The following is a 57,131-nucleotide window of genomic DNA, read 5'->3' on the forward strand; positions in this document are numbered from 1 at the left end:
CGGGTTGCCGGCCACAGCCTAGCCGGATAGCCGACCGCAGCCTTGCCGGATTGGGAGGAGATAAAGATAGGGTGTGTCTGATAGATAAGAACTATCAAACACACCCCAGTCTTTTATTCAGTACTTAGGATTAGATCCTAGCGTTGACGACTACCGGTTCGGGTTCGAGCTCAATACCGAAGGCGTCCTTCACTCCCGCTCGTACGGCGCGCGCAATGGCGAAGATATCTTCTGCGCTGGCCCCTGAGCGGTTGGTAATGGCAAGAGTGTGCTTGGTGGACAGGGACGCGCGTCCGCCCGCAATCTGAACAGATTCACCCTCAAGCCCGAAGCCCTTGTCAAAGCCTGCGTGCTGGATCAGCCATGCTGCTGAGAGCTTGACGTGCTCGGGGTCTTCTTCACCGCGCCCAAAGAGCCCACCGGGCTTGGTCACGGGGAATCGGGGTGCATCCTCAGGTAGTTTATCCAGCGCGCTGAGCGGCACGATGGGGTTGGTGAAGAAGGAACCGGTGGAGTAGGTGTCGCGGTCTTCGGGGTTGAGCACCATGCCCTTGGAGGCGCGCAACTCGAGGACTTTTTCTCGCACGAGTGCGGAGTCTACACGGTCGCCGGGTTCTACGCCGAGCTGGCGTGCGAGTTCTGCGTAGCGGATGGGGGAGGAGAGTTCACCGAGTTCGAATTGGAAGTCGACGGTAAGCACCACGTAGCGGGGGGAGCCGTTGGTCATGGTGCGCTTGAGGATGGAGTCGCGGTAGCCGAATTTCAGGTCGGCGTTGGCGAAGGTTTTTTGGCGTCCGGTTTCGCGGTCGTAGGTGCGTACGGAGGCGATGAATTCTTTGACTTCCACGCCATAGGCGCCGACGTTTTGTACGGGGGTGGCGCCAACGGTGCCGGGGATTCCGGAGAGTGCTGCCGGACCTACCCAGGAGTTTTCAATGCTGGTTTGTACGAATTCATCCCAGTTGGTGCCTGCTTGCACGCGCACGTTGGCGCCGCCGCAGCTGGGGATGGGTAGTGCGTCTACGCCGTTACTGGCAATGTGCAGCACGATGCCGTCGAATCCTTGATCGGAGACGAGCATATTGGAGCCGCCGCCGATGACCAGTAGCGGGGTGCCGGTGCTGTCGGCGCGCTGGATGGTTTCGATGATGTCGGCTTCGCTGGTTGCGCGTACGTAGTCGGTGGCGGGGCCGCCGACCTGGGCGGTGGTAAGTTCGCTGAGCATTGTCATGTATATAAGCATACCGCCGATGGCGGCCTGAGCCTATCGGCGGTATGCTTTGCGCGCAGTTGCTGGGAGCTCTATACCCGGTAAGGCTTAGAACTGTACGAGCACCTGGGTTTTGAGCAGTACTTTTTGCTCTGCACCGTTTTCGTCGGCTGCACTGACGGTCAGGTCCACGCGTGCGGTGCGTGCTTCTTCGTCTAGGGCTCCGATTTTACCGCTGATATTCAGGGCGTTGGTGCTTTCGTTGGGGTTGTTGCCATCGGGCGCGTCGGCTACAGGCACGGGCTTAGTGAAGCGGGTCTGGTAGTCGATAATGGCGCCTGCGTCGCCTACCCAGTCGGTGGCGAGCTGCACTGCGGCGCCCATGGTGAGCATGCCGTGTGCGATGACACCGGGCAGTTCTACTGAGCGTGCGAAGCGTTCGTTCCAGTGGATGGGGTTGAAGTCGCCGGATGCGCCCGCGTAGCGTACAAGGTCTGCGCGGGAGAGTTCAATGCGGCGCTCTCCGATGGTGTCACCTTTGGTGAGGTTTTCGAATACGGGCTTCATTAGTTCTCGTCTCCTTCGGCGCGTACGAGCAGGGAAGAGATGCAGGTGGTTACGGGGTTACCGTCCAGGTCGGTGATTTCTTCGCGGGTGGTGAGCATGGCGCCTGCACCCATAACGCGCACATTGTCTACGTGTACGGTGGTTTGCAGTTCGTCGCCGGCTACGATGGGGCGGTGGTGGGTGAAGCGCTGGTCTGCATGGACTACGCGGGAGAAGTCAATGCCTGCACTGTCGTCGCTAATCAGGGCTGCGTCTGCTGCCTGGGCGAGGATAATGGCGAAGGTGGGCGGTGCGATAATATCGCTGTAGCCGGCTGCTTGTGCTGCGTCTACGTCGTGGTGGAGGGGGTTGGTGGCGAAGACGGCGCGTGCGAATTCACGGATTTTTTCGCGGCCGACGGTGTAGGTGCCCTGGGGAGGGTAGACTCGACCGATGATTTCGGGGTTAATACTCATACTTTCTAGTCTACTCTTTTTACTCGCGTGTTTCTGATATGTGTTCAGTTTTGGTGCCGCTGGGCAGTGTGCGATCAGCTCGAAGCGCGCAGGGTAGTTGCGCTACGGGGTTAAAGCTCAAACGCAGTATTCTCGACTCTCAAGAATACTGCGTTTGAGCTATGGGCTTATCAGAGCGGGAAAGGACCTAACTCTGTGCTTTGGCGAGCCAGGGCAGGAAGGCACGTAGCGCCTCCTCAATTTCCCCGGCTGCCTTCTGACAGGCTTCGTCTCCCTGGCGGAAGGGATCGGAGATATTATCTTCGGGCAGGGGCGCCTCGGTATCAGAGTAGATAGTCGAGAGAGGCTCTGCGCGCTTGCCGCTGCTTTCTGCCAGGCGCGCTACTTGCTTGAGCAGGTGCACTTTGGCGTGGTACTGGGGCCATTCGCGCATAATCCATTCTGCGTGGTCTTTATCGGCGACCAGCAGCAGGGTTGCATTCTCAATCATTTCTTCGGTCAGCTGCTGGGCGCGGTAGCCGTGAGTATCGTAGCCTTTGGCTTCCCAGACTTTGGCGATGCGGTGGTACATGGGCAGCCCGACGAGCGCGGAGGTGCCTGCGCTTTTGAATTCCCAGTTATCCAGTCCGTATTCTTCGCTCAAGGCGTTGGCTAGCATTTGGGAGGAGGTGCTGCGCGCGATATTGCCGGTGCATACGAAGTAGGCTTCGTACTTGCCGTTGGCGTTGACGGGGTATTTGCGGGCGACGTTTGGGGAGAAGGAGAAGGTTTTGGGTGCACTGTCCTGATTATGTGCAGGGTTCTGGGAGTTCTCTTCCGCTTCGTTCCAGGGTGCTTCGGGTGCACTCTGGCTATCGGTGGAGTATTTTTCTCGAATGGATTTAATATTGAATATTCCCACGGTCTTCTCCCTATCTATTCGCTCTGTTGTTATCGGTGCTGAAGGTGAGTGCGACTCGGTATGATCTGCATGCGACTATTTGACACTTCAAGTATTCGAGCCTTTTCTAGTGTAGTGCCTGAGCTTATGTTTTAGCTGCGTATTGGTCAGTGCACCGGGTATTTTTACAGAGATATAGACCACTATAGTGCCCGATCCCGGGAACTACTCCCCTGCGTGATATCCATATATGTCAACGTTCATCAGACTGAAATATTTCAGGATACAGAAAAAGCCTGTCTCGCGTGAGACAGGCTTTGAATGAGCCCCGACCGGGAATCGATCCCGGGACCTCCATCTTACCAAGATGGCGCTCTACCACTGAGCTATCGGGGCGTAGCGGTGGACGGGCTCGATCCGTCGACCTCACGATTATGAGTCGTGCGCTCTAACCAGCTGAGCTACACCGCCATACATTTCTTGAGACTCTCAAGTAATGTAAGAGCCCCGACCGGGAATCGATCCCGGGACCTCCATCTTACCAAGATGGCGCTCTACCACTGAGCTATCGGGGCAACAGGTAATACTATACCGGAGTTTCTGAGTGCTACACAAGTCGAAAGAGTATATTCTGCATCACATTCATGTTTTTAATCTGCTCCGGGCAGCTTCCCTGTCCCTCCCCCTCAGTCCCCACCCTGCTGCCAATACAGCGATAGCCCGTCTCCACCCCTTCACCAGGGATAGAGACGGGCTATAGGGACGTACGAGCCTAGAGAGAATCTAGAGCACCTAACGTTTAGTAGTTCTTCTTCTTGAAGCCGGAACGACCGCCGCGCTCAGAACGAGAACCAAAATCACGGTCACGCTTGAAACCATCGCGGCCACCGCGCTCAGAACGAGAACCGAAGTCGCGGTCACGCCCACCGCGGCCGCCGAAGTCACGATCACGCTTGAAACCGCCATCACGACCGCCACGTTCACCGCGCTCGGAACGACCGCCAAAATCACGGTCACGGCCACCGCGACCACCAAAGTCACGATCACGCTTGAAACCGCCATCACGGTCACCGCGGAAACCACCGCGGCCGCCGCCCTTGGGGCCGTTATCCTTGCGGATATTAATGAACTCACCGGCAACCTTGGTATCGCGCAGACGATCGAAGAAGTCGCGCGGCAGGTCCTTGGGCAGACCCACAATGGTGAAGTGCTGACGGATATCGATCGAGCCGACATCCGAACCCTTAATGCCACCCTCGTTTGCCAGGGCGCCCACAATAGCGCCTGCGGTCACGCGGGAAGAACGGCCAACGTTCAGCTTGTAGTTGACCATGTTCTCGTCATTGTAGGAACGCTTTGCGCCGCGCTCACCCTTGCGGGGACGGTCGTCGCCCTCAGCGAAGGGCTTAGACTTGTGCGCAATATCGTCGGACTCATCCAGGAAGAAGGAGCGACCCTGCTGAGCAATAATTGCCAGCGCTGCCGCAATATCCTCGGGGGTGGTGTCGTGCTCGTTCTCGTAGGCTTCAATAATGGAGCGGAAGAAGCTCAGATCCTCGGACTCAATGGTGTCGGTGATCTGCTGAGCGAAACGAGCCTTACGGTTCTCATTAACATCCTGCGCGGTGGGCATGTGCATGGGCTCCACCTTCTGGCGGGTAGCCTTCTCAATCTGGCGCAGCATGTACTTCTCACGCGGGGTGACGAACAGGATTGCCTCGCCGTCACGACCCGCACGACCGGTGCGGCCGATACGGTGCACATAGGACTCGGTGTCGTGAGGAATATCGAAGTTGACCACCAGGGAGATACGCTCAACGTCCAGACCGCGGGCTGCAACGTCGGTTGCCACCAGAATATCGATGCGGCCATCGCGCAGGGCGTCCACGGTGCGTTCGCGCAGCTGCTGGGGAATATCACCGTTAATAGCTGCGGCTGCGAAACCGCGTGCCTTGAGCTTATCGGCGACCTCTTCGGTTTCCTTCTTGGTGCGCACGAAGACAATAATGCCGTCGTACTCTTCCACCTCGAGCACGCGGGTCATGGCATCCAGCTTGTGGGAGTGCATAACCTGCATATAACGCTGGCGGATATTGGCGTTGGTGGCAACCTTAGCCTTAATGCGAACCTCTGCGGGGTTCTTCAGGTAGTTATCGGCAATAGCGCGAATACCCTTGGGCATGGTTGCGGAGAAGAGAGCAACCTGCTTGTCTTCGGGGGTCTGAGCCAGGATCTTTTCGACCTCTTCGGCGAAGCCCATGCGCAGCATTTCGTCAGCTTCATCCAGCACCACGTACTGCAGGTTGGACAAATCCAGGGAGCCGCGTTCCAGGTGGTCGATCACACGACCGGGGGTGCCTACGACAACCTGCGCACCACGGCGCAGACCCGCCAGCTGCGGGCCGTAGGGGGAGCCACCGTATACGGGCAGCACGGTGAAGTCATCCATTGCGGTTGCGTAGGAGGAGAATGCCTCGGCAACCTGCAGAGCCAGCTCGCGGGTCGGTGCCAGAACCAGCACCTGGGTGTCGCGGCTGGGGCCGTAAATATCGCTCAGCTCAGCCATGCGAGACAGAGCCGGCAGTGCGAATGCTGCGGTCTTACCGGTACCGGTCTGTGCCATACCCAGCACATCGCGGCCTTCCAGCAGCAGCGGAATGGTCTGTTCCTGAATGGGCGAGGGCTTCTCGTAGCCAACCTCTTCCAAGGCTGCCAGCACACGTGCATCCAGGCCCAGATCGGTGAACTTTACGCCTTCTTCTTCAGCTGCTTCTGCCTGGGTGTTAGCCTCGGTGGTCTGAGCCTGCTGTGCGCTCTCCAGGGTTTCTTCAGCGGTAGTCTCAGCCTGAGTTTCTACCTCTACAGTGTTTTCTGCGTCTACGGTTTCTACCGGTGCAGTATTTTCAGTCATTTTTCCTCGTTTCGGGGTGCCTCAGACACGTGAATTCGTGCCTGTGTGCGGGTTTTCCCCTTCTGACCCGTCCCACCCCACCGTTCTTTAGGCCTGTGCGAGCGCATTGGGCGCGCGTGGGCACAGCACCGCTGTCTGGTGTGTCTATCGGGGGTGGGTGTGCGGTCTTGAATTTCTCGCTACCACATATGGAGGTGGTGTTCGCGTACCGTCTGCATGCTAATGCTAGTCTTGACCCGCTGATGAGCGCGGGATATGGGGCGTAACTGAACGCCTGGAGAGCGACACTGTGAGTACGGCGCCCTATCTCAAAATTTTCTACTCAACCGATTCGACCGGCTGAAGGGCGCACAAGACCTATAATCGGGGGATTCCCGTCTCTATAAGTGTACCTTAAAAGCCTTCTGCCCTGCCGGTGAGCTTAAACATAGAAGCCCGGTGAGCCGTTATGACAGGGTTCACCGGGCTTCAAGAGTGCATTCTAGAGCGCGTAGCTAGTCAATTTTATGCACCACATCAATAGTGCCGAAGCTGCCCACCAGCTCATAGCTGTGCTGGTAGGTGTCCGCTGCGTACTGGGTAATATTCTTCGGCGGGTTGCCGCCCCAGGTGCCCGAGGCGCGGTCAATGACCACATACTCGGGTGCCGGTTCGCCCTTGTGGCCAATCCAGTACACGGTGCGGCCCGGAATCAGCTGGGTCAGCAGGGACAGATCGCTGGCAACGCTCACATTGCTGGGCACAGCCTCCAGAGCCTGCTGCTTATAGCGCTCGGTGAGGCTGACCTGGGTGGTGGTAAAGCTGCTCTTGGATAGGGACGCCAGGGGCTGATCGGAGTTAGCGCCCATCAGAGGAGCCACCGCAATGATCAGCGCAATGACAGGCACAGTCCATACGGGGATAGAGTGCAGCGCGTCCTTGATGGTACGACCGGCACGAAGAAGCGGGTTAGAGGCTTCGCTCTTGTCGCTATCTGCTTCCGTTTCGAGCTTCTCAGTCTCGCTAGAAACAGCCGGCACGCTACCGTAGCGGAAGCTCAGCAGAGCATCCAGCAGAGCCATAAAGAGCATGGGCATGAGCACCAGAGAGTAGTGCCAGGTGCTCACCCAATAGGACTCCATATTGGAGAGCAGTCGCCAAAGCAGGGTCGGCGCCAACACCAGAGCCAGGCAAGAGCGCAACCACAGGAAGACACCGGTCAGCAGCAAAAGCCACAGGGTCCAAGCCTTCACCTGAGGGCTAAAGAGAGCCAGGAAAGAGCCGAAGGGGTCGCCCAGCACGCGGGAAGTATCCACCTTATCGGCATAATCAAAAGTGCCATGAGTATTGAACATCGGCAGGATAACCGAAACCGAGAGCAGCGACCAGAGCACACCCCAGATCATCAGCAGTACAGCCTCGGCGGGGCCACGAGAATCAGCCCAAGAATTGTAGATAGAGCGCAGGCGCTCAGTCCAGCGCGGTGCCTTCGTCACGCGCGCTGCGGAGGGGAAAAGCATATCGAACGCATCGCGCAGCCAGCCGGTACGAATCAAAGCAACCAGGCCAATAGCCGCCACGGTGATACCCATATCTTCTTTGACGAAGACCAGGGGGGATGCCCACCAGCAGGCGCGCACAATATAGCGAGTGCGCCAACTATCACTCACGCGTCCCGCCAGCATCAAATAGCCCAGGGATAGCGCCAAGAAGGGCAGGGCGAAAGCAACCTCGTGGAATTGAGCGGCAACCGCCTGCTGCACACCGTAGCTTAGCCCCAGACTTGCACCCAGCAGCAGACCGGTCAGGGTACCCGTCCAGCTCTTCTCAGCCTCACCGCCGGCACGCACGCGGGCTGCCGAGCCCAGCTCAATAGCTCGCTGAGCTACGCGTACCGTAATATACACGGCGGATGCCACCATAAAGTTCTGCGCCACCAGCAGGGTCATGGGCGAGGGGAAGATCGCGTACACCGGGCCAAGGAGCATCAAAATCGGGTGAAAATGATCGCCCCAGAGGTTAAAACCGGGACCCTTAACCGGCACAATAGGCATCTCAAAATGAGAGTAGGATTGCGCCATCTGGGTGAAAATCGCCAAATCCCAGGAGGGCGTAATCCAATGGCGCAATTGCAGCGCCGAATAGTAGTTGTACAGGGCAAAAATCGCCACCGATAGCACCAGGGCAGGCACAATCTGCATAAAAGACAGGGAGCTAAAGTGCGCACTCACATAGGCTCGAAGGGCACCCCACACACCCGGCTTTACCGAGGCATTTTTGGCGGATGCGGGGCGTTCCGGGCTCTTTCTCGTGCTACGGTCTAAGGCTGCTGCCATCCTTGAATCTCTCCCTGGTGACGGATACGGGCTGTACTGCGCCCCGTAGAGGGGCTCCTATTAGGGTATCCTATAGTGCACTATCTAGCAGTATTTGACGAGCAGCCAACGCCACTATGACACGCTGCAGCTCAACCGTGGCAGCAATTCTCGCTCATAGTTTCCAAGGGCACCTTATAAAATGTACCTATGGCTTATCCTCCCCCAACCCCCGGCGTAGAGTGCACCCTAGCGGCACACCCCGCGCACACTCTGGCAAGCGGTCGCCTGCGCACGGGGTTGCGTGTGGAGTTCACTCCCCTATTGCCGGTATCCCTGACCGAAACGCTCATGCCCATCCGGCGAGGTCCCGCTGACCGTACCATGCACTTTAGCCAACAGGGCGGAGTAGAAAATATCTGGTGTACCGCCCGGCTCCCCATGAGTTCCGATGCTTCCAGTGAGCTGGCGGTCACCCTGCACTTTGAGCGTAGTACCCCCTCGCTACTGTCCCCCATTCGGGTAGATCTCTGGGTCAATCTTAGCCCCGCAGCAGCGGCAGAACAGGTGCCCATTCTCATGGCCCTCACAAAACTAGCAGAAGCCATGCCCGCCTGGTGCGGCCAAGCCGACTCTTGGACGTCCCTGTTAGATTCCCGTGCCTGGGCGCAAGCGCCCCGTGCCCTCCACGAAGCAGCTCGCTCTCACCCCGGGCTGCGTCTGGGAGCCAGCGGACAGCTCATGCGCCACGCATACACCGCCGTGCTCGAGCAGCGAGTTACCCAAAAAGAAGCTTTCGCCACGCTGCGCGCAATAGCCGAAACCCATGGTGAACCCGCTCCACTATCGGCAGATAGCGCCCAACCGCCCCTACTCGTTTTCCCCGCCAATAGAAGCTGGGGCGCAATCCCCAGTTGGCAATGGCACGCTTGGAACGTCGATTCTTCGCGCTACCGCACTATCGGGATCCTCGCTGCCCGAGCCGACGCCCTGGAACGTATAGCCGCAGAAGAAAGTGTTAGCGCCACAGCGCAGGCGCTCGCCACCATCCCCGGTGTAGGTCCCTGGACCATCGCCGAAACACTCCAGCGATTCTGTGGGCACCCCGATGCCCTCAGCGTGGGCGACTACCATCTGGCGCACCACGTCGGTTGGGCGCTGAGCGGAGAACGCACCGATGACGCCGGCATCCTCGCTCTCCTCGCACCCTATGTAGGCAGCAGGCAACGCCTCGTGCGCCTGATCCGAGCAGCACATCTGGGGGCTCCGCGCCGCGGAGCGAAAATCACCATCGAAGACCACCATCGTCATTAGTCCTCAACAGCAGATAAGGGCATCCCCTTTCAAAGGGGACGCCCTTATGCTCAGCGGAGCAAGAAACGATTACTCGCCCTTAGCCTCAGCTGCAGCAACCTCTGCACGGACCTTGTCCATGTCCAGCTCGCGGATAGAACCAATAACCTGCTCAAACTGAGACTCGTTCAGAGCACCAGCCTGAGAGTACACCAGGATACCGCCGCGGAAGCCCATAATGGTCGGGATGGAGGTGATACCAGCAGCCTGAGCCAGCTGACCCTGATCCTCAGTGTCAACCTTACCGAAGACAATATCACCGTGCTTTTCGGAAGCAGCCTCGTATACGGGGGCGAACTGCTTGCAGGGACCGCACCAATCTGCCCAGAAGTCCAGGAAGACAATGTCGTTTTCCTCAACGGTGGGGGTGAGGTTCTGCTGATTGATTTCAATAGTAGCCATGCAGATAACGGTACACCCAAGCAGGCGTACGCCCTAATTTTTCACTGACAGATGAGCGTTTCTATAAGGTATGTTACATTTTGGGCGCTCCGAGCGTCATAAATAGGACTTATTCGGTTCCGGTCTTGACTCACGACAATAGTGTCGATATCGGCAGTGGGAAAGTTTTAAGGCACGAAAAAACCCGCCCAATGGGCGGGTTTCTTGGTGGCAGATGAGGGATTCGAACCCCCGTAGGCATAACCAGCTGATTTACAGTCAGCCCCCTTTGGCCGCTCGGGTAATCTGCCAAGCTACCAATCATTGATTGGAGTGTTTCGCACAAGCGAACAAGACAACTATACCCCTATTGATCCACTCATGCAAGCCATATATGCAATTTGTGACCTATTACACCATATAGACTTCTTGGGGCTAGGTCCCGGTACGCACAGACGCTCGTTTCTTCTCCTTGCGGCTTGCATTCCCGACTTCGCCTACCTCCCTACCCTCCCGTATCTGAAGAGCATCATTCCATGCAGGTCTATAGCCTCGCCATCCCTCAGGCAGCGGAAAGACACCCACATAGAAAAGCCGGGTCTGAGTTAGAACTCAGACCCGGCAGCATTTCTGCATCAATCACATCAACTAGCAATGTGGTTATCTTTCTATTCAAATGAGTCGGTCATGGGATAAGAAGCCGGTGAAGCGTTTAGCTATCCTGCTCCATCAGCAGCGAAATCTCAAGATGTTCAAGGTATCGCTGCGCCTGCTCAATGGTGCACATATCGCCGCGGATTTCGCGTTCGAGGTCTGTGCGTACTCCGTTGAATCGAGCGATCAGGGCAGGGTCGGTGAGGGTAGTACCCATGCCATCGAGTTCGCTCATGCTAGGGGCTTCGGTATCCTCATGGAGCTTTTCGCTCTCGGGGATGTCTCGGGGTTCTTCCCCCAGGCTGGTTTCCAGGTCGAGGAAGAGCAGGGTTTCTGCTTCGCGTTGGCGATCTTCAACGACCGTGTTCTCTAAAGTGCCATCGTAGTGGCCGTACATCGTAGTCATAGTTCTATCATGACTGATTTTTGTGTGTATTTCCTGTATAAGTCCTTTTATTACCTGAATGTTCTCTGTGAAGTTTTGTGTCTTCTCGGGTAGGCTTGTAGTAGTGGGCGCTGTGCGCGCCGTTATTGTCGAAAGTTAGGAAGTGTTATGGCTAGCGAGTCGTCGTTCGATATTGTGTCCAAGGTGGACAAGCAGGAGGTTTCGAACGCTCTGCATCAGGCTCAGAAGGAAATTTCTCAGCGCTATGATTTCCGCGGCGTTGGCGCGGAGATCGACTACTCCGGCGAGAAGATTCTGATTAAGGCAAACGCCCCCGAGCGTGCCCTGGCGGTTCTGGATGTATTCCAGTCCAAGCTGGTTAAGCGCGGTATTTCCCTGAAGTCCCTGGATGCCGGTGACCCTTACGCATCGGGCAAGGAAACCCGCATTGAGTGCTCCATTAAGGAGGGTATTGCTCAGGACCAGGCGAAGAAGATCTCTAAGATGATTCGCGAGGAAGGCCCTAAGGGCGTCAAGGCGAATATTCAAGGCGATGAGCTGCGCGTCTCTTCGAAGTCTCGTGATGATCTGCAGGAGGTCATTGCAATGCTCAAGGGTGCCGATCTTGAGGTGGATCTGCAGTTCGTAAACTACCGCTAAACTGTGAGCTTTCTACTCTAAGTAGCGAAATGCCGGAGGGCGTGTACTGTGAATACACGCCCTCCGGCATTTTTAGAACTGCGCTGTCTTAGAACTGCCCCATAGCTCGCGCCTGTTCTTCCAGGCGAGCAATACGTGCCTGAGTGGGCGGGTGAGTAGAACCCAGATTCGCCAGAGAGCCAAAGGGGTTAGCAATCATCATGGCGGCGGTGGTCTGCACGCGCGGATTATCCGGATCCATGGGGTAACGGGAGATGCCGTGCTCGAGCTTGTACAGCGCGCTGGCGAGCGCGAGCGGGTCATTGGTGAGCTGCGCGCCGTCGTGGTCGGCATCGTATTCGCGGGTTCGGCTAATGGCCATTTGCATCATGCCGGTAATCATGGGCGCGAGTAGCGCAATAATAAGCGTACCGAAGCCGCCTCCACGGTTCTCGCGGGAGTTGCTGAAAGAACCAAAGCTAGCGAATTGGGCAACGGTGCCAATAATGGAGGCGATACCTGCCGCCACGGAGGAGGTAAGAATATCACGGTTATATACGTGCATGAGTTCATGACCGAGCACGCCGCGCATTTCGCGTTCGTCCAGCAGTTGCAGAATACCTTCGGTGCAGCATACGGCGGCATTATCGGGGTTGCGGCCGGTGGCAAAAGCATTGGGGGTGTCGGTGGGCGCGACATATAGGCGCGGCATGGGCTTGCCTGCGCGCGAGGAGAGTTCCTGAACAATGTCGTAGAGTACGGGTACTTCTTCGCGGCTGACAGGATAGGCGTTCATAGAACGCAGGGCGAGTTTGTCGGAATTCCAATAGGAGTATGCGACGGAGCCCAGGCTGATGAGACCGAAGATAATAATAAAGATGCGCGAGCCGGTGGCTACACTCAAGCTGCCGCCGATGAGCAGCAGCAGGCCGACCATGGAGCCGAGCAGCAGCGCTGTTTTGAGTCCATTGTGGTGGTTATGCATGGTATCCTCCCGTGGGTCAGTGGCGTGTACGCCTTTACTCTAGGGTATATCACGGACGTTTTTGGCGGATATTTAGCTCGCACCTCTTCTCTGGAAGCTGTAGTATCAGCCTCCGCGCTGCTGCCAGAGAAGAAGTTTAGGGAAGTGCGGGAGCGGGCACGCTATGAATAATGCTGCCGTAGCCTGCGGGGAAGATATGTACCGTAATGAGGGCGAAGAGTAGTCCTGCGGCGGTGAGCCATAAAATGGTGGCAATAATGCGCGCGTCGGGGCTGTAGCCTCTATTTTCGCTGCGGTAGTGCCCGTGCAGGATCGGCACGGTGACGGGCACCGCGAATAGAAGGGTGAGGATAATAAGCTGCACGATATTATCCCAGCTATAGAAGTCCATTATTCCTCGTTTTCTATCGGTTCTATCTTGCCGTGGCGCTGTTATCCGGGGTGTTTCAGGCCATGTTTCCAGTGTACTCGTTCTGCTGTGGGATATATCTAGTGTCCGAGTTCTTGTGTCTTTTTCACGGCGAGTTCCTGCTCTTTTCTTCGACGCCAGAAGAGGGAATAGTGTGTTATTCTGACTTGCTCAAAATAAAATTATGAGTTTCTCAGATTAACCGCTATAGTTGTATGTATGACCCAGAATGAGACTGCACCCAATGCAGCGGCAAGCTGCACCCACACCGGACTGAACACCATGAATGTACCCAGCCCGGAATTGCTGGAAGAAATCTGGGCAAAAACCCTGCGCGATAAGGGCCGCCGCGTCACCAAGCAGCGCCTGGCAGTATTGCGCGCGGTACAGGCGCATCCTCATGCCCCGGCGGAAGAAATTCACCGCGCCGTACTTGAAGAGATTCCCGCTATGACCGTCCAATCGGTCTATGTGGTCCTTACGGATCTAACCGATATTGATATGCTACGCCGTTTCGAGCCCCCGGCAAGCCCGGCACTCTATGAGACCCGCACGGGCGATAACCACCACCACGCCTATTGCATTCGCTGCTCCAAGGTACAGGATGTGGATTGCGCGGTGGGTGCTGCACCCTGCCTGACCCCCAGCGATTTCCACGGCATGCTGATTTTCAGCGCGGATGTGCTCTACCAAGGCATTTGCGAAGAATGCCAGAGCGAAACCGAAAGCCTGAGTGCAGCTAACCAGAAAGAGCAGATGCTCGCAGCTGTAGAGAGCTAAAGCGCAGCGAGAACCTAGCGGGAGTCTCTTTATCTCTGCCCCGTTAGGCTTTCATTTCCTCCCCATCTACGCGCTTTTGTGCACCCAAAATAGATGTGGCGCAGATTAAAGCCAACTATTGGGTACTGCCCCAAACACAAGGATAACTCCATGGCAGAAGCCTTCGGGGCGTTCAGTATAGTACCGAACGCCCCGAAGGCTTTTAAGGTCATATATTAGATACCGCCACCGTAGGCAATACCCTGCTCCTGCATAATATCCAGCAGCTCTTCAATCTGGCTAATGCTCAGCACGGTACTGGGGTTGAACATATTCACCTGCACACTATCAACACCAATACTCTTGGCGTAGCGCAGCACCTCCAGGGCGTGAGCACTGCGCACCTCAAGGTGCGGGTCCACCGCAGCGATTTCAATAGCTGAGGTAAAGACCAGCAAGCTCTTGGGATTGCCCTTCTCATCGGGGGCGAACACAAAGTTACTGCCGGTTTCATCCGCCGGGTCAACACCCAGCAGCAGCATGGACGCCGGGGATACCAGGGAGCCGAGCAGACGCTGCATATCGCCCGCTGCGAGCGCCATTTTCGCGCCGTCATTGCGGGGAGAGGTGACAACCCACTGCACCTGGGCGCGCTCAATATAGCATTCGTGCTCGGTGCCCGGATCCACCACAATCATGCTCAGTTCGGGCTTTTCTAAGAATTCCATGAAGACCTTCATTGCCGGTTCGCGCAGAATTAGCTCTTCGTGGTTTTCATCGCGACTATAGCCCTGACCCACGTACTTAGGCGAAGAGAAGACACACAGTGCCTGGTTATCTTCGTCCACGCGGATTACCTGGTAGACCATGCGGGAGTGCGGGCCGATATCCAGGTGACCTTCGGGGATGATTAGGGAGCCGGAGGCATCCACCAGCACATCGCCGCCGAGCATGGTTCGAACCACATTAATAAGGGTCTGTTCGCGGGTGTCCTTGGCAAAGGCTGCAAGGGCGGCGGTCAGATAGGGGTTGGGTGCCTCCAGATCAGGCTCGTCCAGGTGCGCCAGGCGACGACGGTGCTCCATACGTTCTTTAGCCCAGAGGGGCACATATTCGGCCGCGCGAGGGAAGGATTTTAGGTGCGCGCGAATATCGGGGGCGCTATAGCTGCCCTCGTTCTTCCAGCTTTCGGGCTCTTCTTCGCGGTTATAGGAGGCGCCCACGCTAAATTGCGGTTCGGGCCAGTTATTGGCGGCAACTACCACGGAGGCGGTAAACCAGGTGCCTCGGCTACCGTGGTAGGCGGCGCGCTGCAGCTGCTGAATATCGGGTAGCACCTTGGAGCTTGCGTTGAGCGGGCCGGCGGTGCCGATGTATTCTTCGCCTTCGCGGATTTCGCGCACGCGCACGAAGATCTGGTCGGCGAGGGGCTTAATGTCGAGGATCAGTTCATCCCAGCCGGGTTCTACGGTTGAGACGTCCAGCAGCCAGCTACCGATATTGTTCAGGGCATTCTGAATGCGTTCGGTACGGCTCAGCTCGGTGCTGCTCATACGTAAAGGTGCCTCCTTGGGATCTGACGGTTGGGTGGTGCGGGTACGGGTATAGTCGCCCGCTATCGGTGAGTGTGCGCTTTTATTGTATCGGGGTCTATGCGCCCAAGCTCTTAAATATACCCTGTTCGGCGCTGGGCTAAAGATGTACACCGCTCAGAAGCTCAAGTTTTTGGGGAGAGTTTCGCTCTTTTATGTCTTCTGTGTCTTCATCTCTGCCCCCGCCTTGCTAAGCTGTATATATGACGAATTCTTTGCAGGACCTCATCGACGCATCGATTTTTATTTCGACCGAGTACCAGGCTCGACTGGCTGAGCTGGTAGGCACTTCTGACTGGGATGTTGATTTCACCGCCCAGTCCCTTGATTTTTCTTCGACCCCTCCGATTAAGCTGGCTCCGTACCTGTTGGGTACCGAGTCTGAGAACCGCGGTACCTGGATTTGGTCCTGGCAGCAGCTGGGCTATTTCCCGGATGCTGTGGTTTCTGCTGCTCTGCAGACCCGTGCCGGTGGCGCGGAGCGTTCTCTGGTAGAGCTGACCACTGACGAGCTGCCGATTTCTGAGGGTCTGGGTCGTCGTTTGACTCTGGCTGCGAAGACTCTGACCGGCCTGTACGCTCACTATCCGCTGCCCGCCGGTGCTGGCGTGCGCGCCTGGAGCCTGGTTGAGGGTGAGCAGCTGGTGCTGCCCGAGCCGACCATGCAGCAGGTGGGTCGTGTAATTGCTCGTACCCTGCAGTCTGAAGAGATTGTGAACCAGCACCTGGCTGTTGATTCTTATGCTAAGCAGCGCGGTTTCCACATTGCCTGGGATACCGAGGCTACCGCTGTACTGACCTTCTCCGATGGTGCTTTGCGCCTGTGGTTTGATGAGGGTCGTATTAGCGGCATTGAGCAGGCTGAGCCGCAGACTGATGCTGCTGGCCTGGCTGCTGCTGCGCAGGCTGCTATTAGCCACCGCGCTGAACTGGCTGCTGCTCGTCTGGTGATTGAGCGTGCCGCTGCGGCTGAGGCTGAACAGCAGAATGCTCAGCGTGAGGCGGATGCCGCTGCTCGCGCCGCTGAGCGTGCTGCCGCTGCAGAAGAGGCTGAGCGTGCCGCTGCAGCTGCTGCTCGTGCTGAGGAAGAGGCTGCTGCTATTGCCGGCGTGACCAGCACCGAGAATGTACATTCGGATACTGCTGCTCCCTTCGATCAGGATCCGCGCGAGGATGTTCAGCCCGGTCGCGTAACCGTGGAGACCCTGCCCGACTCCTATGTTGAGGTTGAGGAGATTTCCGAGTTGCCCGAGGGCGTTGAGCCTGTGGAGACCGTTGAGGTTGCAGAGGTTGAAACTGTTGAGGTTGAGACCGAGCAGCTTGAGACTGCTGACGAGTACGTGGCTGAGCCCGTTGAGGAGACCGCTGAAGAGACCGTAGAGGTCGCTGACGAGGTTCACGAGCCCGCAGCCCCGGTTCAGCCGGCTGCTGCTGCTGCACAGCCCTCTCAGGCACAGCAGACTCAGCCCAAGCCCGCAGAGGGCAAGAAGAAGGGCTTCTTCTCTCGCTTCTTTGGCCTCTAAAATATACAGGTCTGCACCGCTTTTCTTCGAGAGAATCGGTGCCCGCGGGGCGTTGGGATGTGCATCCCGGCGCCCCGTTGCGCTACCCGTATATCTCTCACCCCGTGAATCTGGCGCGCGGGAGATAGAGAAGAGCCTGGGTTCAGAGAGCGAAAAGGTAGAATAAGAACTAACACATGTGCGCATCCGCCCCGGCATATAAGGCGCCATCGTTTATGGTGCCGTGTATGGGAAAGGTACGCATCAAAACACCCGTCACACGCGTCTAGAAAGAGCCTACATGCCCGCTACCACCGCGCCCGGTGACACCTCAAACGCACCGGCTAAATATACCCCCGAATCGATCCGTCAGGGTTTGCTCTATTCCCTGATCACCTACGGTATTTGGGGTATGCTCCCGCTCTATTTCGTGCTCATGGCGCCGGCCTCGGCCCTTGAAATCGTCTCATCCCGTGTGCTCTTTTCACTGATTTTCTGTGCGGCGCTGCTGCCCCTACTCAAACTCACCGCGCCTTTCTGGCGGGTGCTTAAAGATAAGCGTTCTCTGCTGTTGCTGGCAGGTGCCTCCGCGGTGATTGGTGTGAACTGGTTTGTGTATGTGGTGGCTTCAACCACCGGGCACACTATTGATGCCTCCCTGGGGTATTTTATTAACCCGCTGGTCTCGGTCACCCTGGGTGTGGTGTTTTTGAAGGAGCGTTTGCGCCCGGCACAGTGGGTGGCGGTGGGTATTTCTACCGTGGCGGTGCTGCTGATGAGTTTCATGTTTGGACAAGTGCCCTGGGCGGGTCTGACGCTGGCTTTTACCTTTGGTATTTATTCGATGCTCAAGAGTATGGTGGCTGATTCTGTGCCGCCGGTGGTCTCGCTCTCCCTGGAGACTCTGCTGCTGGCGCCGGTGGCGGTGGGGTTCATGCTTTTCTTTGCCGCAAACAACCAGCTGACGCTCTTTAGCCAGGGTGCCGGGCATTTCTGGCTTCTGGCGTCCACCGGTGTGGTGACCGCTGTGCCGCTGATTGTTTTTGCCAAGACCGCGCAACTGCTGCCGCTGACCATTATGGGTATGGTGCAGTATTTGGGCCCGACCATCCAGTTTTTGTTAGCGATTTTTGTACTGCACGACCCGATCGGTGTGGACAAGTGGGTGGGTCTGTCTCTGATTTGGTTCTCACTGATTATTTTTAGTGTGGACGGTGTGCGTGCAGCCCGCTCCTCCAAGCCTTCTGCCCTGAACGACCCGGAGACCGGCGCTATTGCTATTGTGAAGGTTCCCAAGGACGCCAGCTAGCCAGCAAACGCAACCCAGTGAGGGTATACAGCGAAGACCCCCGATATGCAATCGGGGGTCTTCCTTTATCTACCCGGGTGCGTAAGCCCCGGAGCGATATGTTTTAGTCGTCTTCTTCCAATTCAGGGTGACGGCTCAGATTCCACAGTGCCAGACCCAAACCACCCCAAATAATCAGGATGGCAATGGCACACATAATGATTGCTTCAAGGCTCATGCTAGTTCCCCTTTACGCTTGCGTCCAGGTGATGATGGTCTTCCTTGCCACCGTGAATGGGAGGTGCCGGCGGCTGCTCAGCCGCACGGGAATCCTTGGACCAGGGCATCAGGGAGATAATCACCGCAATAATCGGCAGGGCAATGACCATGCCCCAGCCAAAGACATTCAGCATCTCAGCCGGGTAGCCCCCATAGGGAGTCACCGCCACACCCTTATCACCAAAGGTGGAGATAAAGAGGTTGTAGCCGAGCACCAGCGGGGTCACAATAGCCAGCAGAACAAACCAGGTCTTACCCATCTTAATCGAGGAGTAACGGTTAATATGGGCAGAGAGCACGGGCAGTGCACGTACGAGGTAAGCAACAGCCACAATACCGACCAGAGCCACCGCGAGAATACCGAAGATATTGACAAAGTTATCCAGAATATCCAGCACGTACAGACCTGAAATGGTGGGCATGAACAGCAGGGAGACAATCGCCAGGGGCACGGTCACGGCAATGGTTGCCGGCACGCGAGAGAGAGCGAACTTATCCTGCACGCAGGCGATCAGCACCTCCAGAATGGAGATCAGGGAGGTAAAGCCGGCAAAGAGCAGGGAGCCGAAGAAGAGCACACCGATCAGTGCGCCCGCTGCGCCCGCCTGGCTAATAATGGTCGGGAAGGCGATAAATGCCAGACCGATACCGCCGGTGACCACCTGGTCAATGCTGGTACCGGCTGCCTGAGCCATAAAGCCCAGGGCTGCGAACACGCCAATACCCGCCAGCAGCTCAAAGCCGGAGTTTGCAAAGCCCACCACGGCGCCCGAGCCGGTCAGATCGGTCTTGGGCTTCAGGTAGGAGGCATAGGTGACCATAATGCCAAAGCCCACCGAGAGGGAGAAGAAGATCTGGCCGTAGGCGGCAACCCACACCGAACCATTACCCAGTGCCGACCAATCCGGGGTAAAGAGGGCGTTCACGCCGTTCATTGCGCCCGGCAGGGTCAAGGAGAAAATCACCAGACCCAGGAACATAATGACCAGCAGGGGCATAAAGATAATGTTGGCGGCGCCAACACCCTTCTGCACGCCCAGTGCCATCACAACCAGCAGCACGCCCCAGACAATGGCCATGGGGATCAAAATGCCGGGCACAAAATCAAAGGAAAGCTGCGGGGTGCCCAGGTGCAGGAATTCACCGTAGAAGAATGCCTTGGGGTTATCGCCCCACGCCTGGTTGAAGGAGAAAATAGTGTAGCGCAACGACCAAGCGATAATGGCGGCGTAGTAGACCGCAATAACCGCGTTAATACCCACATGCCACCAGCCGATGAACTCGGTGCCGCGGTTCAGGCGGCGGAAGGACAGGGGCGAGGAGGCGCGGCCGCGGTGACCGATCGCGTAATCGAAGAAGAGGATGGGCAGGCCCGCGGTCAGCAGGGCCACGATGTAGGGCAGGATGAATGCGCCGCCGCCGTTTTCGTAGGTGACGTAGGGGAAGCGCCAAATATTACCCAGACCCACAGCGGAGCCGATTGCTGCCAGGAGGAAGACCTTTCGGGAGGAGAAGCCTTCGCGTTTGCTGGCTGCTTTGGCGACCGGGCGGGATGCCTCGGGGGTTTTTGCCATAATGCTGACCTTTCGCGATAGGGAGTGTGCCGCGGACAGTCGACACACGTTAAGAGGGCAGTATGCAGGTACTGCCCTCCCTTTTATTGTGGTGAGCTTAGTCAGCGCGAGCAATGGCTGTCCATTATTCGGTCATATGCTGTCCAATATGCGCGTGCTAACAGGAAGAATGTTAGACATTGACAGGCTCTATCACAGAGCGTTAGAAGAGCATACAAGAGCCGGGCGGGTACCTTCTAGCGGTACCCGCCCGGCTCTAAATATTGAGCTGTAGAAACCCGGGGTGCTTATCCCCTATTTCTTTGTGAGGAATTCGCTCTAACTCTCGTTGTCGTCATCTTCCAGTTCGGGGTGACGGCTCAGATTCCACAGTGCCAGACCCAAACCACCCCAAATAATCAGGATGGCAATGGCGCACATAATGATTGCTTCAAGGCTCATTCTAGTTCTCCTTCTTCCAGGGGATAACGACGTCCTCCGCCGCGGGCTCAGCAACAGGTTCAACGGATGCAGCAGCCGGTTCAGCGGCCGGAGCGCTCACCTGCACCAGGGGCTCAGCTGCAATAGCAGTCGCTTCCTGCGCCTTAGCAGCCGCAAGATGATCCGATGCCTTGGAGGCACGACGCACGGTGGAATCCACATGGTTCTTACGCACTCGCCAGAAGACCACGGGAGGCGCCGGGGGCTCTTCAGCCGCGCGGGAGTTCTTGGACCAGGGCAGCAGGGAGATAATAATCGCCAGGATCAAAATACCGGCGCTCATACCCCAACCGAAAATACCCACCAGCCATTGGGGGTAGTCACCGTAAACATGGTGGGCCAGGCCGTCTTCCGGGTTGAAGAGGCTATCCAATAGGCTGACAATCAGCACGGCGGGGGTGACCAAACCGATCATGATCATCCAGGTCCAGCGAACTTTAATCGAGGAGTAACGGCTCAAATGCGCCGCCAAGGTCGGCAGAGCACCCACAATAAAGGTGACTACCAGAATAGCGACCACGCCTCCAAGCAGAATACCGAAGATATTGACAAATTTATCCAGGATATCCAACACGTACAGGCCGGTGGAGGTGGGCATCAAGAGCAGGGAAAGGACGCCCAGGGGCACCAAAACAACCACGGTGGAGGCAATACGACCCAGGTTGAACTTATCCTGCACGCCGGCAACCACAACCTCCAGGATAGAGATCAGGGAGGTAAAGCCCGCAAAGAGCAGAGAGCCGAAGAAGAGCACACCAATCAGGGCGCCGGCAGCACCCGCCTGGCTAATAATAGTCGGGTAGGCAACGAACGCCAGACCGATACCGTTGGAGACCACTTCCTTGACCTCCACGCCACTGGACTGAGCCATAAAGCCCAGAGCCGCGAAGACACCAATACCGGCAAGAATCTCAAAACCGGAGTTTGCAAAGCCCACCACGGCGCCCGAGCCGGTCAGATCGCTCTTACGCTTCATATAGGAGGCGTAGGTGACCATAATGCCAAAGCCAATGGACAGGGAGTAGAAAATCTGGCCGTAGGCGGCTACCCAGACCTTACCGTCCCATAGGCGCGACCAATCGGGGGTAAAGAGGGCGTTCACACCGTTGAATGCGCCCGGCAGAGTCAGAGAGTAGACCACCAGGATCAGGAACATAATAATCAGCAGGGGCATGAAGATAATATTGGCTTTACCCACGCCATTCTGCACGCCCAAGCACATGACCGCAATCAGAGCAATCCACAGGACTGCCAGAGGCACCAAAATACCCAGGTTAAAGTCAAAGGACACGCCCGGTTCCGCCGCGACCTGCAGGAAGTCATTATTAAAGAATCCCTTCGCGTCATCTCCCCAGGCATTACTAAAGGAGAAGATGAGGTAGCGCATTGCCCACGCCAGAATCACGGCGTAATAGATAGCAATCACGGATGCCATGCCCATATGCCACCAACCGATGAACTCGGTGCCGCGGTTCAGGCGGCGGTAGGACAGGGGTGAAGAGGCGCGGCCGCGGTGGCCGATCGCGTAGTCGAAATAGAGGAAGGTCAGACCCGCGGTCAGCAGCGCCACGATATAGGGAATCATGAATGCGCCGCCGCCGTTTTGGTAGGCAATATAAGGGAATCGCCAAATATTGCCCAGACCCACGGCGGAGCCTACAGCGGCAAAGAGGAAGACCTTACGCGAAGAGAAACCTTCGCGCTTGCTGGGTGCTTTCGCACCGGTGGGATGCTCTCCCATGATGACCTCACTTTTAGGTGATTGTATCTTTCTGCTTAGTGTTTAAGCGTTAGCTCTATGAGCTATAACGCCCCGGTGAAGATATATCTTCCCGGGGCGTATATCTATGGGGCTCAGGGGCAGCTTTCGCTTAGCCTTCGCGGTGAACCACAGCGTGCGCGAAAGAGATCAGCGCAGCCTTGGCGGTGGATTCGGGCAGGTCGGCAATGGCCTCGATGGCCTTATCCACCCAGTCGTAGGTGATCTGCCAAGCGCGGTCGATAACCTCATGGGAGCCCAGGGCGGCAACGGCTTCTGCCAGTGCCTCATCGCTGGAAAGGTCCGCGTCGAGCTTGGCGCGCACGGCAATAGCGCTTTCATCGCCTTCTGCGACCATGCGGTCCAGCAAAATGGTGGGCAGGGTGGGTACGCCTTCGCGCAAATCGGTACCCTGGGTCTTGCCGGACTTGGCGCCTTCGCTGGTCACGTCGATGACGTCATCGGCGAGCTGGAATGCCACACCGACCAGCTCTCCATAAGCTGCGACCTTCTGGATAACTTCTTCGCTGGCGCCCGAGAGCAGGGAGCCGTATTCACCGCTGGCTGCAATCAGGGAGCCAGTCTTGCCCTCGAGTACCGCAATATAGTGGTCGAGAATGTTCTGGCCTTCGCGCGGGCCCGTGGTTTCATAGAGCTGGCCGAGCACCAGACGTTCGAAGGTCTGTGCCTGAATGCGCATGGGGCGGGTGCCCAGTGCCGAAACCAGCAGGGAGGCGCGGGAGAAGATCAGGTCGCCGGTCAAAATGGCGACGGAATTACCCCAGATCATCTGCGCGGTGTCTACGCCGCGACGCTTGGGAGCATCATCCATCACATCGTCATGGTAGAGGGTTGCCAGGTGGGTTAGTTCCACAATGACAGCTGCTTCGATGACGTCGTCGTTGATCTCGCCGTCTACTGCTGCTGCGAGCAGAGTCAGCAGGGGGCGCACGCGCTTGCCGCCTGCCAGCAGCAGGTGGCGGGAGGCGACGTCGGCAAGATGGTCGGTCTGAGCAATGGCTTCTGCCAGGCGCTCTTCAATGCGCGCCAGGGCGCTAAGGATTTGCGGTCCGAGCTTCGGGTCGGCGGCAATGAGTTCGAATCCTGCGGGCAGTTTGAAGTCCAGCTCGCCCAAAAAGTCCTGTGCTTCGGGTGCGTTGGTTTCGCTCACGGTCTATCCTTTAGGTCGGTAGAGGTATCGGTTGGTATTAGTGTGCTGCGAATTTTTTAGATTCGCTCTCGCGCTGTGCCGCTAGGATCCGCATCCCTGAATCTAAAATTTAGGGTGCCCTTATAGTCTAGTGCATTCGGGGCTTTTTATACAGTCTATGCATAAACTAACGGCTAGTACTCGGGGCAGATCGTAGAGCCCGGGCAGGGGCGTGCATTGTCCGCGCGATGGGGCGCAATACACGGCATAGCGCCCCGCATCCTCAGGTTTCGGGTGCGGGGCGCTGAGAGCCTACGCTTTAAAGCCTCGGTGGATTGCCACAATACCGCCGGTTAGATTGCGGTACTGCACATTTTTAAATCCGGCTGCCTTGAAGTGTTCGGCCAGCTCCTGCTGGTTCGGCCAGGTCATAATAGACTCGGCGAGGTACTCATAGGATTCCGGGTTGGAGGCGATCTTGCGAGCTACCGGGGGGATTGCCTTCATCAGATATTCCTTGTACACGGTGGCAAAGAGGGGGTTGGTGGGGGTGGAGAATTCCAGCACGACCACGCGACCGCCGGGCTTGGTGACTCGGTAGAGTTCGCTCAGTGCTTTGGGGTAGTCGGCGACATTGCGCAGGCCGTAGGACATGGTCACGGCGTCGAATTCATTGTCCGCAAAGGGCAGGGCGGTGACATCTGCCTGCACGAAGCTAATATCGGGGCGGCGCTTGCGCCCCACGGCGAGCATGCCTTCGGAAAGGTCTGCTGCGATAACCTCTACGCCCGCGTCGGCGAAGGGTTCGGAGGAGGTGCCGGTACCGGCTGCAACATCCAGGACCTTCATGCCGGGCTTGGCGTCTACGGCTGCCACTGCCTGGTGGCGCCAGTAGATGTGCTGACCGAGGGAGAGGATGCCGTTCATCAGATCGTAGCGTTCTGCGACGGTGTCGAACATTGCGGCGATGTCGCCGGTTTTCTTATCTAAGGTGGCGCGGGAGGTGCCTGCGCTATTCTGGGGTGCCTGCTCTGCATTACTCACTCGTTCATTGTGTCATGTTGTGGCGTGCTTTGCATTCTAGTCATGGCTTAGTAGGGGTATTTAATTCTGCCCATTGACCCCGCGGCGTGTGATACTGACCCTATTTATATGCATATCCACCCGACGGATTGCATTTTTAAACATGTAGATGCATAATTTATACATACACGGGGTTCACCGCTCACCCTTTTCCTTGCAAGAGCGACACATACATAAGGATAAAATCATGAAAAACTCCACAAAGACCGCTTGGAAGTCCCTACCCATGAAGACCGCAGCGCTCTGCGCCGTACTACCCCTGGCTCTGGCGGGCTGCGTGTCCACCGAGACCGAAGACTCCGCAGATAGCGTGAACACCGTCAAGAACGGAGTGCTCAGCGTCTGTACCAACACCCCCTATAAGCCCTTTGAATACGAAGAAAACGGCAAGGTTATCGGTATGGATGCCGATATTGCCAACGCTATCGCCAAGGATCTGGGTCTGGACAAGGCAGAGCTGACCTCCATTAGCTTTGAGGCGCTGGATTCCGGATCCGGTCTGGATGCCGGTCAGTGCGATATTGCCCTGGCGGGTATTGGTGTCACCGAGGCCCGGTCCTCCGCCATGTCCTTTACCACCGTGTACTTTGAAGATAACCAGGCAATTCTGGTACCCAAGTCCTCCACCATTAAGTCCGTTGAAGATCTCAAGGGTAAGAAGGTCGGCGCTCAGCAGGCAACCAATGGCGAGGAATACGCCAAGAATGCAGGTGCCGAGGTCACCCAGTACGAGGATACCGAGCTAATGTTTGCAGCGCTGAAGACCGGTCAGATTCAGGCTGTATCGGCTAACCTCTCGGTCATTTCCGAGGCTATTGCCAATGACTCCAGCTTTAAGGTTGCCTACCAGTCCAAGGACAATGCCGAACAGATTGCCGGTGCGGTCTCCAAGTCCAAGCCGAACCTGCTCTCTAAGGTCAATGCCTCCCTGGAGAAGCTGAAGAATAGCGGTAAGCTTGCCGAGATTCAGTCCAAGTGGATTAAGACCGGCGTTTAGAATAGATAAGCGGCACCCCGACGGCGTTTATGCGAGGGGTGCCCGTTTACGTAGTGCATCACTACCTGCACCTTACCGACACATCGATTACGAAACGACCAGAAGAATGAGTACCCCGCAGCTAGCCCCCGTGAAAAAGAAAATGTCCCCGCGTAAAAAGCAGGCGCTCTGGCGCTACGCCCAGTACGCCATCCTGGTAATCGCACTGCTTGCCGCTATTGCTATGGCGGATTGGAAGACCCTGAGCACCCGCGTATTCAACCTGGATGTTGCTGCTCAGCAATTCCCGGAAATTATTACCGTGGCGCTGAAGAACACCCTGCTCTACACCGTGTTGGGCTTTAGCGTGGGTCTAAGCGGCGGCCTGCTGCTGGCTCTTATGCGTATTTCTAAGGTGGCTCCCTACCGTTGGATTTCCACTCTCTATGTTGAGATTTTCCGCGGTATTCCGGCTCTGCTGGTCTTCTTCGCCTTTGGTTACGGTATTCCCCTGGCGTTTAAGATTCGTTTTGTGGATAACCTGATTCCGGTGACCCTATCCCTGGGTATGGTCTCTGCTGCTTATGTGAGCGAGGTGCTGCGTGCCGGTCTTGAGGGTGTGCCCGCGGGTCAGTACGAGGCAGCGCGTTCTTTGGGTATGAGCCACGCTCGCGCTATGTTCTCCATTATTGTACCCCAGGCGTTCCGCATGGTGCTGCCTCCGCTGACCAATGAAGTTATTCTGTTGACCAAGGACTCATCCCTGGTGTACCTGCTGGGTGTGACCACCGCGCAGTACGAGCTGGCAAAGTTCGGTCGTGAGGGTCTGACCGCTTCGGGCGCGGGTCTAACTCCCCTGGTGGTGGCTGGTCTGTGCTACCTGCTGATCACTATCCCCCTGGGTCAGGTGGCTAAGTATTTTGAAATGAAAACCAAGGCAAGTTCGCGTAAGTAAAGGATCGGATCATGACTGAAAGCGTACAGAACCCCGCGTCCGTGACTATTTCCGGACTGCACAAATCCTACGGCAAGGTTGAGGTGCTCAAGGGCATTGATATGCAGGTGGCTCCTGGCGAGGTGGTCTGCCTGATCGGCCCGTCCGGTAGCGGCAAGTCGACCCTGCTGCGTTGCGTGAACCTGCTGGAGGAGCCAAACGCGGGCACGATCACGGTGGGTGATACCGAGGTGACCGACCCGGATATTGATATTGATGCCCTGCGCCAGCGTATGGGCATGGTATTCCAGCAGTTCAATCTCTTCCCGCATCTTTCGGTGCTGGAAAATTGCACGATTGCTCAGATTAAGGTGCTCAAGCGCTCCAAGGAGGAGGCGGAGCAGGTTGCTCGCGCCCAGCTTGAGAAGGTCGGTCTGGGCGATAAGGCTGATCGTTTCCCGGCTCAGCTTTCGGGCGGTCAGCAGCAGCGTGTGGCTATTGCTCGCGCTCTGTCGATGAACCCGCAGCTAATGCTCTTTGATGAGCCGACCAGCGCGCTGGACCCGGAGATGGTGGGCGAGGTGCTGGCGATTATGCGTGAGCTTGCCGATGAGGGTATGACCATGATTGTGGTAACCCACGAGATGGGCTTTGCTCGCGAGGTTGCCGATACCGTGGTCTTTATGGCTGACGGTGTAGTGGTTGAAGCGGGACCGGCGGAGCAGGTGATTGGTTCGCCCACTCAGGAGCGTACTCAGCTCTTCCTCTCTCGCGTGCTGGATCCCACCCACGCAGCATAAATTCTATTCAGGAACCACACGGTGCCCGCTTCCCCTTCATGGGCAGGCGGGCACCGTGTGTGTTTAAAGGTTATATATCTCGCCGGGAGTGCCGGGTCTTAGAGAACGGTAACGTCCTCTTCAATGGAGATCTTGGGCTGCGGGTGGGACTCACCGGTGAGCATGGTAACCATCAGGGTGGAGTCTTCACGCGCGGTCAAAGAGTGCAGCAGCTTAGCGGTCACGTGAATGGGCTTACCGGGAACCAGCAGAATATCCTGATCCTTCACGCGGAAATCAATGGCACCCTTGAGAGCCTGAACAATAATGGGGTGTACACTGTAGTGCTCGTGCCAGGACTGACCGGCTGCCAGCTCCATAATGGTGATATTGGCACCGTCGCCGTCCAGCAGCTTCTTTGCCTGGGGCTTGTCCTCAAAGGGGGTCAGGTAGCCCTGCAGCTGGGGGAAGACGAGTACGGTACCTTCATTGGTTCCTGCCATGATTTCTCCTTAGAATCGGGGCGTGTTTCGGGGTGTTTAGCCCCGGAACACTAAAATTTGCATTATTAATACTTATTTTATGTGCCCTGGCGCCCGAGCGCAATAGCACCGAGCCTGCACCTCATAAACCAGCCCCTCACACAGGTATAGATCAAGCGCGCGGGCATAAAAATATACGCCCCGCTCCATCCTGCCTTCTGATTTTCAGGATAGAGCGGCGCGTACACCACGTATTCAACACTGCCGGTTACACCGGGTTATTTCTCACTCAACGGACTCGAGAACCCGCTCACGCCCTGCCCTCAGGACAGGAAATCTAGTAGGACCACACGCGAGTGTAGACCGAACGCGGCCTATTGCGCGGCCGCAGCAAACCAATACAAATCGCAGTAGCACCCGTATTGATTGCCAGGATCATGCAGGTACCGGCAGCAAAAGCACCACCGGGCATAGGCGAAACCTGCGTAATCAGGAACATGACCAGCGCACAGAAGCTCATAAAGAGGGTCGCAATAGATAGCAGCGGCACAATCACAATGCCCGCCGATGAGGGCACACTGAAGTCCTCGGGGCGGATATAGCGCAGCAGGCCAAAGGCAAAAACCGTCCAAAAGGCAGTGACCAAAATAGCGCTGATAATATCGCCCGGGCGGTGCCAACCATTAATAATGGTGGATACACCCACCGCGAAGGTCGCAATGGAGGCAAAGAACGCCACCGTGGGGCGCCATGCTCGAGGCGCTGCCACCAGCAGGGCGGTACCGGCTGCCGCGGCAAAGGTGGTGTGGCCGCTGGGGGAAGAATTATTCAGCGCATCCTGAATACCGAAATCGGGCTTGGTAATCAGATAATGCTTGAGCACAAAAGTACTCGCGCACGCCATGGCCGCAGCTCCAATACCCACCAGGGCGGGCAAGAAACGATGCTTGAAAATCAACACCATTGCCAGGGCAATGACCGCAATAACACCCACCGCTGCCGGTAGAGCATCCAGAGCCTTCAAAGAGGACGCCTGATACTCGGTGAACTGAGCCTGGAATTCAATAAAGCTACGCTCATCAAAAGCCTGGCCACTGGCGGTCATCACAAAATAGTGCAGGGACGCCCACGTGCAGACGGCAAAGAAAATCAGGGCGCACACATATTTGAAAATAATGCTCACGCTCGGGCTATAGCGCAGGCTCTGCTCATGCTCGGCGCTCTGGCTCTGATTCGCACCGTCCAGGGGCACACGATAGGGCATCTGGGAGCCAGAATTCACCGGAATTCCATGACTGACCAGCGGACCGCTGTACTGACTATAGGGTTGCATGCGCTGAGTCTGCTGGGCGGCGGCGTAATAGGCTGCCGCGGGTGCGGGGGCTGCGGTGGGTCGAACCGGACGTACCGGCTGACTCTGATAGCCCGTAATGATGTCTTCTTCCGCAGCTTCCTGTGCGGAGGCGGGCATCAGGCGGGTTGCATCCTCCGTGGAGCTTTGCCTCGCCGACTGAGCCGAGGAGGCGGGCATAATACGGGTTTCATCGCTGTGCGCGCCAGAGCTGCGTTCCTCAGAGTTGTGCCTATGAGAAGCACGGGAGGCACGCGAGCGCGCTGCCGGATCGTACACGGCGGTTATTTCTTCTACGGTGCTGTCTGTGGTGGGTGAGTTCACTGCCGGTGATGTTTGGTCAAGAACAATGGTTTCGATGGCAGAGGGAAAAGCAATGGTTTCTTCTCCCTGAGGTGACCGGGGGTTCTGGCTCATTGTTTCCCTCCTTTGACCGTGGTTGGTGGTGGTGTGCCCGCCGTCTGTGAGGTGCAGGGCACGCGCCAAAAGGAGCAGCTTGAGTCCCTTTAGCCGATTACACATTCCACTATGTCAGGTTAAGCTATGAAAAGGACAGGTTTTTGGGCTCTGAAGCTGTGAGTTTCTTGAGAATTCTACGCCTGCGCCTGATCTGCAGAGCTATGAGTAGCCCTCTGACCTGTATTAACGCACCCGCAGCCGCCCATATTCCGCCTTCCCTGCCCCGAGCTTTCTCAAGGAGTACACACCATGACAATCGCCGATTCTTTTCCCGCCGGTTGGGGTTTTATCACCACCGGCACTACCCTACCCAGTCTCGATGAAGTTCTGGCGAGTGCGCACTATATGACCCTGCCCATGGCGGTGCGTTTTCGCGGAGTACAGCAGCGCGAATCGGCTCTGATTCACGGCACTCACGGCTGGGGTGAGTTCGCGCCCTTTGTGGAATATGAGGATCCGGAGGCGCTCTTCTGGTTTGCCAGCGCGCTGGAGGCTGCCTATCTGCCAGCTGTTCCCGCACGCCGCGCCGAGATTGCGGTTAATGCAACTCTGCCCGCGGTATCTCCCGAGCAGGTAGCTAGCGTGTTGGAGCGCTATGAGGGTCAGATTGGGGAGTTGAAAGTCAAGGTTGCCGAGCGGGGTCAGAACCTTGAAGAGGATATTGCTCGTCTGCGCCGGGTGCGTGAGCTGCTGCCCGAGGCGAAACTGAAGGTAGACGCGAATATGGGCTGGAGTATGGATCAGGCTCAGCAGGCTTTGGGCGCTTTTGAAGAGTTCGACCTGCTCTATTGTGAGCAGCCGGTTGCTACTATCGCAGAACTGGCGGCTCTGCGCGCCTGGCGCGATGACCGGGGGTTGAGTGTGCGTATTGCTGCCGATGAGTCGGTGCGTAAAGCCAATGACCCCCTGCGTGTGGCTCGTGAGGGTGCTGCCGATGTATTGGTGCTCAAGGCGGCTCCTCTGGGCGGTGTGCGCCGTGCCCGCGAGGTAATTGAGCGTGCGGGGCTGCCAGCGGTCATTTCTTCGGCGCTGGAGTCTTCGGTGGGTATTGCTACGGGTGTGTCCCTGGCAGCTTCGCTGGATTCCCTGCCTTATGGTTGCGGCTTAGATACGGTCTCGCTGCTAAGTGAAGATTGCGCCGCGCAGCCCTATCGTTCGCTCAGCGGTCGCATGGAGGTTCGCACGGTTCAGCCCGATAGTACGCGCCTGCAGCAGCTGGCGAGCGTCCCGGAACGCGCATCCTGGTGGCGTGCACGTATTGAACGCTGTTATGCACTGCTACAGGCGTCAATTCAGGCACACTCTGCCTAAACTTTGGGCACACTCGCTCAAGAGCCACGCCTAGAAACGCTACACTAGGTAGGTGACTAATTCCCCGATGCTGACCGCCATTTCGGTTCTCGATTCGCTGATTCGTGCCGGTATGCGCCATGTGGTGCTCTCCCCCGGTTCCCGCAGCGCTCCCCTCGCCTACGCTCTTGCCGCCGCAGCCGATGCCGGTGTTGTGGTGGCTCATGTGCGCGTGGATGAGCGAACCGCTGGCTTTACAGCTCTGGGTATTGCCAAGGCGACCGGCTCTCCTGTCGGCTTGATATGTACCTCGGGCACCGCGGCGGGTGAGTATGTTCCCGCCGTGATGGAGGCGTACCACACGGGTGTTCCGCTGGCCATTATGACCGCCGATCGTCCGGCATCTTTGCGCGGTACGGGCGCTAATCAGACCACCGTGCAGCCGGGTATGTTCTCTTCCTTTGTGCGTGCTAGCGCCGATTTGGTGAATTATCCGGAGGATGAAGAGGGTCAGCAGACGGAGGATTTTAGCGCCTGCCTGTCGGCTCTGACCGGTCGTAATAGCGATTGGTTGGCTGATGATATTGTGGTGGGCCCGGCACATATTAATATTTGCCTGCCCGCGCCGCTGACTCCTTCTGAGCGTGAGGCGCAGATTCTGCCCCTGTGGGCTTCTAAGCTGGCGGAGTCCATTGATTTTGGTGCCGAGGCTCAGGCTCTGGAGTCGCAGCTGAACGATGTGCACTATAGCCCCGGTGAGCTGATGTTTATGGGTATGCATCAGATGCAGAATGAATCTCAGGAACCTAGCGAATCTCAACCGCGCACCGTCATTCTTGCTGCCGATCAGGCTCCCGCTTTTGCCGCGGAGTTTGCCTCTATGACCGGTCTGCCCCTGCTGGCTGAGCCTTCTTCGAATGTGCGCGATGGTGTTCATTCTATTGCTCACTACCCGCAGATTATTGCCTCCGAATTGGGGGGCGAGATTGAGCGCGTGGTGCTTTTTGGTCATCCCACGCTCACTCGCCCGGTGACCGAGCTGCTGGCTCGAGAGTCGGTACAGGTGGCTATCTACGCTCCCACTCCGGCAAGCTGGTATGAGAGCGGCGCGCGTAGCGAAATTGAGATTTCCGCTCCGGCGAAGCTCTATGATTTCGCCATGGGTGCTGAGCGTACCGAGGGCTGGACTGCTCGTTGGGAGCAGGAGTCTGAGCGTGCCCAGGAGCTCTTTGAGCGTTCCTTAGCTGCCTATCGCTCGGGTCGATTTGGTGAAGAGTATGTACAGCCGGATAATTACCGCGATCGTACCGCGGGTCGTTCCCTGGCGCGCTGGATCTGGGGTCAATCGGCTCAGGAGGGTCGCGCCCTGGTGGTGGGTTCCTCGAATCTGATTCGCGATTTGGATTTCGCGGCTCCTGTTTCTGAGGATTCTGCGCCCTACCCGGTGTACGCTAATCGCGGTCTTGCCGGTATTGACGGTACCCTGGCGACCGCTATCGGTATTTCTTTGGCGGGTTACTACCCCACCGGCGTGGCGGAAGAACCCGTTGCAGGCCAGGCGGAACCGGTGACTCTGCTCTGCGGTGATTTGACCTTCCAGCATGATATTGCATCCCTAAATCTGCCGGTGACCGAATTACTGCCGGATGTTCGCGTGCATGTTTTTGATGATGCGGGCGGCGGTATTTTCACTACCCTGGAGCACGGGGATATGGCGAAGAACCCGCAGTTCACCTCCGCGGTGGATCGTTTCTTTACCCTGGCGGCGGCTGAGAATCGTGATTTGAAGGCTATGGTTGCCGGTTTTGGTGCGAGCCCCGAAAATCCGCAGGCGGGTATTGAGGTGCATATTCACACTCCCTTTGATCTGAGCGTGTACCGCTCCGATGAGGAAGAGAACTAAGAAGCAGCCACAAACATAGATAGCAAAAGGTCAGGGCTATATTTCCCAATATCAATAGGTGAAATATAGCCCTGACCTGTATCTATAGCTAGAGACTAGCGATTAGGAACCGGGCTGGCCCAGGGTAATCGGGCCGGTAAAGCCACTGGTTACCGGGTTAATCTGGGCGTCATCTTCGGTGCTCTCGGTGGCGAGCGCATCCAGCTTGGTCAGACGATCCAGCAGAATACGGGTGGCACCGGGAGAGAAGCTGAGCTTGAACATTGCCGCAGTGGTTGCCTCTGCATTGGCATCCAGTGCAGAGGAACGAATCGAGGTCACTGCCTGCTCAATGGTGTCGGCCATGCGCACCACATAATCGCGGTCCACGGGTTCACCATTGCCGGGCACATAAATACGGTAGCGCTGCAGTTCAGTTACCGCGCGCAGAGTCTCTACCCAGCGTTCGGGGTAGGCGTCACTAAAGGCGGGGTCTACGCCTTCTTCTACCACGGAGCCGGTAAAGAGCACGTCCTCCACGCCAATGAGCACGTCGCCGTCAGTGTGAGCGGCACCGAAGTACATGAGGGTTGCGGTGCGCGAACCCAGGTCAATGGGGGTGAAGGTGACTCCCTCAATATTGTCGCTGGCGATCAGGCGATCGGGTACGACAATATCGGTGCCGGGGCCGGAGTGGTGTGCCATTTCCGGTTCGAGGGTTTCTACGTAGAGGCGCTGCGCTTCACCGTATTTTTCGATTGCGCGCGCGGTGCGCGGGTGAGCCCAGATTTCCTCGGCACCCATTGCGTGGAAGACATCATTGCCCATGAAACGCTCAAAGTGCGCGTGGGTATTCACCACGATTAGAGGCAGGCGCGTAATGCGGCGTACCTCATCATAAATTTCTGTTGCTTGGCGCGGACCGGCACCGGTGTCGATGACCAGCGCTTTTTCCAGACCGAGAATCAGACCGGTGTTGAGTCGGTAGTTGTCGGTGGCAATACGGTAGACGCCATCTGCAAGTTCGATTGTACGAGCCATAATATATAACCCTACTCCACGGCGGGGCGCTCTGGCTATCTCGTCGCGATTTTTTATTCAATTGTTAGAAAACATTTATATATATTTCAACGTTTTCTTGAGAGATTCTGGCAGATTCCGGCACGTTCTAGAGACTCCGGGTATCTTAGGCGCGCGCTGCGGCATTCAACCCACGAGCGCACCCTGGCGGTAGCATAGAACTATGAGTACTTCTTCTCTTCCCCTCTATGCTCGCCCGCTCTATGCTGAGACGAGCAGCTCCTCCTATGGCGCGAGTGCCGGTCGTTACGCTCCTTCTCCTTCCGGGGATTTGCACCTGGGCAATCTGCGCACCGCGGTGCTGGCGTGGCTGATGGCGCGCTCTACCTCTCGCGCTTTTCATATGCGTGTGGAGGATCTGGACCGTGTGCGTGAGGGCGCGGCGCAGCGCCAGCTAGATGATTTGGCGTCCTTGGGTATTGATTGGGATGAACCGGCGCTCTATCAGAGCACGCGCATTGAGGCTTATGCTTCGGCTTTTGAGTATCTAAAGCAGCAGGGTCTGGTGTATGAGTGTTTTTGTACTCGCCGTGAGATTCAGGAGGCATCCAGCGCCCCGCACGGCGCGCCCGGCGCTTACCCGGGTACCTGCAGGGATCTAACCCAGGAGCAGAGAGAAGAGAAGCGGGCGGTGCGTCCCCCGGCGTATCGTTTGCGCGCCGATCGCAGCAGCTATACCGTGCATGATGATTTTGCCGGCGATTACACCGGGGATGTGGATGATTTTGTCCTCCTGCGCAATGACGGCACCTACGCCTACAACCTGGTCTCAGTGGTCGATGATCACGCCCAGGGTGTGGATCAGGTGGTACGCGGCGATGATTTGCTGCCCTCAGCTCCCCGTCAGGCGTATCTGGCGAGCCTGCTGAATTTTGAGCCGGTGAGCTACGCCCATGTGCCCCTGGCACTGAACTCTGAGGGTAAGCGTCTGGCTAAGCGCGATGGCGCGGTGACCCTGGAGCAGCTGCGCCAGGCGGGCGCCTCCACCGCTCAGTTGCTGGGTTGGATTGCCGATTCTATTCCTCTGGATATTCCGGCAGATCTGCGAGCGCGCGGTATTGAGTCGGTTGCCGATATGCTGCCTTTCTTCAGCCCAGATTCTATTGCTCAGCACCCCTGGGTGGTGACCGATCAGCTGGGTGATTTTATGGATTCTCTCTAAGGACACCTTCTAAGGGGTTTCTGACTGCTCCGGTTCAGACTATACAGACTATGCATATTTATAGTTCCGGCTCGACGATCTGAGCGATTCCGCAGACCCGCATACAGCCCCGTGACCAGGGGAAATACTAAGCCCGCCCTCCGCATTCTGATACGTGCGGAGGGCGGGTTTTTCACGTATTTTAAGGACTATAGCGCATGGACTGCTATATATATCTGAGATACGAGTAACTAAACTGAGCCACATGTGTCATGGTTCATATAGTGGATACTCGGGCGCACAGTTTTTGCTTTTCCACCCCGCCAGTCTAGAATGTTATACAGATTACTCATAAAGTCATGGGTTTTTGAATAATTAAAACCAACCACACCGGTCACACACACGATGAACGATCATCGCACCCCGGAAGGAATAAAAATGGACGCAACTACCTGGCAAGTTATAGCCCTGGCGATATACTTCGTCGCCATGATCGCTATCGGTCTGTGGGCCAATAGCAAGAACACCAGCCTGGACGACTACGTGCTCGGTGGCCGTCAGCTCTCCCCCACTGTCGCCGCTCTCTCGGCGGGCGCCGCCGATATGTCCGGTTGGCTGCTAATGGGTCTGCCTGGCGCCGTCTACATTACGGGTCTGTCCGAGTCCTGGATTGCTATCGGCCTGACCATTGGCGCATGGTGCAACTGGAAGTTCATCGCCCCGCGTCTGCGTAGCTACACCGAGGTCTCCGGTAACGCCGTGACCGTGCCCGTGTTCCTGAGCAACCGCCTGCGCGATAAGCGCAAGCTGCTGCGTATCTTCTCGGGTCTGATCATTCTGATCTTCTTCACCTTCTACGTCTCCTCCGGCATGGTTGCGGGCGGTAAGTTCTTCGAGTCTTCCTTCAACCAGGATTTCCACACCGGCATGCTGCTGGTTGCCGGTATTACCGTGTTCTACACCCTCTTCGGTGGCTTTATGGGTGCCTCCTACACCGATATGGTGCAGGGTATTTTGATGGTGACCGCTCTGCTGGCTGTGCCCGTGGTAGCACTGATCAACCTGGGCGATATGGGTAGCGTGACCGAGTCCATCGCTCACGCCAACCCCAACGCTATTAACCTCTTTGCAGCATCCGGCGGCATTGTAGGCATTATTTCCGCCGCCGCCTGGGGTCTGGGCTACTTCGGTCAGCCGCATATTATTGTCCGCTTTATGGCAATGCGCACCCCCAAGGATGCAACCAGCGGCCGCCGCATCGGCATCTCCTGGATGCTGCTGACCGTGATCGGCGCAATCTCCACCGCCTTTGTGGGTATTGCCTACTTCGCTAAGCACCCGGAGGTTTCCCTGACCGACGCTAAGAGCGCTGAGTCCGTCTTCCTGGATCTCTCCCAGCTTCTCTTCCACCCCTTTATTGCAGGTATGATTCTGGCGGCTGTGCTCGCGGCAATTATGTCCACTCTTTCTTCTCAGCTGGTTGTGTGCTCCTCGGCTCTGATTGAGGACCTCTACGGCGTGTTCTCCTCCCGCAAGCTGACCGCCAACCAGTCCCTGTGGCTGGGTCGTGCCGGTGTGGCTCTGGTGGCAATTGTTGCCGCAATCCTGGCGTGGAACCCCGATAGCTCCATTCTGCAGCTGGTGGCGTTCGCCTGGGCTGGTTTCGGTTCGGCGTTCGGCCCGACTGTGATTCTCTCCCTGTACTGGCGCAAGCTGACCCTGCAGGGTGCGCTCTCCTCCATGGTGGTGGGTGCCCTGGTGGCGTTCTTCTGGGGTCAGTCTAAGGAGCTGCACTCGGCTATGTACGAGATGGTTCCGGCGTTCTTCTCGGCGTTTGCTGTTGCTGTGATTGTTTCCCTGGCAACCTATAAGCCCAATGCTGAGATTGATGAAGAATTTTCCCTGGCTGTTGAACTGGCACGCACCGGTAAGACTCTGGATGATATCCAGGCTTCCGAGCCCGCGGCTGCTAAGTAGGCAGTACAGGAAGAATACGCACCGTATCTTTTATCTGTTGAGATACACTGCGTGAAAAGATAGTGAGCACCCCGCCCCGCGCATCGCTCAATGCGCGGGGCGGGGTTTTCTATCTTTTCCTCCCCTATCCGCGCCGGGAGCCCGAAGAGCCCTGGTCTAGAATAGAACTATGACTACTGCTAATCTGCCCGAAAAAGTCTCGGATATCTTCAACCCCCAGCACTGGCGCGTGGTGGAAGGTTTCGAGGACTTCACCGATATCACCTACCACCGCCAGGTTGAGCGCAATGAAAACGGCGACATTGTGCGCGATTTGCCCTGCGTGCGTATCGCGTTTAACCGCCCCGAGGTGCGCAATGCATTCCGCCCCGGCACCGTGGATGAGCTCTACCGCGCCATGGACCACGCGCGCATGACCAGCGATGTGGGCACCGTGCTGCTGACCGGCAACGGCCCCTCCCCCAAGGACGGTGGCTGGGCGTTCTGCTCCGGCGGCGACCAGCGTATTCGCGGCCGCGATGGCTACCGCTACGCCGAGGGTGAGACCGCAGAGTCCATTGACCCGGCACGCGCGGGCCGCCTGCACATTCTGGAAGTGCAGCGCCTGATGCGCACCATGCCCAAGGTGGTTATTGCTCTGGTGTCCGGTTGGGCTGCCGGTGGCGGTCACTCCCTGCACGTGGTGGCGGATCTGACCATTGCCTCCGAGGAGTACGGTAAGTTCAAGCAGACCGATGCGACCGTGGGTTCTTTTGACGCCGGTTATGGTTCGGCTCTGCTAGCTCGCCAGGTGGGTCAGAAGTTCGCGCGCGAGATTTTCTTCCTCGCCAAGGAGTACGATGCTCAGCGCATGTACGAAATGGGCGCCGTGAACGATGTTGTGCCCCATGAGCAGCTGGAAGAGAAGGGTCTGGAATACGCGGCTCATATTGCGCGCCAGTCCCCGCAGGCTATTCGTATGCTCAAGTACGCTTTCAACCTGCCCGATGACGGTATGCTCGGTCAGCAGGTGTTTGCCGGTGAGGCGACTCGCATGGCGTATATGACCGATGAGGCTGTTGAGGGTCGCGATGCGTTCTTGCAGAAGCGTGACCCGGACTGGTCGGCATACCCCTACTATTTCTAAACCCTTTGCGGTTGATAGCGCTGTGATGAGTGAACAGCTGATGAGTCTACCCTCGGGGTTGCGCCCTGTGCGCGCCCCGGGGGTTGATTCTCTGCGCCCTGATACGGTCCGTGTTTATGCTGATCGACCCGCCGATATTCCGGCTATGCTGGCTGCTTTTGAGCGCTCTCTGAATAGTGCTGATAGGGATTATCCGGCGCTGGTGGTGGGCACCTCGGGTTCTACCGGCACACCGAAGCAGACTCTGCTGAGCGCCGGTGCTTTGGCGGCGAGCGCTAGTGCTACCGAAGGCTATTTTGCGGGTATTTCGGGGGTCTCTGCGAGCGTTTCGGGAGCGGCTCAGTGGTTGTTGGCTCTTCCGGCGCACTATGTGGCGGGGGCTCAGGTGCTGGCTCGTTCGGTGCTGGCGGGTACTTCCCCGGTGATTGCTGATTCGGTGACTCAAAACGTCAGTTTTAGCCCCACTGTTTTTCTCTCGGCTGCCCATGCTCTGAGCTCTTCCCGCACCTTTATATCTTTGGTGCCCACTCAGCTGCATAAGCTGCTGGAGGCTGCCGATAGCGACCCGACTCTGGGCTCTGAGATTCACGCTGCGCTGGGCTCTTTTACGGGTATTTTGCTCGGTGGTGCCCCTGCGAGTGCTGCTCTGCTGGCTCAGGCTTCTGAGTTGAGCCTGCCGGTGGTGACCACCTACGGTAGTGCTGAGAGTGCCGGTGGTTGTCTCTATGCTCGCTACCCGAATGACTTAGAAGCGCTGCCGGGTGTGCAGCTGCGCTGTGTTCCGGAGGATTCTGCCCCCGAGGGTGCCGGTCGTATTTATCTGGGTGGGGATCATATTGCCAGCGGCTATGTGGGCGATGAGCAGCGCACCGCTGAGCATTTCTTCGTGGATTCGCAGGGTACGCGCTGGTATCGAACGGATGATTACGGCGCTCTATCTACTCACGGACTGAGCGTGCTCGGTCGCAGTGACGATGTGATTATTTCCGGCGGGATTAAGATTTCAGCCTCCGCGGTGCGGCAGGCTCTTGAAGGGGCTCCGCAGGTGCGCGAGGCGTTTGTGGCGGGTGTGCCCGATGCCCGCTGGGGTAGCGCCGTGGTGGCCGCCTACACCAAGGTTGGAGCATCCGGCGCTTCTTCTACTGCGGAGCCCCTAGAACAGCATTTATCTCAGTTGTGCACGGAGCAATTGGGCGCGCACGCACGACCGAAACTACTTGTCGCCTTAGAGGATTTCCCGGTGACCTCTACGGGTAAGCCGGATCGCGCAGCGCTGATTGGAATCCTCACCGAGCGTTATAGGGCGCAATAGGTATCCCTGCGCTTTAGGTATAGACTTAAAACTCTGATCTCACTCCCCTGTTGAAAGGACGCCGTGGCAACTCTAGGCCAATGGATTGAAGGCGCTCGTTTGCGCACCCTGCCCTTGGCGGTGGCTCCCGTGATTGCGGGTTCTGCTGCTGCCTATGAGCTGCACGCTTTTAAGCCGCTCTATGCGCTGCTGGCTGCGGCGGTGGCGTTTTTCTTGCAGGTGGGTGTTAATTACGCCAATGATTATTCGGACGGCATTAAGGGTACCGATGAGAATCGTGTGGGCCCGTTGCGCCTGGTGGGTTCGGGTGTGGCGTCCCCGCGTAGCGTGAAGTACGCGGCGTTTGGCTGTTTTGGTGCGGCTATGCTGGCTGGTTTGGTTCTGATTGCCCTGGCGAATCAGTGGTGGTTTATTCTAATTGGCGCTTCGAGCGTGTTTGCTGCCTGGGGTTATACGGGCGGTAAGCGACCCTATGGTTATATGGGCCTGGGCGATGTGTTTGTCTTTGTGTATTTTGGTTTGGTGGCGACTTTGGGCACCCAGTACACTCAGGCGAATACGCTGAGCCTGCTGGGTTGGGTGAGTGCTATTGCTATTGGTTTAATGTCCTGTGCGCTGCTGATGGCTAATAATGTGCGTGATATTCCCACGGATATTGAGGCGGGTAAGCTGACGTTAGCGGTGCGTTTGGGTGAGCGTAATGCGCGCCTGGTCTACATTGCGGAGATGGCTGTGGCTCTGGCACTGACTTTGCTTCTACTGCCGAGCAATGTGTGGTTTGCTCTGGTGTTTGTGCTGATTGGGCCGACCGTTCATTCCTGTGTGACGGTGTGGTACGGTACGGGTCGTGAGCTGATTCCCGTATTGAAGCAGGCGGGTATTGTGACTCTGGCGTATTCGCTGATTATTGCTGTGGCGGTGTGGCTGGGTCGTTTTGATTTGTTTGCTGCGGTGATCTCTCCGGTGTTTACCGGTTATTAGGATTGAGTCCCTGGTGGGGCTGTGCCCGGTGTCTTCTGTGTGGAGGCGCCGGGCTTTTCTGTACTCATATCTCTGTGCTTATCTGTCTGGTGTGGAGGGACTGTGTGCTCTGGAGGGACGGTGCGCGTTGCTCAGGTCTGTGGTGCATGGTGTGTGTCATACTGGGGGTATGATTCGTGCGCTTGTGATGATTTTGCCGCCTCTGTTGGCGATTGGTTTTGCTGTGTATGCGTTGATTGATGCTGCGCGGTCGGATGCTGAGCGTATACGTAATTTGCCGAAGGGCGCGTGGATTTCGCTGATTGTACTGTTTAATGTGGTGGGTTCTGCGGCGTGGTTTATTGCTGGTCGTCCGAAGGGTCAGAGTGTACCGAAGCCAAGTGATGTGCTCAGACGTGAGCCGGAGCTTCCTGCGCGCGGTGCCGCCCCGGACGATGATGAGGAGTACCTGCGCTGGCTCGAGCAGCAGGCAAAGCGCAAGCGCGACTCTTCTGTATCTGACTCTCAATCGTCTACTTCTAAATCCTCATCCAATGATTCTAAAACCCCTACCAATGAGGAAAATCAAGAATCTTCAGAAGACAATCCTGAGAATCCAACTTCACCATAAATCAATTCTAGAGTCTTGCATCAAATATTATGCAAAAATATCATAAATATTAAACTTAATTAAAAGAATAAAATTGATCAACACTAGGAAGTTATGCTAAATTTATTTAATTTTATCAAAAGCACCTGGGAAACAATCGGGGGCGGTTATCTCCTTGTTGCCCCGTTCGCTCCACTGATTATCCAATTACTAAAAAAATGGCTTTTTTGATATGTATGAGGACCTGAAAATAAACAAAATAGAAAAGTCAATGAAAAATAGTGATATATACCTTCAGCGATTCAAGGAATATAAAGATATTGAAATTCTCAATCAGGTAGACAAAGATTATTACGAGTATCCACTATCGTGGGAGAGGCGTGTTTTTGAGAAGCAGTTTGACCCAGCAATAACCAAACTTCTTTTAAAGCTAGACCTTCGCCGTGTAGCCCTCGACAAAAAAGCCAGCTCCAGCTCTATTTCAACACCATATTCCGCGCTCACAATCATCTTATCAATTGTAATAATTTTTATATTTATAGCAATCTTCATATTCTTTATACTAGCATTATACGTAGCAGTGTACACATACTTCAAAGAACAGCAAATCCTTGATGGCATCACACTATCGGTAATATCAATACTATATATATACACAATCGGCGTACTCTTTTTTATAGTATACCCTAATCTATTCCTCGTCGACCGAAAGTTCATTGACGCTTATATTATCGTCAAGTCAATTGAAGACGGATATATAGACGCAAAGGGTCTTGAAGATCTAAACACTCCAGACAAAATAACTGATCGCCTAAGAGACCTTTGGTCATACTCTTGGACGAAGGAGTTTTATGAAACTCCAAAATTTCCTTCCGGATTCCATGGATTCATTAAAAAACAGAAATTTAAAATTGCATTATATTCACCCCTAGGTAAGATGTATATTACAAAATACAATAAGAAACATGGTACAGCCTATGGCGTTATATATACCCGAGGCTTAGCAGCTGATTCTCCGCAGAATTGCACGTCTCCGGATACCTCTCAAAATTCCTCGCATTAGCTGTCCACTGCCTAGCCTCCTGGCAAGGTCATCTTTATAGATTAAAAGTAAAGGCGTGGTGGAGGGATACAAAGCCTTGCGTCCCTCCACCACGCTTATATGTAGTTCTAGTTTTAGCTACCCGGCAGCTGGATAACGCCGCCGTACAGGGGTGCGGCAGGCTCGGCATAGCCGCTCACACGCGGGGGCGCATCGCTATCCAGATCATCAAAAGTCAGCGAGGTAATAGACGCCAAATTGCACTGGCGCTTACGCGGATCATGCTGCAACATGCGACCCTCAAGCCCCAGACGAGTAATCCAAATCGGCAACTGGTGCGAAACAATAATCGCTTCCGCGCCCTCGCCACCCTTCTCATAGGCGGTGCGAGCAGCATCCTTAATAGCCTTCGCCATACGATCAATCTGATCCGTATACGACTCACCCCAGGACGGACGCATAGGGTTATAGAGCTTCAGCCAATGCTTCGGGTTGCTCAGCAGCTCCTTCGCGTTCACATGCAAACCCTCAAAATAGTTATCAGCCTCAATCACACGCTCATCAGGTACAGCCGTCAAACCCAGCAGCTCCTCAATCGGGGCAGCCGACTCACGAGTACGAGTCAACGGCGAGCACACCAGGTGCACAATATTGGCACCCGACTGTGCGCGGCGTTCAAACCCCTGGGCGCTCAAACGCACCATCTGCTGACCCTTATCAGAGAGGTGATAATTCGGCAGACGACCATACACAATACGCTCGGGGTTATGCACCTCGCCGTGACGCATCAAATGAACTGTAACAGACTTAGACATACACCTAGTGTACCGGCAAAAGCCCGCGGCAGGCGCCCGCAGACTCGCCGTATACGGTCCGCCGTGCAGCCGGCAAAGATACACCATCCTAGTCTGGCAGAACCGCACCCGGGCGCCGTTACCCGGGTACCAAAAACCCCGCATCGAAAAGGATGCGGGGATCTTAGCGAAGTCTATTTACTTCTTGTTGCGGCGCTGGTGGCGAGTCTTACGAAGCAGCTTGCGGTGCTTCTTCTTGGACATACGCTTGCGGCGCTTCTTAATAACGGAACCCATAGGATTTCCTCACTTTACTAGTCCCGGCCGGGCAAAAGCCACGGTTAGCTACCCGGGGTGTTTATACCGGTATAAACGCTCAGAAGCAATCTGGGCACAGCTGTACCCAAGCGCTTTGAAACGCTACCTATCTAGAGTACAAGCAAACGGGTCTAAAACTCCATTCCAGAGCGCAGAAAACCCAAAATTTGCGAGGATTATCTCCACAACCCTAAGATTTCGGCGCCTCATCAGAGTTCTGACCGCTGCCCGGCTGATAATCCGTCACGCCCAAGAAGCGCGAAAGACGCGAACGCAGGCTCACGCTCTCCTCCGCTGCCGGGGCGACACTCTCCTGGCTCTCAGGTGCTACAGGCGCAGGCGCCGGTGTCTCAGGGCTCTGTACAGGAGCGCGCAGGGTATCTACCGCAGGCTGCTCAGCAGCGGGTGCCTGAGCTGCAGAAGGCAGGGTTGAGGGGCGGGCAGGAGCCTGCACACGATCCTCGGCACGCACAGCCACTAGGCGGTCGCCAGTATCCACCGCGGCGCCCAGACGGCTGCTCGGAGCATCCACAATACGACCCGAACGGGCAGAAGGCTGCGGAGCACGCAAAGTCGCGCCGCCACCGGTGCGGTTAATCGGAGTAATAATGGTCGCGCGCACCGGGGAGCTAATCTGACCGCTACGGCGGCGGGCGCTATTACCCACGCCCGAGGTGCTAGCGCGCAGCACATCCTCACGCTCACGCACCACAGGCTGCTCAACGGCAGACAAAGTATTAGCGGGCTGCGGAGTCTGCTGTGCAGATACAGCCGGCGCAGGAACCTGCTGAATGGGTGCAGAAACGGGTGCGGCAGGTACAACCGGCGCACTCGGTACAGCCGGCGCAGGAGCCTGCTGGGATACTCCCGACAGACCGGTAGAAGCAGGAGTATTCACACCGTGAATACCGTACGATTCCGGGGCAGAAACAACCTTTAGAGAATCATTATTCTCTATTGTGCTCTCAGGCTCCTCGGTATCGGGCACGCTGGCAGGCTCTACAGACTCAGAAGAATCAAGAGAATCGGCAGATGCAGCCAAGTCAAGCGTTGCGGGCACAGACTCGCTCTGAACTGCAGCAGGAATCTCACTCTCAGTCAGCTCTTCAACACCAATAGATTCAGGTGCCGCACCCTCAGCCTCGACACTCTCAGATACAGCCGGGCGAGAGGAACCGAAACTCAACGAAATCTCGGGAGCCGCCGGAGGAATATCGGGCAGTTCCTCCAATTCCTCATCCATAAGAGGCTCAAAGAGCTCTTCTTCCTCAACACCGGGCAGCTGGTCAATATCCAGAGCATCAGCATCCAAATCAATCTGAGCCTCGGCGTACAGATCCTGCAGCTGCTCGGAAATCAAACGGCGCGCGGTGGAGACATCACCGTGACGCACAGCCTCGGCAATAGCGCGGTGCTCAGCGCACAGACGATCACGGGTGCTACTCCACAGGGGCACGCGACCGACCACCTCGAACAGAGCCTCACGGGTGGGCTGGCGAATAGCAGCCAGCAGACCCGAAATCAGCTCATTACCGCCCAGGCGGGTCAGACGGTGGTGCACGGTCAGCATGGCATCCAGGAACTCGCTAATACCCTGGGTGTCATACATATCGTCCAGGGCTTCGTCCAGCTCGCTAAAATCCGCTTCTTCCGGGTCGATCTGACTAATAGCCCAGCTTTCAAGCAGAATACGAGACTGCACAATATCGCGCGTGGGGTTCAAAGACGCCGCCATATGCAAGCTCAGGGGCGCCGCGGCAGCAACCGCCGGCTCCTCGTGCAGATGCGGGATAATCTCTTTGCCGCGACCGGAGTAGAGCTGCAGCAGCTCCATATCTTCCAGGACTTTCAGCGCCTCGCGGGTACGGGTGCGACCCACGCCAATGGCGCGCGCAATATGCGCGTCATCGGGCAGGTCCTGACCCAGGCGGATGGTTCCTTCGCTCAGTTCGTCTTCAACCCAGCGCAGGATTTTACGATGAATAGCCACAAATATCGTCTTTCGAAAAAGTCATCGGGTGTGAGTGAGTGCGAGTGTATACGCCGCTAAAACATGAACAGCAGGGCGCAGGCGGGAGTGCATGCCTGCACACCGTTGGAAAAATCTAGCGACGGCCGCCGAAGAGGCGAGAGAAGAGGTTACCGCTACCGCGCTGCTCCTCAGTCTGAGCGGGCTGAGTGTACGCGGAGGTGTACGGGCGGTATGCGCTCTGCTCGGGGCTTTCGGTGACGACCTCTTCGGTCTTGGTCTCTTCCTGATCTTGCTCAACGGTGGACTGCGGTTCAGTTGAGGGCTCAACCGCCACGGTCGCAATAGCTGCCTCGGGCAGGGAAGTTGCCGACGCCGATACGCTCTGAGTGGTCACCACGGCATTATCCGCAACAGCTGCGGTCTTGGGGGAAGTGACATAGGCAGGCACGCTCTGAGATGCGGGAGCTTCTGCAGCCGCGCTCTCGTCGCTCTTATCCTCAGCTGCGGGCACAGCGGCAACCGGTGCAGGAACAGCCGCTACGGGAGCAGGCAGGCTGGATGCGGAGCTCTTCTCTTCTGCCGATGCAGAAGCGGCACTATCAATACCGTAGGAGCCGGGGGTGAACGGGCGCAGCGGGGTGCTTTCAGCCAGCAGAGCGTCATCTTCAGATTCATCTTCTGCCTTGGCGCTTGCCTTGTCTATACCCACGCCGTAGGTCTCTTCACCCTGTGCTGCCTGGGGTGCGGAGGCGCCCACAGTTGCCACAGTCGGTGCTGCCGGTACGGCGAAGGAATCGTGCAATACGGTATCTTCTTCGGAGGAATCCTGCTGGATGGAAGCAGCGGGAGCCTGCTCGGCAGCTTCAGTCGCACGGGAGTTAACCACACGAATATTCTGCGCGGGAGCTACAGCGGGTACGCTCACACCACCGGGCAGAGCAACCTCGGGGTGCTGGCGTGCGGTCAGCACCAGGTGGGTGAGCTCAGCGATCCATTCGTTGAGCTCTTCAAAAGCTTTAAGATCCAGGGAGTAGAGTCGACGCTGACCTTCAATGTCAACGGATACGTAGTCGAATTCGCGCAGGATTTTCAGATGCTTGGAAATAGTCGGCTGGCTAACGTCCAGCTTTTCAACCAGGGCACCCACGGTGTGGGTCTGCTCTGCCAATAGGTGCATAATGCGGCGACGAGTGGGGTCCGCAATTACTGAAAAAACATCTGCTTGCATATTGCGATTATGTCATATAGCTCTCTGCATTTCATAGCAACACTCGTATATATCCAAAATTTTCGCGAAATACAGCCTTAAAACAACCCTTCAGGATTGTATTTATATATACGAATACATCTATATAGCCATATAAGCAATAGTATACTTTTCTGTCTCTACCCTACCAGTAGCCTCTCAGCACCCCGCATCGCTAGCACGCTCTCATTAAGCCCAGAGCACGGGCACGCAACAGCGAGCGCGAGAGCAAACAGCGATACACTATATACAGACTAAAAGCACTATCGAGAGCTCTGAAGGAGGGTAGAGATGGGTCTGGGTAAAACCAAGCGCAAGCTTCAGGCAACCCGCCGCAAGCGCAGCATTGAGCGCGAGCGTGAACGCGAACACCGCGACCTTTTCCGCTACTCTTCCCTGCACTCTCGCACCCTGCCGAGTACAGATCTACCCGATACAGCGAGCGCGCCCCGCTCTCGCTTTACCCTGAGCAAAAAGAGCGCCAAGAAATCCAAGCGCGCAGCAAGAGATAAAGAACCCCAAGAGCGTACTACCCTAACCCGCAGCGATTTGGATAGTCGACTGGCTCGTTTTGAGTCCTCCCGCAAGTCGCCCTATTCCACGCGCAATAATGCCCCCAGTTATCAGGCGCTACGAACCATTGCCGCGGATATGTCTCGCAGCGATACGCACTTGGGCGAGCAGGTGATGCGCACCGGCATCCTCAACCCCCGCCGTTATACGCGTCTGTGGGAAGAAATCGACCACAGGGTTTTCTCCTCCCCGTCCCGCACGGCTATTGCAGTCTTTGCCCTGGTCATTATTATCTTTACTTTGCTGCTCTCCCTGCCTTTTTCCTCGCGCAATGGGCAGATGGTGGAGTTCCACCATGCTTTCTTTACCGCAACCAGCGCGGTGACCGTTACGGGTCTCACCACGGTCTCCACGGCGGCTCAGTGGTCGCCTTTCGGTCAGGGAGTTATTCTGCTCGCCTGTCAGATTGGCGGTCTGGGTACTCTGACCATGACCTCCCTGCTGGCTCTTGCGGTGGGTCGCAAAATGGGTTTGCGTACCAAGCTCATGACCCAGGGGGAGCTCAATATTGGTCGTCTGGGCGAGGTCGGTAGCGTGCTGCGTGTGGTGGCGTTCTCCTCTATTAGTATTGAGGGTGCTATTGCTCTGGTGCTCACCCCGCGTTTCCTCTTTTTGGGTGAAGATCCGCTGACCAGTATTTGGCACGGTATTTTCTACTCCGTTTCCGCTTTTAATAATGCCGGTTTCACTCCGCATTCGGACGGTATTGTGCCCTACGGCCACGACCCGCTGCTGCTGATTCCTATCTGCCTGGCAGTCTTCATGGGGTCTATGGGTTTCCCGGTGATTCTCTCCATGCAGCAGAACCCGCTCAAGCCCTCGCGCTGGTCGCTGACCGCTAAGATTACTCTGGTTGCTACGACCGCTCTGCTCGTGCTGGGCGCCATTGCCTGGGGTGCTGCCGAATGGAATAATCCGCATACCATTGGGGATCACTCCACCGGGGATAAAATCCTGAACTCTTTCTTTGCCTCGGTTATGACCCGCTCGGGTGGTTTCAACCTGGTGGATATGAACGATATTAAGCCCGTGACCAGCCTGATTACCGATATTCTGATGTTTATTGGTGGCGGTTCGGCATCCACCGCTGGCGGTATTAAGGTCACCACCTTCGCCGTGATTCTGCTGGCTATTGCCGCCGAGGCTCGAGGCGACCAATTCGTGGTGGCATTCAACCGCACTATTCCCGAAGCGACCCTGCGCATTGCCATCTCCGTGATGGCTATGAGCTTTGGCGTGATTATTATAGGTGCCGGTGCTCTGCTGATTATTAGCGAGCAGCCCATGTCCCGCGTATTCTTTGAAACCATTTCAGCCTACGCCACCTGCGGGCTATCCGACGGTCTATCCGCGGAGCTGCCTCCCGCCGGTATTTATGTGCTGACCGCCTTGATGTTCATTGGGCGTATTGGCACGATTACCGCCGCAACCGGCCTGGCGTTGCGTTCTCGCCGCCGACTCTATCGTTTCCCTGAAGAAAGGCCCATCATTGGCTAATACTCATAATGCACCCGTGCTCGTGATTGGTCTGGGTCGTTTCGGTGCTGCCACCGCCGCCCAGCTGCGCTCCCTGAATAAAGAGGTGCTCGCCATTGAAAAGGACCCCGAGCTGGTTCAAAAATGGTCGGGTATTCTCACCCATGTGGTTGCCGCCGATGCCCGCGATATTGATACCCTGCGCCAGCTGGGTGCCGGGGACTTCGGTTCGGCGGTCGTGGGTGTGGGTACCTCCCTGGAGGCATCCGTGCTGATTACCGCCAACCTGGTGGACCTGGGCGTGGAGCGTATTTGGGCCAAGGCTATTACCCCTTCGCACGGTAAGATTCTGGAGCGCATTGGCGCCCACCACGTGGTCTACCCCGAGGCGGATGCGGGCCGTCGCGCCGCGCACCTGGTATCCGGTCGTCTGCTGGACTATATTGAGTTTGACGATGACTTCGCGATTGCGAAAATGCACCCGCCGCGCGAGACTCACGGTTTTACCCTGGCGGAATCTGACATTCGTTCCAAGTACGGTATTTCGGTGGTAGGTATTAAGTCCCCGGGTGAAGATTTCACCTACGCCGATGCCGAGACCGTGATTCACTCCCGCGATATTTTGATTGTCTCGGGCCATGTGGATCTGATTGAGCGTTTCGCGGCTCGTCCCTAGCCCTAAAGCCTACAACTAATGCCCCGTATCATGTACGATACGGGGCATTAGTTTTGACTACCAGCTATTAGTCAGCGGTGTACATACGACTCATTTCAGCCGAACGCTCAGCGCAGGCGCGCATAGCGTCTTCGGTCAGCTGGAATAGGCCCTTATCAATATAGGTATTAATCGCGCGCTCGGTGGTACCGTTCGGGCTGGTCACAGCCTTACGCAGAGCGGCGGCATCCGGGTTGGTGTCCAGCAGGGCACCCGCACCGGCAACAGTAGCCGATGCCAGGGTGCGAGCGGTCTCTTCATCCAGGCCGAGCTTTACACCGGCAGCTGCCATGGTCTCAGCCAGCAGGAAGGCATATGCCGGGCCGGAGCCAGAAACTGCGGTCACCGCGTCCATCTGCTCCTCGCGAACCACAACTACCAGGCCCACAGCGCCCAGAACCTTCTTCGCCAGTTCCAGCTGTTCCTCGGTCACAGACTCGGAGACGGAAATAGCCAGCACGCCGCGACCCACGCTCGAGGGGGTATTGGGCATGCATCGAATCACCGGCTGGTTGGCGGGCAGAGCAGCCTGCAGGGTCTCAAGGGTCACGCCTGCAGCCACGGAAATGACCAGGGCGTCCGGTGCCAGCGCGGGGGAAATCTCGCGTGCCAGCTCCACAATGCCGTAGGGCTTAACACCCAGCAGTACCACGGAGGCGCCCTCAACAGCTTCCAGGTTGCCCTCGGGCTTGAGCTCGCAGCCAATAATCACGGCATCGCCCGCACCGTGGCCGAGCTTTTCGCGCAGGCTATTCATAGAGGACTCGCTGCGCACGGTGGCGCGGATTGCCTCGCCAGGGTAGCCGCTGGCAATCAGGCCGGCAGCAATGGAGCCGTTCATGGAACCGGTGCCCAAAAAGGCAATGTGGGGGGTGGTCATCCTTGTCCCTTTCCTAGTGGTTATCAGCTTTTGAGCTATTTCTCTTATTGTAACGCCTGGCACCTTTTAGGGCAGAGGCTACCCGCCCGAGAGCTTCTATGAGTTACCCTCGGGCGGGTATAGCCCGGTATATCCAGGTGCTAGCTGAGCTTAAAACGACGACCGGTTAGGGATACCGGGGTGATTTCGACCAGTTCCAGCTTGGGTGTATCCACCCAGGTGTGCAGGCCGATTTCGTCGATTTCACGGCGGATCGTGTTGCCGGTAACCGGGCGAGCCACGCCGAAGATATTGACCGAGTAGGCGATATTTTCGTCAATGCGGTCAAAGGCGATAGTCACCTGTTCGTGCAGCAGCAGATTGGTGTACTTAGCTCCCAGCGCGGTGCGGAAGTAGATCTTCTCATTGTGCACCAGGATATTGACGGGGTTAATGTGAATCTCTCCGCCGTCGCTCAGGGTACCCAGGCGGGCGTAGCGTGCGGCGCGGGTCAGTTTCCAGCATTCTTCGGCGGTGAGAATTGTTTCGGGGTGATGTGCTTCATTACTCATGGTTTCAGTATGGCACGGAACACAATACTTTGGAATATATAACGCAAATATTACAAAGCTCTTCTGTCCCCTCCCTCCTCGCGAATACTTATCGCCGTCGCGAGTGTTGACAACACTCGCGACGGCGATAAGTATTCGCGACATGCAGGGCTTAGCCTGACACCGTCAGTATTGAGTTATAGAAACCCTGTATTAGAGCATAGTTGCCACGGACTGAATCACATCGCGCGGGGTACGAGCCGCACCCAACAGAGGCGCACCCGAAGCTTTGAACTCCCAACCCTGCGGACCGCGAGAGAGCACAGCCACCAGCAGACCGGTGTGAGAGCCCTTATCCGAAACGATAAAACGAGCAATCTCGCTACGGGTAGAAACATCCTCAACACGCACAAAGGCGTTTTCAATATTGTCGAAACGATCCTGAGAGTACGAGGTAATCACCAGCGCCAGAGAGGTCACCTGAGCCGGAACAGCCGCCAAGTTCACATCAATAATCTCGTCGTCGCCATCACCCTGACCGGTCAGGTTATCGCCGTGGTGGAAGACCGAATTTGCAGGGTCGTTCAGCTTACCGTAGAAGACAATATCAACAGCCTGGTTACCCGAGTAGAAGATGACCGAGGCATCCAGATCCACTGCCTTTTCCTTGGTGAAACCAAAGAAACCGCGGGTCTTAATCGGATCCCAGCCCAGACCCAGACGAATAGCGCTCAGCGCGTTGCCATCGCTCTTTGCCAGGTTAATCTTCTGACCCTTGGAGAGGTTAATAGCCATGAGTTTTTCCTACTTTCGGTGAATTTTCGGGGAAATTTAGGGGTTTGAGGGTACACATAACGCGGGCCAGCACGGTGACCGACCCGCGTTATGCTCAGCATAGTAGCGAGTACACCTAGACGGTGTAGCTACCCTTTTCGCTCGCTTCAACGCTCTGCGCGGCTTCGCGAGCCTCTGCCTCATTAGCTCGGCGCGAAGACCAAATGGAAGCGCCGATAAAGACAATGCCGGAAAGACCAATCACAGCGTCCGGAATTTCGAACTTCAGGGTCAGCAGCAGCATAATCGCCAGCACACCAATCGCCCAGTGAGCGCCGTGGTCCAGGTATCGCAGCTCCTGCAGGGTGCCCTTCTCGACCAGGTAAATGGTCATGGATCGCACGAAGAGTGCACCCACGCCCAAACCCAGAGCGATAATAATCGGGTCGCTGGTCACCGCGAACGCGCCCAGCACGCCATCGAAACTAAAGGATGCATCCAGCACCTCAAGGAAGAGGAACATGGAGAACGCTGCCTTGCCGGTCAGCATAGCCACCTCGGCAAGCGACTCCTCACGCTGCTCCTGACGGTCCTCCATAAAGGTCGCCAGACCGTTAGTTGCCAGGAAGGTCAGCATACCCAAGAAGCCCGAGAGTAGAATCTCGTACTCCTTGTGGTGCTCAGCGCCAAACCACTGGGACGCCACAATCAGCATCGCACCGGCAACCAGCACCGGCATGGAGTCAAAGTGACCCGCCTTTGCCAGGGGCTTTTCAATCCAGCGCAGCCAGTGGCTTTCCTTCTCCGATTCAAAGAGGAAGGAGAGGAAAAGCATCAGCAGGAACATGCCGCCGAAGGAGGCAATGGTCGCGTGCGCCGAATTGAGAATAAAGCCGTAGGTGCCCGGGGTGTGCGGGTCGCCCTGAGCCATTGCCAAATTCCACGCCTCGACCGGGCCGACGTTACCCGCCAGGCACACAATCAAGAAGGGGAAGACCAATCGCATGCCGAAGACTGCGACCAGCACGCCGACCGTTAGGAAGATACGGCGCCAGGCGTGGCTCATTTTTGCCAGGTATTTAGCGTTAACACCCGCATTGTCGAAGGAGAAAACGATCTCCAGAACAATGAGGATTGCTGCCGACACGGCACCGGGCACGCCACCGTAGAGGAAAGCGATAACCAGCGCAATGGCGGTAATAATAAAGTCAACCCTGAAGAATTTCAGAAGTTCCATAAAGCTGTGTGTTCTCCTAGATAAGGAATGTATCTCTTAGACGGTGAAGCCGTAAGAGGTCAGAATATGCGGCAGACCACCGCTGAAGGGCTCCTCAACTGCCTTGAAGCGCCATTCGCCATTGTGGCGGTAGACCTGCGCGAACAGTACGGAAGGAGCGGCAGCGCTATCCTCGGAGAGGTCGTAGCGCGCGATTTCTTCGTTCGTGTCGTCATTAACGATACGCACATATGCGTTGCGCACAAGTCCGAAGTTCTTGCCGGTGGTCTGGCCCTCGTGAATGGAGGCGAGAATGTGCAGGCGGTGTACGCGAGGATCGACCTTGTCCAGGTTCACAATAATGGTCTCGTCGTCGCCGTCGCCCTCACCGGTGCGGTTATCGCCGGTGTGGGTCACGGCACCGTCAGCGCTAATCATGTTGTTGTAGAAGATCAGGGAGTCATCGCCCAGAATCTTATCGTTCTCATCGGTGAGCATAACCGATGCATCCAGGTCGTAGCCACCACCGGCAATGGAGAGATCCCAGCCCAGACCGATGGTCAGGTTCTTCAGACCGGGTGCTTCCTTGCTCAGGTTAATGGGGGTGCCCTTCGAGAGCTTAATAGCAGCCATTGTGTTATCTCCTTAGTGGATGACGACCACCGTGCAGGCGGTCTGATGTTGATCGCTAAGAATCAGCAGATCCTTCACCGGTTCAGTGACCAGATTTAGGGCCCTATTGCTGAGCCTTAGATGATGACCGCTAATCCGCAGCGAACGAAGATTCGCTAAAGATCGCGGTGGAATGCTCAGCTCGGTGCGAGCCGGGTTCACGCTGGGGCTGTCTGCCCGGACTGTAAAGTCCAGGGGTCGGGCGGCACCCAGGGGTTCATTCCAAAAACTTGCAGCGGTGAAGATATTTTCACCGATGATTTCTATCCCACCCAGTGCGCTCTGCAGACTGGTGAGCCTGTACAGTAGTGCCCCCGGCGGGGATGACTGTAGAGTATCTACCGCTTCTGACTTTGTAGGGGAAATTTTCGCCGGCGGGTCAAAAGGAATAGCAAAATTCTGTGCAGTGCGTACCGGAGCCTGTGCCGTAGCCGGTGCAGCTGCGGGGGCGGAAGTAGTGGCGGAGGCGGATATCGAGGTGGCGGCACGCGCTAGATTCGGCGCTTTCACCGCAGCTCCCTGACGGGCGGAGGCGGGCGGCCTCCACTCTACCTTGCGCACGGGCGGATGCTCGGGCTCCTGGGCTGTGCTCTTCTGAACCGGCGTGCTCTGTTTGGCGGGAGGGTCCCACTCCACCTTACGTACGGGAGCCGAACCATCCGCCAAAACAGAAGGTACATTCTGGGTAGTCTGCGGCTGCACCGCGGAAGAACCCGAGACATCGGCCTGAGCCGCGCGGCGCTCATAACCCTCCGGTCGGTAGGCCTTGAGAAAAACAAAAGCCGGATGATTACTCATCGCCCAAAGCCCTTCATCATAGCCTGTAGAGAGTCCCATTCATCCTGCACCGCGCGAATCTTCCAATCCCCACGGTGACGATATAGCTGTAAACAGCGCAGCACGGCACTGCGGCCGGTCTGCAGCAGGGGCGTGGTGAGCAGGGTACGGCCGTCAACAGGATTGAGCAGACGCACCCTCAGGGAATCCAAACGGTTCAGGCGAATTGCATCGGTACCATTAACAAAAATCAGGATCTCCAGGGAATCAATATCCTCAGGAACATCGTTCAGGGAGACCATATATTGCACGGTATCCTGCTCCATATACTCGCGGCGGTATACCGAGGCGGAAGAATCCACCACCTGGTGTTCAAAGACAAAATCCTCATCTCGCACCAGGGCACCACCACGCGTGAGCACCACGCCGCTTTCCAGATAATCCTGCAGCATGGGTTCTGAAGTACGCATCTGAATACCGATCAGCACATGGCTAAGCCCGGGTGCTTCGGCATTTAAATTCAGGTTTTCACCAAGTTTTAGCTCGATCATATAGACATCCTCGCGTGCATAAAATCAATATGCGTTTCCAGGTGCAGCTCACGACCAAAACGCGCCGACTCGCGCACCTCCTCCAACGCCTGAGCAAAGCGATCACGCAGACTGGTCACACTCTGCAGCAGAGCCTGCTCCTGATGATCCGCCTGCGCGCCAGAGGTAGCCAAAGCGGCATAAGCGCGATAGGTGGTGGGCAGATACTCGCTCAGCGCCGTGTGGAAAGTATACAGAGCCGAATAGGGCAGCTCCTTGTGCAGACCGCGCTCGGACTCCAGCAACATGCGGCGGAAAAGCTCCGCGCATTCAAACCCCGGAACCAACAGGTGAGGAGGCACCGACTGGGCAAAAAGACTCAGAGTCTCCACGGAGCTTTGCAGTTCCTCCAATGCCCGGGCGGTAGCATGCTGTTCATAGTCCGCATGTTCCTGCTGCACTTGTCGAATCTGCTGAATTTCAGCGGCAGCTGCAGCAGATTCCCGGGAGGTGGAACGGCGGGAAAATAAGGCCACTATGCGCGCTCCGAAGCACGGTTTTCAATGCGGCGCATGGAGTCCTCGCTCATTTCGCGCAGCATCTGATTCGAGGCGGCAAAGGCATCAATAGCACCCTGGCGGAAGTTCGATACCTCATCCAGTGCCGATAGCACCTTGCCGTGAGCGGTCGCCAGCACGGAGGGGTCAATGGCGGGCTGGGATGCCATCTGCTGAATGCGGGTCGCCTGGGAAGAGAGCATCTCGGCATTGCGCATAATAGCGTTTTCCGTGGTTTCCTTCAGCGCGCCCAGCTGGCGCAGGACCGCCTCCTGCATGCCCAAAGAGCGGGCAATATAGGCGGTCATCTTGTACGCCCACAGGGTGGTGTCTTCGGCGCGGCGAATACCACGAATCAGCTCTTTGCCATTGCTGGAGACAATCTCGCTGGTCAAATACGCCTGACCGGCAATCTCCAGCTTGGTCAGCAAATCGCTAATGCGCTGCTCGGTTACGTAGAGTACCTTCTCGCGGTAAATGCGAGCGGTGTCGGGGTCACCCTCAGCTTCGGTGTCGTCCGCTGCCTGGCGAACCATAGCGGAGAATTGCTGCAATACGGCGATCTTCTCGTTCAACTCAGCCATGCCATCTTTCAGGCCCTCGCGCAGCTTAGCCAGCTCGCTCTGCTGCAGCACCAGGGCGTCGGTGGACTTATTCAGGCTCTTCTGAATACCCTCAATATTCTTATTGACCGAGGCGTACTGGTAGAAGAACTTATCCACCTTGGACTTCTGGGAGCCGAAGAGGCGCTTCATGACTCCCTTCTTGCCCGGGGTGCCGTCAATTGCGCTATAGTCCAGGGAGTTAATCAGGGCGCGCAGCTCCGCAAGGTTCTTAGAGGCCTTGGACTGCGGCGAATCGGGGCGCAGCTCGTACTCCTGCAAATCCAGCAGGCGCTGGGTCACGCGATCCACTCCTCTAAAAGTATCCGCACCGTATACGGAGATAGTGTTCTCCAGAGTGTCCATGAGGGTGGGTGAGTTCAAATCGGTCTCGTTCAGGGCAATAGCCAGGCTATCGGCCTCGTGATCGAGGGTGGTCTGCAGAGGTGCGGAGGTTTCACGCTTGACCAGGTCAATAGTTGCCGAACGATCCAAGCGAGCCGGTGCGCTTGCTACCTGAGGTGCCGAACCGATGCTGGGTTCGCGCGGTGCCTGTTCAATCATGGTGTATCTCCTGTGTGTGGATAAACAATCTGTCAGGTCACAGGGTAGTGTAATTCCCTGACGATTTAGCACGGTCTCATGCTCGGGGCGCGACTCTATGAGGGTTTAAATGGTTAATCTCGAAGCCCCGGAAGAGTATAGAAAAGACCGTATATTCACAGTAGCAACCTAAAATGTATAAACGCTGTGAATTCTTTGGTGGCGCATCTGCTCACCTGAAAGCGAAGTCGACAATATTAGTACTAAACCCCCGCTCACTCTTCTATGCAGAGAAACTGAAGAGTGAGCGGGGGTTAGTGCACGCGGTTCACTAGTGAAATACTAGCGGCGCTTAAAGATAATTTCTTCGCTCGTCTGGGCGTCGCGAGAAACCAGACGATCCTTTGATTCCACATTCAATTCGCCCAGGTCCTGGGAACCCGAATCGCCCTTAATAGTGACGCTAATACGCTTATCGGTCATGGACCAGGTACAGATATTTGCCGGTGAAGAAACCCCGGCGCTATGCACGCTCACAGTGCACTGACCGCCGGTATTGAGCTCCAGATTCATCATGACTTCGGAGCCATTAGCGCTCACTACGGCGCTAAAACTACCCCGCATATCCCCCTCAGACGGTGCAGTGGGGAAGGCAGCAGTAACCGCACCCCGCACCACAAAATAAGAGATAGCAAAGGCCAGCAGACCCAGCACAATACGTAGTACGGGGTTCTTTCGCTTGGCGGGTGTGGGTTCGCTCTGTTCCTGAAGTATTTCAGCGCTCACGGCGCTTCCATGAGGATGCGCAGTGCTATCTGAAGCGTGTAGATTTTTCCGGGCAGCGGAATTTTGGGTACCCGAACGCTGCGGCAAAACACTACCGGAGGCGCGGGATGCGTGGTTAGTATCCTCATTCCGGGAAGCTGAGTTGGCGGTATCGGAAGAATGAAGTGCAGAAGACATAGA

The 57,131-nt window shown here is 56.6% G+C and carries 53 protein-coding genes and 4 tRNA genes; 19 read left to right on the forward strand and 38 right to left on the reverse strand.

The window, feature by feature from the left end; genetic code table 11:
- Positions 1-130: 130 nt before the first annotated feature.
- From Q4P78_RS07975 to Q4P78_RS08015, 9 genes are all read right to left on the reverse strand, one after another.
- Complete coding sequence (locus tag Q4P78_RS07975; RefSeq protein ID WP_303339904.1) at positions 131-1,231, reverse strand: UDP-N-acetylmuramate dehydrogenase; 1,101 nt, start codon at positions 1,229-1,231, stop codon at positions 131-133.
- 87 nt (positions 1,232-1,318) lie between these two features.
- Positions 1,319-1,777, reverse strand: a complete 459-nt coding sequence (locus Q4P78_RS07980; RefSeq protein ID WP_303339839.1) for a MaoC family dehydratase — start codon at positions 1,775-1,777, stop codon at positions 1,319-1,321.
- Complete coding sequence (locus tag Q4P78_RS07985) at positions 1,777-2,232, reverse strand: MaoC family dehydratase N-terminal domain-containing protein (RefSeq protein WP_303339840.1); 456 nt, start codon at positions 2,230-2,232, stop codon at positions 1,777-1,779. Before Q4P78_RS07985 ends, Q4P78_RS07980 begins: the two co-directional genes overlap by 1 nt.
- A 187-nt stretch (positions 2,233-2,419) precedes the next feature.
- The gene (locus tag Q4P78_RS07990) at positions 2,420-3,133 is read right to left on the reverse strand and encodes a hypothetical protein (protein WP_303339841.1); all 714 of its coding nucleotides are present in this window, start codon (positions 3,131-3,133) and stop codon (positions 2,420-2,422) included.
- 303 nt (positions 3,134-3,436) lie between these two features.
- Positions 3,437-3,508: transfer RNA gene (locus Q4P78_RS07995), tRNA-Thr, on the reverse strand.
- A gap of 1 nt (position 3,509) precedes the next feature.
- A tRNA-Met gene (locus tag Q4P78_RS08000) sits at positions 3,510-3,583 on the reverse strand.
- A 32-nt stretch (positions 3,584-3,615) separates the two neighbouring features.
- Positions 3,616-3,687: transfer RNA gene (locus Q4P78_RS08005), tRNA-Thr, on the reverse strand.
- Between the two features lie 224 nt (positions 3,688-3,911).
- A complete protein-coding gene (locus Q4P78_RS08010) occupies positions 3,912-6,023 on the reverse strand; it encodes a DEAD/DEAH box helicase (RefSeq protein ID WP_303339842.1) in 2,112 nt (703 codons plus the stop codon).
- Positions 6,024-6,517: 494 nt separating this feature from the next.
- Positions 6,518-8,338 carry a DUF2079 domain-containing protein gene (locus Q4P78_RS08015; protein ID WP_303339843.1) on the reverse strand — a complete coding sequence of 607 codons (1,821 nt, stop codon included), beginning with the start codon at positions 8,336-8,338 and terminating at the stop codon, positions 6,518-6,520.
- A 189-nt stretch (positions 8,339-8,527) separates the two neighbouring features.
- On the opposite strand from Q4P78_RS08015, the gene Q4P78_RS08020 reads away from it, so the two are divergent.
- Positions 8,528-9,631: a DNA-3-methyladenine glycosylase gene (locus tag Q4P78_RS08020; RefSeq protein ID WP_303339844.1), complete on the forward strand. Its 1,104-nt coding sequence runs from the start codon at positions 8,528-8,530 to the stop codon at positions 9,629-9,631.
- A 69-nt stretch (positions 9,632-9,700) separates the two neighbouring features.
- Here the strand turns inward: Q4P78_RS08020 and Q4P78_RS08025 are convergent, their stop codons facing one another.
- The 3 genes from Q4P78_RS08025 to Q4P78_RS08035 all read right to left on the reverse strand — a co-directional run bounded on the left by Q4P78_RS08025 (position 9,701) and on the right by Q4P78_RS08035 (position 11,111).
- Positions 9,701-10,072, reverse strand: coding sequence for a co-chaperone YbbN (locus tag Q4P78_RS08025; RefSeq protein ID WP_303339845.1), 372 nt, complete (start codon positions 10,070-10,072; stop codon positions 9,701-9,703).
- Positions 10,073-10,277: 205 nt separating this feature from the next.
- A tRNA-Tyr gene (locus Q4P78_RS08030) sits at positions 10,278-10,362 on the reverse strand.
- A 401-nt stretch (positions 10,363-10,763) separates the two neighbouring features.
- Positions 10,764-11,111, reverse strand: coding sequence for a hypothetical protein (locus Q4P78_RS08035; protein WP_303339847.1), 348 nt, complete (start codon positions 11,109-11,111; stop codon positions 10,764-10,766).
- 147 nt (positions 11,112-11,258) lie between these two features.
- Between Q4P78_RS08035 and Q4P78_RS08040 the strand changes: the two genes are divergently transcribed.
- Entirely contained in the window at positions 11,259-11,750 is a 492-nt protein-coding gene (locus Q4P78_RS08040; RefSeq protein ID WP_303339848.1) for a YajQ family cyclic di-GMP-binding protein, read from the forward strand.
- An 88-nt stretch (positions 11,751-11,838) separates the two neighbouring features.
- On the opposite strand, the gene htpX is transcribed toward Q4P78_RS08040, so the two are convergent.
- Entirely contained in the window at positions 11,839-12,714 is an 876-nt protein-coding gene (gene htpX, locus Q4P78_RS08045; RefSeq protein ID WP_303339849.1) for a zinc metalloprotease HtpX, read from the reverse strand.
- Positions 12,715-12,850: 136 nt separating this feature from the next.
- Entirely contained in the window at positions 12,851-13,105 is a 255-nt protein-coding gene (locus Q4P78_RS08050) for a hypothetical protein (RefSeq protein ID WP_303339850.1), read from the reverse strand.
- Positions 13,106-13,342: 237 nt separating this feature from the next.
- On the opposite strand from Q4P78_RS08050, the gene Q4P78_RS08055 reads away from it, so the two are divergent.
- Positions 13,343-13,903, forward strand: coding sequence for a Fur family transcriptional regulator (locus tag Q4P78_RS08055; protein WP_303339851.1), 561 nt, complete (start codon positions 13,343-13,345; stop codon positions 13,901-13,903).
- A gap of 215 nt (positions 13,904-14,118) precedes the next feature.
- Here Q4P78_RS08055 and Q4P78_RS08060 read toward each other — a convergent pair whose 3' ends face one another.
- A complete protein-coding gene (locus tag Q4P78_RS08060; RefSeq protein ID WP_303339852.1) occupies positions 14,119-15,435 on the reverse strand; it encodes an SseB family protein in 1,317 nt (438 codons plus the stop codon).
- Between the two features lie 242 nt (positions 15,436-15,677).
- Between Q4P78_RS08060 and Q4P78_RS08065 the strand changes: the two genes are divergently transcribed.
- Together Q4P78_RS08065 and rarD are read left to right on the forward strand one after the other, a co-directional pair.
- On the forward strand, positions 15,678-16,997 hold the full coding sequence (locus Q4P78_RS08065) for a DUF6882 domain-containing protein (RefSeq protein WP_303339853.1): 1,320 nt from the start codon (positions 15,678-15,680) through the stop codon (positions 16,995-16,997).
- 280 nt (positions 16,998-17,277) lie between these two features.
- Positions 17,278-18,285 carry an EamA family transporter RarD gene (gene rarD / locus Q4P78_RS08070; RefSeq protein WP_303339854.1) on the forward strand — a complete coding sequence of 336 codons (1,008 nt, stop codon included), beginning with the start codon at positions 17,278-17,280 and terminating at the stop codon, positions 18,283-18,285.
- 103 nt (positions 18,286-18,388) lie between these two features.
- Here the strand turns inward: rarD and Q4P78_RS08075 are convergent, their stop codons facing one another.
- From Q4P78_RS08075 to Q4P78_RS08100, 6 genes are all read right to left on the reverse strand, one after another.
- Positions 18,389-18,502 carry a methionine/alanine import family NSS transporter small subunit gene (locus Q4P78_RS08075; protein WP_303339855.1) on the reverse strand — a complete coding sequence of 38 codons (114 nt, stop codon included), beginning with the start codon at positions 18,500-18,502 and terminating at the stop codon, positions 18,389-18,391.
- 1 nt (position 18,503) lies between these two features.
- A complete protein-coding gene (locus Q4P78_RS08080) occupies positions 18,504-20,117 on the reverse strand; it encodes a sodium-dependent transporter (RefSeq protein WP_303339856.1) in 1,614 nt (537 codons plus the stop codon).
- 318 nt (positions 20,118-20,435) lie between these two features.
- On the reverse strand, positions 20,436-20,558 hold the full coding sequence (locus tag Q4P78_RS08085) for a methionine/alanine import family NSS transporter small subunit (protein WP_303339857.1): 123 nt from the start codon (positions 20,556-20,558) through the stop codon (positions 20,436-20,438).
- Position 20,559: 1 nt separating this feature from the next.
- Positions 20,560-22,338 (reverse strand): sodium-dependent transporter, encoded by a 1,779-nt coding sequence (locus tag Q4P78_RS08090; RefSeq protein ID WP_303339858.1) that lies wholly within the window; start codon positions 22,336-22,338, stop codon positions 20,560-20,562.
- A 130-nt stretch (positions 22,339-22,468) separates the two neighbouring features.
- Positions 22,469-23,527, reverse strand: a complete 1,059-nt coding sequence (locus Q4P78_RS08095) for a polyprenyl synthetase family protein (RefSeq protein WP_303339859.1) — start codon at positions 23,525-23,527, stop codon at positions 22,469-22,471.
- Positions 23,528-23,818: 291 nt separating this feature from the next.
- A complete protein-coding gene (locus Q4P78_RS08100; RefSeq protein ID WP_303339860.1) occupies positions 23,819-24,550 on the reverse strand; it encodes a demethylmenaquinone methyltransferase in 732 nt (243 codons plus the stop codon).
- A 226-nt stretch (positions 24,551-24,776) separates the two neighbouring features.
- Here Q4P78_RS08100 and Q4P78_RS08105 point away from each other — a divergent pair, with 226 nt between their 5' ends.
- From Q4P78_RS08105 to Q4P78_RS08115, 3 genes are all read left to right on the forward strand, one after another.
- Complete coding sequence (locus tag Q4P78_RS08105) at positions 24,777-25,586, forward strand: ABC transporter substrate-binding protein (RefSeq protein ID WP_303339861.1); 810 nt, start codon at positions 24,777-24,779, stop codon at positions 25,584-25,586.
- A gap of 142 nt (positions 25,587-25,728) precedes the next feature.
- A complete protein-coding gene (locus Q4P78_RS08110; RefSeq protein WP_303339862.1) occupies positions 25,729-26,520 on the forward strand; it encodes an amino acid ABC transporter permease in 792 nt (263 codons plus the stop codon).
- 11 nt (positions 26,521-26,531) lie between these two features.
- Entirely contained in the window at positions 26,532-27,299 is a 768-nt protein-coding gene (locus Q4P78_RS08115) for an amino acid ABC transporter ATP-binding protein (protein WP_303339864.1), read from the forward strand.
- A gap of 98 nt (positions 27,300-27,397) precedes the next feature.
- On the opposite strand, the gene Q4P78_RS08120 is transcribed toward Q4P78_RS08115, so the two are convergent.
- Together Q4P78_RS08120 and Q4P78_RS08125 are read right to left on the reverse strand one after the other, a co-directional pair.
- On the reverse strand, positions 27,398-27,781 hold the full coding sequence (locus tag Q4P78_RS08120; protein ID WP_303339865.1) for a cupin: 384 nt from the start codon (positions 27,779-27,781) through the stop codon (positions 27,398-27,400).
- 316 nt (positions 27,782-28,097) lie between these two features.
- Positions 28,098-29,528 (reverse strand): phosphatase PAP2 family protein, encoded by a 1,431-nt coding sequence (locus Q4P78_RS08125; RefSeq protein WP_303339866.1) that lies wholly within the window; start codon positions 29,526-29,528, stop codon positions 28,098-28,100.
- Between the two features lie 291 nt (positions 29,529-29,819).
- Here Q4P78_RS08125 and Q4P78_RS08130 point away from each other — a divergent pair, with 291 nt between their 5' ends.
- Positions 29,820-30,881 carry an o-succinylbenzoate synthase gene (locus Q4P78_RS08130; protein ID WP_303339867.1) on the forward strand — a complete coding sequence of 354 codons (1,062 nt, stop codon included), beginning with the start codon at positions 29,820-29,822 and terminating at the stop codon, positions 30,879-30,881.
- 52 nt (positions 30,882-30,933) lie between these two features.
- Entirely contained in the window at positions 30,934-32,763 is a 1,830-nt protein-coding gene (gene menD / locus Q4P78_RS08135) for a 2-succinyl-5-enolpyruvyl-6-hydroxy-3-cyclohexene-1-carboxylic-acid synthase (protein ID WP_303339868.1), read from the forward strand.
- Between the two features lie 102 nt (positions 32,764-32,865).
- Here the strand turns inward: menD and Q4P78_RS08140 are convergent, their stop codons facing one another.
- A complete protein-coding gene (locus Q4P78_RS08140; RefSeq protein ID WP_303339870.1) occupies positions 32,866-33,783 on the reverse strand; it encodes an MBL fold metallo-hydrolase in 918 nt (305 codons plus the stop codon).
- Between the two features lie 202 nt (positions 33,784-33,985).
- Between Q4P78_RS08140 and gluQRS the strand changes: the two genes are divergently transcribed.
- The 7 genes from gluQRS to Q4P78_RS08175 all read left to right on the forward strand — a co-directional run bounded on the left by gluQRS (position 33,986) and on the right by Q4P78_RS08175 (position 42,011).
- Positions 33,986-34,984, forward strand: coding sequence for a tRNA glutamyl-Q(34) synthetase GluQRS (gluQRS, locus tag Q4P78_RS08145; RefSeq protein ID WP_303339872.1), 999 nt, complete (start codon positions 33,986-33,988; stop codon positions 34,982-34,984).
- A 417-nt stretch (positions 34,985-35,401) separates the two neighbouring features.
- Positions 35,402-36,940 (forward strand): sodium/proline symporter PutP, encoded by a 1,539-nt coding sequence (putP, locus tag Q4P78_RS08150; protein ID WP_303339873.1) that lies wholly within the window; start codon positions 35,402-35,404, stop codon positions 36,938-36,940.
- A gap of 169 nt (positions 36,941-37,109) precedes the next feature.
- Positions 37,110-38,066, forward strand: coding sequence for a 1,4-dihydroxy-2-naphthoyl-CoA synthase (locus Q4P78_RS08155; RefSeq protein ID WP_303339880.1), 957 nt, complete (start codon positions 37,110-37,112; stop codon positions 38,064-38,066).
- A gap of 25 nt (positions 38,067-38,091) precedes the next feature.
- Positions 38,092-39,378, forward strand: a complete 1,287-nt coding sequence (locus Q4P78_RS08160; RefSeq protein WP_303339881.1) for an AMP-binding protein — start codon at positions 38,092-38,094, stop codon at positions 39,376-39,378.
- Between the two features lie 63 nt (positions 39,379-39,441).
- Positions 39,442-40,359 carry a 1,4-dihydroxy-2-naphthoate polyprenyltransferase gene (locus Q4P78_RS08165; protein WP_303339882.1) on the forward strand — a complete coding sequence of 306 codons (918 nt, stop codon included), beginning with the start codon at positions 39,442-39,444 and terminating at the stop codon, positions 40,357-40,359.
- Between the two features lie 169 nt (positions 40,360-40,528).
- Positions 40,529-40,969, forward strand: coding sequence for a PLD nuclease N-terminal domain-containing protein (locus Q4P78_RS08170; protein ID WP_303339884.1), 441 nt, complete (start codon positions 40,529-40,531; stop codon positions 40,967-40,969).
- 211 nt (positions 40,970-41,180) lie between these two features.
- Positions 41,181-42,011 (forward strand): hypothetical protein, encoded by an 831-nt coding sequence (locus Q4P78_RS08175; protein WP_303339886.1) that lies wholly within the window; start codon positions 41,181-41,183, stop codon positions 42,009-42,011.
- A gap of 113 nt (positions 42,012-42,124) precedes the next feature.
- Here the strand turns inward: Q4P78_RS08175 and Q4P78_RS08180 are convergent, their stop codons facing one another.
- The 4 genes from Q4P78_RS08180 to Q4P78_RS08195 all read right to left on the reverse strand — a co-directional run bounded on the left by Q4P78_RS08180 (position 42,125) and on the right by Q4P78_RS08195 (position 46,302).
- Positions 42,125-42,805 carry a histidine phosphatase family protein gene (locus Q4P78_RS08180; RefSeq protein WP_303339888.1) on the reverse strand — a complete coding sequence of 227 codons (681 nt, stop codon included), beginning with the start codon at positions 42,803-42,805 and terminating at the stop codon, positions 42,125-42,127.
- A 177-nt stretch (positions 42,806-42,982) separates the two neighbouring features.
- Entirely contained in the window at positions 42,983-43,081 is a 99-nt protein-coding gene (locus Q4P78_RS08185) for an AURKAIP1/COX24 domain-containing protein (RefSeq protein WP_005504750.1), read from the reverse strand.
- A 211-nt stretch (positions 43,082-43,292) separates the two neighbouring features.
- Positions 43,293-45,092, reverse strand: a complete 1,800-nt coding sequence (locus tag Q4P78_RS08190; RefSeq protein WP_303339890.1) for a FadR/GntR family transcriptional regulator — start codon at positions 45,090-45,092, stop codon at positions 43,293-43,295.
- Positions 45,093-45,207: 115 nt separating this feature from the next.
- Positions 45,208-46,302 carry a helix-turn-helix transcriptional regulator gene (locus Q4P78_RS08195; RefSeq protein ID WP_303339891.1) on the reverse strand — a complete coding sequence of 365 codons (1,095 nt, stop codon included), beginning with the start codon at positions 46,300-46,302 and terminating at the stop codon, positions 45,208-45,210.
- A gap of 309 nt (positions 46,303-46,611) precedes the next feature.
- Here Q4P78_RS08195 and Q4P78_RS08200 point away from each other — a divergent pair, with 309 nt between their 5' ends.
- Complete coding sequence (locus Q4P78_RS08200) at positions 46,612-48,390, forward strand: TrkH family potassium uptake protein (RefSeq protein ID WP_368660900.1); 1,779 nt, start codon at positions 46,612-46,614, stop codon at positions 48,388-48,390.
- On the forward strand, positions 48,383-49,045 hold the full coding sequence (locus Q4P78_RS08205) for a TrkA family potassium uptake protein (protein ID WP_303339892.1): 663 nt from the start codon (positions 48,383-48,385) through the stop codon (positions 49,043-49,045). The genes Q4P78_RS08200 and Q4P78_RS08205 overlap by 8 nt, the downstream gene beginning before the upstream one ends.
- A gap of 67 nt (positions 49,046-49,112) precedes the next feature.
- Here the strand turns inward: Q4P78_RS08205 and proC are convergent, their stop codons facing one another.
- The 10 genes from proC to Q4P78_RS08255 form a co-directional block, all read right to left on the reverse strand.
- Positions 49,113-49,964, reverse strand: a complete 852-nt coding sequence (gene proC, locus Q4P78_RS08210; protein WP_303339893.1) for a pyrroline-5-carboxylate reductase — start codon at positions 49,962-49,964, stop codon at positions 49,113-49,115.
- Between the two features lie 140 nt (positions 49,965-50,104).
- On the reverse strand, positions 50,105-50,515 hold the full coding sequence (locus Q4P78_RS08215) for a pyridoxamine 5'-phosphate oxidase family protein (protein WP_303339894.1): 411 nt from the start codon (positions 50,513-50,515) through the stop codon (positions 50,105-50,107).
- Between the two features lie 192 nt (positions 50,516-50,707).
- Positions 50,708-51,289 carry a TerD family protein gene (locus tag Q4P78_RS08220; protein WP_303339895.1) on the reverse strand — a complete coding sequence of 194 codons (582 nt, stop codon included), beginning with the start codon at positions 51,287-51,289 and terminating at the stop codon, positions 50,708-50,710.
- Between the two features lie 115 nt (positions 51,290-51,404).
- Positions 51,405-52,505 (reverse strand): DUF475 domain-containing protein, encoded by a 1,101-nt coding sequence (locus Q4P78_RS08225; RefSeq protein WP_303339896.1) that lies wholly within the window; start codon positions 52,503-52,505, stop codon positions 51,405-51,407.
- Between the two features lie 36 nt (positions 52,506-52,541).
- A complete protein-coding gene (locus Q4P78_RS08230) occupies positions 52,542-53,117 on the reverse strand; it encodes a TerD family protein (protein WP_303339897.1) in 576 nt (191 codons plus the stop codon).
- Positions 53,118-53,129: 12 nt separating this feature from the next.
- Positions 53,130-53,954, reverse strand: a complete 825-nt coding sequence (locus Q4P78_RS08235; RefSeq protein WP_303339898.1) for a hypothetical protein — start codon at positions 53,952-53,954, stop codon at positions 53,130-53,132.
- Positions 53,951-54,484: a TerD family protein gene (locus Q4P78_RS08240; protein ID WP_303339899.1), complete on the reverse strand. Its 534-nt coding sequence runs from the start codon at positions 54,482-54,484 to the stop codon at positions 53,951-53,953. The genes Q4P78_RS08235 and Q4P78_RS08240 overlap by 4 nt, the downstream gene beginning before the upstream one ends.
- Positions 54,481-54,999 carry a hypothetical protein gene (locus Q4P78_RS08245; RefSeq protein WP_303339900.1) on the reverse strand — a complete coding sequence of 173 codons (519 nt, stop codon included), beginning with the start codon at positions 54,997-54,999 and terminating at the stop codon, positions 54,481-54,483. The genes Q4P78_RS08240 and Q4P78_RS08245 overlap by 4 nt, the downstream gene beginning before the upstream one ends.
- Positions 54,999-56,186 (reverse strand): toxic anion resistance protein, encoded by a 1,188-nt coding sequence (locus Q4P78_RS08250; RefSeq protein ID WP_303339902.1) that lies wholly within the window; start codon positions 56,184-56,186, stop codon positions 54,999-55,001. The genes Q4P78_RS08245 and Q4P78_RS08250 overlap by 1 nt, the downstream gene beginning before the upstream one ends.
- 321 nt (positions 56,187-56,507) lie before the next feature.
- Positions 56,508-57,128, reverse strand: coding sequence for a hypothetical protein (locus tag Q4P78_RS08255; RefSeq protein WP_303339903.1), 621 nt, complete (start codon positions 57,126-57,128; stop codon positions 56,508-56,510).
- Positions 57,129-57,131 lie beyond the last annotated feature (3 nt).

This window comes from Rothia sp. (in: high G+C Gram-positive bacteria), from assembly GCF_030540545.1.
Classification (GTDB): Bacteria; Actinomycetota; Actinomycetes; order Actinomycetales; family Micrococcaceae; genus Rothia.

Coding starts and splice junctions, on each gene's coding strand:
- rarD (WP_303339854.1), top strand. CDS start 17,278: ATGCCCGCTACCACCGCGCCCGGTGACACCTCAAACGCACCGGCTAAA.
- proC (WP_303339893.1), bottom strand. CDS start 49,964: ATGACCACCCCCCACATTGCCTTTTTGGGCACCGGTTCCATGAACGGC.
- Q4P78_RS08110 (WP_303339862.1), top strand. CDS start 25,729: ATGTCCCCGCGTAAAAAGCAGGCGCTCTGGCGCTACGCCCAGTACGCC.
- Q4P78_RS08115 (WP_303339864.1), top strand. CDS start 26,532: ATGACTGAAAGCGTACAGAACCCCGCGTCCGTGACTATTTCCGGACTG.
- Q4P78_RS08090 (WP_303339858.1), bottom strand. CDS start 22,338: ATGGGAGAGCATCCCACCGGTGCGAAAGCACCCAGCAAGCGCGAAGGT.
- gluQRS (WP_303339872.1), top strand. CDS start 33,986: ATGAGTACTTCTTCTCTTCCCCTCTATGCTCGCCCGCTCTATGCTGAG.
- Q4P78_RS08195 (WP_303339891.1), bottom strand. CDS start 46,302: ATGCAAGCAGATGTTTTTTCAGTAATTGCGGACCCCACTCGTCGCCGC.
- Q4P78_RS08125 (WP_303339866.1), bottom strand. CDS start 29,528: ATGAGCCAGAACCCCCGGTCACCTCAGGGAGAAGAAACCATTGCTTTT.
- Q4P78_RS08255 (WP_303339903.1), bottom strand. CDS start 57,128: ATGTCTTCTGCACTTCATTCTTCCGATACCGCCAACTCAGCTTCCCGG.
- Q4P78_RS08040 (WP_303339848.1), top strand. CDS start 11,259: ATGGCTAGCGAGTCGTCGTTCGATATTGTGTCCAAGGTGGACAAGCAG.
- Q4P78_RS08105 (WP_303339861.1), top strand. CDS start 24,777: ATGAAAAACTCCACAAAGACCGCTTGGAAGTCCCTACCCATGAAGACC.
- Q4P78_RS08035 (WP_303339847.1), bottom strand. CDS start 11,111: ATGACTACGATGTACGGCCACTACGATGGCACTTTAGAGAACACGGTC.
- Q4P78_RS08130 (WP_303339867.1), top strand. CDS start 29,820: ATGACAATCGCCGATTCTTTTCCCGCCGGTTGGGGTTTTATCACCACC.
- Q4P78_RS08065 (WP_303339853.1), top strand. CDS start 15,678: ATGACGAATTCTTTGCAGGACCTCATCGACGCATCGATTTTTATTTCG.
- Q4P78_RS08235 (WP_303339898.1), bottom strand. CDS start 53,954: ATGAGTAATCATCCGGCTTTTGTTTTTCTCAAGGCCTACCGACCGGAG.
- Q4P78_RS08155 (WP_303339880.1), top strand. CDS start 37,110: ATGACTACTGCTAATCTGCCCGAAAAAGTCTCGGATATCTTCAACCCC.
- Q4P78_RS08230 (WP_303339897.1), bottom strand. CDS start 53,117: ATGGCTGCTATTAAGCTCTCGAAGGGCACCCCCATTAACCTGAGCAAG.
- Q4P78_RS07985 (WP_303339840.1), bottom strand. CDS start 2,232: ATGAGTATTAACCCCGAAATCATCGGTCGAGTCTACCCTCCCCAGGGC.
- Q4P78_RS08120 (WP_303339865.1), bottom strand. CDS start 27,781: ATGGCAGGAACCAATGAAGGTACCGTACTCGTCTTCCCCCAGCTGCAG.
- Q4P78_RS08055 (WP_303339851.1), top strand. CDS start 13,343: ATGACCCAGAATGAGACTGCACCCAATGCAGCGGCAAGCTGCACCCAC.
- putP (WP_303339873.1), top strand. CDS start 35,402: ATGGACGCAACTACCTGGCAAGTTATAGCCCTGGCGATATACTTCGTC.
- Q4P78_RS08175 (WP_303339886.1), top strand. CDS start 41,181: ATGTATGAGGACCTGAAAATAAACAAAATAGAAAAGTCAATGAAAAAT.
- Q4P78_RS08225 (WP_303339896.1), bottom strand. CDS start 52,505: ATGGAACTTCTGAAATTCTTCAGGGTTGACTTTATTATTACCGCCATT.
- Q4P78_RS08200 (WP_368660900.1), top strand. CDS start 46,612: ATGGGTCTGGGTAAAACCAAGCGCAAGCTTCAGGCAACCCGCCGCAAG.
- Q4P78_RS08050 (WP_303339850.1), bottom strand. CDS start 13,105: ATGGACTTCTATAGCTGGGATAATATCGTGCAGCTTATTATCCTCACC.
- Q4P78_RS08185 (WP_005504750.1), bottom strand. CDS start 43,081: ATGGGTTCCGTTATTAAGAAGCGCCGCAAGCGTATGTCCAAGAAGAAG.
- Q4P78_RS08250 (WP_303339902.1), bottom strand. CDS start 56,186: ATGATTGAACAGGCACCGCGCGAACCCAGCATCGGTTCGGCACCTCAG.
- Q4P78_RS08215 (WP_303339894.1), bottom strand. CDS start 50,515: ATGAGTAATGAAGCACATCACCCCGAAACAATTCTCACCGCCGAAGAA.
- Q4P78_RS08240 (WP_303339899.1), bottom strand. CDS start 54,484: ATGATCGAGCTAAAACTTGGTGAAAACCTGAATTTAAATGCCGAAGCA.
- Q4P78_RS08160 (WP_303339881.1), top strand. CDS start 38,092: ATGAGTGAACAGCTGATGAGTCTACCCTCGGGGTTGCGCCCTGTGCGC.
- Q4P78_RS08015 (WP_303339843.1), bottom strand. CDS start 8,338: ATGGCAGCAGCCTTAGACCGTAGCACGAGAAAGAGCCCGGAACGCCCC.
- Q4P78_RS07975 (WP_303339904.1), bottom strand. CDS start 1,231: ATGACAATGCTCAGCGAACTTACCACCGCCCAGGTCGGCGGCCCCGCC.
- Q4P78_RS07980 (WP_303339839.1), bottom strand. CDS start 1,777: ATGAAGCCCGTATTCGAAAACCTCACCAAAGGTGACACCATCGGAGAG.
- Q4P78_RS08075 (WP_303339855.1), bottom strand. CDS start 18,502: ATGAGCCTTGAAGCAATCATTATGTGTGCCATTGCCATCCTGATTATT.
- Q4P78_RS08085 (WP_303339857.1), bottom strand. CDS start 20,558: ATGAGCCTTGAAGCAATCATTATGTGCGCCATTGCCATCCTGATTATT.
- htpX (WP_303339849.1), bottom strand. CDS start 12,714: ATGCATAACCACCACAATGGACTCAAAACAGCGCTGCTGCTCGGCTCC.
- Q4P78_RS08020 (WP_303339844.1), top strand. CDS start 8,528: ATGGCTTATCCTCCCCCAACCCCCGGCGTAGAGTGCACCCTAGCGGCA.
- Q4P78_RS08170 (WP_303339884.1), top strand. CDS start 40,529: ATGATTCGTGCGCTTGTGATGATTTTGCCGCCTCTGTTGGCGATTGGT.
- Q4P78_RS08025 (WP_303339845.1), bottom strand. CDS start 10,072: ATGGCTACTATTGAAATCAATCAGCAGAACCTCACCCCCACCGTTGAG.
- Q4P78_RS08140 (WP_303339870.1), bottom strand. CDS start 33,783: ATGGCTCGTACAATCGAACTTGCAGATGGCGTCTACCGTATTGCCACC.
- Q4P78_RS08180 (WP_303339888.1), bottom strand. CDS start 42,805: ATGTCTAAGTCTGTTACAGTTCATTTGATGCGTCACGGCGAGGTGCAT.
- Q4P78_RS08010 (WP_303339842.1), bottom strand. CDS start 6,023: ATGACTGAAAATACTGCACCGGTAGAAACCGTAGACGCAGAAAACACT.
- Q4P78_RS08060 (WP_303339852.1), bottom strand. CDS start 15,435: ATGAGCAGCACCGAGCTGAGCCGTACCGAACGCATTCAGAATGCCCTG.
- Q4P78_RS08220 (WP_303339895.1), bottom strand. CDS start 51,289: ATGGCTATTAACCTCTCCAAGGGTCAGAAGATTAACCTGGCAAAGAGC.
- Q4P78_RS08080 (WP_303339856.1), bottom strand. CDS start 20,117: ATGGCAAAAACCCCCGAGGCATCCCGCCCGGTCGCCAAAGCAGCCAGC.